Source organism: Brucella sp. NBRC 14130 (assembly GCF_040371715.1).
GTDB classification, from domain to species: Bacteria; Pseudomonadota; Alphaproteobacteria; order Rhizobiales; family Rhizobiaceae; genus Brucella; species Brucella intermedia.
The window spans coordinates 1-57671 of record NZ_BAABTE010000019.1 but is presented as its reverse complement, the minus strand read 5'-3'; the positions used below and the strand labels follow the sequence as shown (position 1 = coordinate 57671).

Here is a 57671-nt window from a genome sequence, read left to right as displayed (position 1 = left end):
ATTGACATCAAGCGTTGCGCCGTTCAGCGAGTCCTGACCATAGCGCAGAACGAAGGCGACAAGATCCGCGATTTCTTTGGGTTCAGCTATGTCGCCGATAGGTATGTCTCCTATCGCTGCTTCCCTGCTTTGCGTGGCTAAGAAATGCTCGGCCATATCGGTCCGGACCAGACCGGGTGCGATGCACACCGCGGATGCGCCGTCCTGGCCGAAACTACGGGCAATTGACTTGGTGAGATTGATCATTGCTGCCTTTGCAGCACTGTAAGGCATCGAATCCGCAGCACCACCGCGCTGGCCAGCACGGCTGGCAATGTTCACGATGCGCCCACCGCCTTCGGTTTTGAAATGAAGGATTGCCTCCCTGCAAAGATCGGCCGCAGCGAAGAGATTGATTTGGAATTCCCTCTGCCACACGGCCCTCCAGTCAGCCGCCGAACTTTCTATGGAAATTTCTGAGCGGATTCCGGCATTGTTGACGAGGCCGTGAACACGACCTGCAAAATCAACCGATTTCCGCCAAAGCGCGAAAGCTCCCTCGGCTTCAGACAGGTCTGCTTGCACGATGAGACCATTGCCTCCAATCCTGGCCAGCAGATTCTGCGCTCTGCCCTCATCCTTTCCGTAGTGAATGATCGGTCTCGCACCTTCCAACGCGAGTCGCTCCACTACCGCTGCTCCGATCCCTCCCGAGGCACCAGTAACCAAGATCGTCTGCCCAAGCAAAGACTGGTCCATGTTCATATCCTTCGTTGATATTCGCCTTCGCAAATTGGTGATCGCACGCAAATCTCCAATGGAGTGAGACGCGACCACCATATTCTTGGTGGGATTCACTTTTTCGGCCAGGGTTTGGCTCACATGTTCGGATAGACCGGCCCCTCGCCGCCCTGCGGCGGCACCCAGTTGATGTTCTGGTTGGGGTCCTTGATGTCGCAGGTCTTGCAGTGCACGCAGTTCTGCGCGTTGATGACGTAGACCTGCTCACCGTCCTTCTCCACCCATTCGTAGACGCCCGCCGGACAGTAGCGGGTGGACGGGCCGGCATAGACGTCGAGCTCGGACGTCTTCTGCAGATCCGGGTTCTTGAGCTGGAGATGGATCGGCTGGTCCTCCTCGTGATTGGTGTTCGACAGGAACACCGACGACAGACGGTCGAAGGTCAGCACGCCATCCGGCTTGGGATAATCGATGCGCTTGTGCTTCGCCGCCGGTTCGAGGCTCTGCGCATCCGTCTTGCCGTGCTTCAGCGTGCCGAAGAAGGAGAAGCCGAGAAGCGTGTTCGTCCACATGTCGAGGCCGCCGAGCGCGACGCCGACGGCCGTGCCGAACTTCGACCAAAGCGGCTTGACGTTGCGCACCTTCCTGAGATCCGAGCCGATGGCGCTGTCGCGCCAGCCCTGCTCGATCTCGATCGGCTCGTCGTTGGCGCGGCCGGCCGCGATGGCATCGGCGAGCTTCTCTGCCGCGAGCATGCCGGACAGCACCGCATTGTGGCTGCCCTTGATGCGCGGCACGTTGACGAAGCCGGCCGAGCAGCCGATCAGCGCGCCGCCGGGGAAGGACAGCTTCGGCACCGACTGGTAGCCGCCCTCGGTGATGGCGCGCGCGCCGTAGGAGAGCCGCTTGCCGCCCTCGAAGGTGCCGCGGATCGCCGGATGCGTCTTGAAGCGCTGGAACTCCTCGAAAGGATAAAGATAGGGGTTCTTGTAATTGAGATGCACCACGAAGCCGACGGCGACCATGTTGTCTTCGAGATGGTAGAGGAAGGAACCGCCGCCGGTCTTCATGCCGAGCGGCCAGCCGAAGGAGTGCTGCACGAGGCCGGGACGGTGGTTCTCCGGCTTCACCTGCCAGAGCTCCTTCAGGCCGATGCCGAACTTTTGAGGCTCGCGGTCCTTCTGGAGATCGAACCTCGCGATGAGCTGCTTGGCGAGCGAGCCGCGCACGCCCTCGGAGATCAGCGTGTATTTTCCCAGCAGCGCCATGCCGCGGGTGTAGTTCGGGCCGGGCTCGCCATTGCGCTCGATGCCCATGTCGCCGGTGGCGACGCCGATCACCGCGCCCTCGTCGTTGTAGAGCACTTCAGTCGCGGCAAAGCCGGGATAGATCTCGACGCCGAGTTCTTCCGCCTTGGTCGCCAGCCACCGACAGACATTGCCGAGCGAGACGATGTAGTTGCCGTGATTGTTCATCAAGGGCGGCATGAAGGCATTCGGCAGGCGGACGGAGCCGGCGGGGCCGAGGAACAGGAAATGGTCGTCCGTCACCTCGGTCTTGAACGGATGGTCGCCATCCTCGCGCCAGTCGGGAAGCAGACGATCGATGCCGATCGGATCGACGACCGCGCCGGAGAGGATATGGGCACCGACTTCCGAGCCCTTTTCCAGCACCACCACCGTCAGGTCAGGATTGACCTGCTTCAGACGGATCGCCGCCGACAGGCCCGCCGGCCCTGCACCGACGATCACCACGTCGAATTCCATACTCTCGCGTTCGGGGAGTTCCGCCGTTTCGGTCATGTGAAAGCCGCCACGAATCCACGATCAAGGTCGTCGATCAGATCGTTCACATCCTCAAGTCCCACCTGGAGGCGGATGATCGACATCTCAAAATCAGGCCGTCGAACAATTCGGTCGGAGAGGCCGACCTGAACCGCAAGGCTCTCATAGCCACCATAGGAATAGCCAAGGCCAAAGATCTCCAATGCATTCAGGAAGCTCTTTGGATTTGCTCCACGCGGCAGGGCGAACGAGAAAAGGCTGGTAGAGCCGGAAAAGTCGCGTCGCCAAATTGCGTGACCAGGATTGCCTCCAAGAGCAGGGTGGTAGACCTGCTCGACTTTGGGGTGGCCTTCGAGCCAATTGGCAATGGCAAGCGTTGACTGCTGGTGCGTGTCGAGCCTTCGGCCCATCCCCCGCAAGCCGCGGAGGATTTGATATGCATCGTCAGACCCTACGCACATGCCGAGAACCATGTGCCCGCGATTGAGTTTCGGCCAGCATGCCTCGTTGGCGGAGACCGTTCCCATCAGAACGTCTGAATGTCCTCCAAAATACTTGGTTGCCGCATGGATTACGATATCCGCGCCGATGCCGATGGGCTTGAAAAAGAGGGGCGTCGCCCAGGTGTTGTCGATCATCGTGACGATAGCGCGTTCTTTGCACACCGCGACGATCGCCGGCACGTCCTGCATCTCAAAGGTGTTCGAGCCGGGCGTCTCCAAGAACACAACCTTCGTTTCCGGGCGAAACAGAGAGACGATATCTCCGGCGATCAACGGGTCGTAGTATTCGACCGCGACCCCCATTCGCGGCAGCACCTCGTTCGCAAACCGACGGGTCGGGCCATAGACGGAATCGGTGATAAGCACATGATCCCCCGCCGAGAGAAAGGTCAGAAGCGGGACAGAGATCGCGGCCAGTCCGGACGGCACCAAAACTGTTCCGGCAGCACCTTCGAGTTCCGTCAGCGCCGCACAAAGAGCATCAGTCGTCGGCGTGCCATGTGTTGCGTAGGTGTATTTCTGGTTCTCGCTTGCAAGCGTCTCGGCATCCGGAAACAGAACGGTGGAGGCGCGCACGATCGGCGGGTTGACGAAGCCATGAAATGACAGCGGATCATAGCCGGCGTGGCCAAGCTGCGTATTGGTTCCGATTTTCTTGCCCGAGTGCGACATTGAAATTCTCTTCCTGGGATATGGGGTTATCAGACGAGTTCGGAGGACATGCGAGCCAAGTCCTGCCAAAGACCCTCTGCAAGGCTGCGCCCGACGATAAGTTCGAATCCGCTGTCCTTCATGCGGGTAAGGTGAACGGAAACATGACCGATCAGCGTCACCGTGGAGTTCCCAATCGGAAATGCGGCGGCGTCGAAGTCGACCGCGCTTCCCTTTGCAAGGACGTCCTCGACGGCCGGTCCGGCAAGCGATAGGCGAACGCGCCCATGACTCTGGTCAACGGCATATCCTACCGCATGAATACTTGCTTCAAGACTGTCCAGTTCCTCCCGCGCCAAAGCAGTATTCCCGACGAGAAGCCACTCGCCCGGCGCGGCCGGTCGAACCTCGTACTCTTTGTCGGCCGTGAGGTCTGCCAGGAGCGGTGCGAGATCACCGGCTCCCTTTCGGGCTAGAATTTGAATGATCGACCCCTCCGGCAAAGCACGAAGATCGACTTGCTTCACGTTGATCGGTCTTAGACCAGCAAGGACGGCCCGATGTTTGATACCAGCCTCAGCCATGGAGTCTTTCACCTTCTGAATCGTAGAAGACCGGGCTGCAAAGCCGGCAGGGAGTGAATTCTTGCTGAAGGCTGTCGTAGGCGATCACCTCTTCCCCATGTCGAGCCGCCCCACGCTTGACCAAGGCCAACCCGATCTTGGAGCCGACATGCGGTGAGAACGCCGTCGAGGTCACATAGCCCTGATCGTTCTCCAGCGTCCACGACGCATTCTTTTCGAGGATGTGCGCGCCACTCCGGATTGTCGCTTGGTGATCAAGGGGAACGATCCCGACAAGTTGCGGCCGCTCCGGGTCACGGAGGCCCTCGCGCGCCAGCATGTGCTTGCCGATGAAATCCGCTTTGGAAGGCGAGACCATCTTGGCAAAGCCGAGATCAGCCGGAACGACTGTACCGTTAATCTCGCTATGGGTTACATGGCCTTTTTCGATCCTGAGCACGCTGAGCGCCTCGACCCCATAGGGTTGAAGGCCGTGGTTCTGGCCGGCGATCATCAGCGCATCGGCGACGCTCTCGCCGTAACCTGCGGGCACCGCAAGTTCATAGGCAAGTTCCCCTGAGAAGGAGATGCGGAACAGCCGCCCATGAAGTTGACCTTGGAAAAGTGATACCTCCCTAGCGCCGAGGAAAGGAAACGCCGCATTCGACAGGTCTTCATCAACGATCTGCTGCAGGATATTTCGTGACTGGGGTCCAGCAACCGCCATTTGCGCCCAATGGTCGGTAGACGACGAAAGATGAACGTCGAGATTCGGCCATAAAACCTGGGCGCAAAATTCGAGATGGTTCAGAACGCCTGCTGCATAGGCTGTCGTGGTGGTGATGAAGAAATGGTCTTCAGAGAACCGGCTGACGGTTCCGTCATCGTAGATCATACCGTCTTCGCGCAGCATGAGGCCGTAGCGCGCTTTCCCGATGGGCAGCTTGCGCATGCCATTCGAGTACACCCTGTCCAGAAACTCCGCCGCATCTGTTCCGAGGACCTCTATTTTGCCAAGCATGGAAACATCGCAAAGGCCGGCATTCGCCCGAACATTGGTTGCCTCTCGATCGACGCTCTCCCGCCAGGTCGTTTCGTAGTCACGCGGGAACCAGGCGGAGCGATACCATAGACCGGATTCTACAAACACGGCGCCGTGCTTTGCCGCCCAATCGTGGAGCGGCGACTTCCGGACCGGCTGGAAATGCTCCCCATGGTAGGAACCCGCTAGCGATCCGAAGGAGACAGGCGTATAGAACGGGCGAAATGTCGTTGTGCCGACCTCTCTAGGGGACACGCCGCGCGCGTCGGCAAGGAGACCGATCGCGTTCACATTCGACAGCTTGCCCTGATCTGTTGCCATCCCATTGGTCGTGTATCGCTTCGCGTGCTCGACATGGCCATAGCCTTCCTGGACCGCAAGACCGAGATCCCTGTGGTGAACGTCATTCTGAAAATCCACGAAGGCTTTACCGCGGATACGTGGAATCGACCACAAGGCGCGCGCCGGCGGGACAACAATATCATCCTCGATGGTGCCAAAATCCTGCTGCCCTACGCGAAAACCAAGATCGCCGACGAGACTCGCTGCCTTTGCAGCACCATCGTCCAGACATGCGGCGATCCCGGAAATAGCATCGCAAGAGCCCGCAACGACGAGCCCGCTCAATTCCGGTGCGAGGAATGCCGCATACTGATCAGACCAATCGGGCTTGCCGCCGCGGTGGCAGGCAAGGTGTATGATTGGGCTAAAACCTCCAGCCATTGCCAAGGCATCGACCTTCAGGTTTTCTCTCCGATTGCCGTTCCAGATATCGACTGAAGATAACCTCTTGCCGCCGTGAGCGTCCGAAACCACCGCACCGCGGATGACCCGGAATTCACCGGAATATGGCGGGTTCGCGTCACTTCGGCTGTCGATAACGGCAACAACCGGTTGCCCCCTCGCTTCGAGATCGCGCGCGAGAGCATAGCCGCTATCATTCGTCGTGAAGATCGCAGTTCGAGTACCCGGTGCAACAGCAAAGCGATTCAAATAGGTTCGCATTGCCGTCGCCATCATGACGCCTGGAATGTCATTCCCGCCGAAGACGAGTGGGCGCTCCTCCGAGCCGCTGGCCAAGAGCGCCTTCTTGGCAACGATGCGCCAGAGCCTTTCCGCGAGCCGGCCGGCATCGGCAACACTATCCCCCCTTTGGACGCGCTCCACCGCGCCGAAAACGTTACCATCATACCAACCGAATACGGTCGTACTGGCCAGCACCCGCGCATTGGGGAAGGAGTTCAGCTCGCCCACGGCTTGCCGCACGAATTCCGGAGCTGACACGCCGCCAATCGTTGCGGTTTCCGAAAGAAACGAGCCGCCAATCATTGCCTGCTCATCGACGAGCACAACGCGCGCACCTGATCGCGCGGCAGTCAAGGCCGCCGCTATTCCGGTGGGACCACCGCCGATCACCAAAAGATCGCAATGCGTCCAGGTCTTTTCAAAGCGATCTGGATCCGCTTTGCCCGACGCTTTTCCGAGACCCGCGGCTGTCCGGATCAGCGGCTCGTAGACCATTTCCCAGAACCACGACGGCCGCATGAAGGTCTTGTAGTAGAAACCGGCCCCCAGGAAGGGAGAGAGCAGGCCGTTCACCGCGCCAAAGTCGAATTCAAGGGAGGGCCACCGGTTCTGGCTGGAGGCTTCCAGACCGGCGTACAGCATCTGCGTCGTGGCCCGCGTATTGGGCTCAGAGCGCCCGCCGCGGCCTACCGTAACCAGCGCGTTCGGCTCGGAGGCACCGGCTGTTAGGATGCCGCGTGGACGATGATATTTGAAGCTGCGACCGACAAGTTGACGACCGTTGGCCAGAAGCGCCGATGCCAACGTGTCACCGGCAAAGCCATGCATCGACTTACCGTCGAAGGTGAATGCTAGTGGTGCGGCACGGTCGATGAGACCGCCGGCCGGTAGACGATGGGTGCTCATCGAGGGTATTCTCCTTCGAGCGTAGCATCCCGGCTCGCCTCAATTTCATGGGTTGCAGTGTCGCGGGTGACGATCAGCCAGCGGCGGCATCCGGCTGTATGGTGCCAAAACTCGTCATGACGGCCGCGGGGATTCGTGCGCAAATAGACATACTCGAACCACGCTTCCGGACCGGCCAGCGTTTCTGGGCGTGGAAGGGCCGCCCCCTTCACCGTGAACTCTTCCTTTGGGCGGCCGCCGCAATGTGGGCAGGGAATAAGACTTGCCATTCGTTCAATCCAGATCGGCAGGGGTTAGTGCAGGTTCGGTTGTGCGCCGCTTCCGGTTTCATCAATCAGATAACCGCGCTCGAAGCGGTCGAGACGAAATGCCGATGCGGTCGCATGCGATGTCCCGCGAGCGAGCAAGTGGGCGAAGCAATAGCCGGATGCCGGCGTCGCCTTGAATCCGCCGTAGCACCAGCCCGCGTTGAGATAGAGATTTTCGATTGGCGCGCGATCGATGATGGGCGAACCGTCCATGGACATATCCATGATACCCCCCCAGGACCGAAGAATACGAACGCGCGAAAGCGAAGGGATCATCGTCTTCGCCGCCTCGGCGACATGCTCGACGGTCGCCAGATTGCCGCGCTGAGCATAGGAATTGTAACCATCAATGTCGCCGCCGAAGACCAGGCCACCCTTATCTGATTGCGATATGTAGAAATGCCCCATTCCAAACGATACGACGCAGTCGATGAAGGGTTTCAGTCCCTCTGACACGAACGCCTGCAACACATGGCTTTCGATCGGAAGCTTGAGGCCGGCCATCTCCGCAAGCCTTGACGAATTGCCGGCCGTGGCCAATGCCAGCTTGCCGCAGCCAATGAAGCCGCGGCTGGTCTCAACGCCAATGACTTTTCCGCCCTGGCGGCGTATTCCGTTGACCTCGCAGTTCTGGATGATATCGACGCCGCGGCTGTCGGCGCCGCGGGCATAGCCCCAGGCGACGGCATCGTGGCGAACCGTGCCGCCACGGCCCTGAAGGAACCCGCCCAGAATAGGAAAACGCGTGTTGTTGAAGCCCAGGTACGGTGCCATTGCCTTCACTGCATCGAGATCGAGCAACATTGCATCGACGCCATGGAGGTGCATGGCGTTTCCCTTCCGAATGAAGGCGTCGCGCTGGCCGTCCGTATGAAAGAGATTGAGCACGCCGCGTTGGGAAACCATGGCGTTGAAATTGAGTTCCCGCTCCAGCCCTTCCCAGAGTTTCAACGAGAATTCGTAGAAAGGATTATTTCCCGGAAGCAGATAGTTCGAGCGGATGATGGTCGTGTTGCGTCCGACATTGCCGGACCCAATGTAGCTCTTTTCCAATACAGCTATGTTCGAGAGCCCGAATTCCTTTGCGAGATAGTAGGCCGTCGCAAGTCCGTGACCACCGCCTCCGACAATGATGACATCATAATGCGGCTTCGGTTCGGGGCTGCGCCAGGCTGGCTTCCACCATCTGTTACCGAAGAGGCCGTTCGCAAAAATGGAGAGGGCGGAGTAGCGCATAGAAGGGTCCCGAATATGCTGCGGGGAAATGCAGCGCATCGCATTATGCTGCGATGCGCTGCTGGACATTCGATCAAGCCGGGTTCGAACCCGCCCAGCCCGAGATCGCCTTGGCTTCGAGGAATTCTTCAATCCCCCAAATGCCGCCTTCGCGAGCCCGGCCGGATGCCTTCACACCGCCGAACGGCGAACCCGCGCCGCGAGGATTGCCATTCATTTCGATCATCCCGGCGCGGAGCTGCGAGGCGACGCGGTTACGCCTTTCGCCGTCGGTGGATTGGACGTAGTTCGACAAGCCATAAGGCGTATCATTAGCGATCCGGACAGCCTCTTCTTCGGTGTCGAAAGGGATGATCGTCAGGACCGGTCCGAAGATTTCTTCCCGTGCGATTGCCATATCATTGTTGGCGTCGGCAAAGATCGTCGGACGGACGAAGTAGCCCTGTTCATGCCCTTCCGGACGACCGAGACCACCAGCGATGAGACGCGCCCCTTCGTCGATTCCCTTCTGGATCATTTCCTGGACCTTCTGGAACTGCGCCTCCGAGGCAAGCGGTCCGATATGGTTGCCGGGCTTGTGGCTGGAATCGACCACGAGGCTTTCCGCAACCGCCTTCGCCTCATCAACGACGCGATCGTAGATGGACCGTTCGACCAGCATACGCGTTGGCGCATTGCAGCTCTGCCCGGTATTGTTGAAGCAATGGAGGACACCGCGCTTCACCGCTTCCGCATCCGCGTCGGCAAACACCAAGTTGGCACCTTTTCCACCAAGCTCGAGGACGACCCGTTTCAGAGTTTCTGCTGCGGTCTTGGAAATCGCGACGCCGGCGCGCGTGGAGCCCGTGAAGCTGATCATTTCCACATCGGGATGCGAGGACAGACGCGTGCCTACGCCAGCACCATCGCCGTTGACGAGATTGAAGACCCCCTTGGGGAAACCAGCCTCGTCGATGTATTCCGCGAACAGCATCGAGGAAAGCGGCGCGATCTCGGAGGGCTTGTGGACCATGGTGCAGCCCGCCAGCAGCGCGGGGATGACCTTGAGGGTCACCTGATTCATCGGCCAGTTCCAAGGAGTGATGAGGCCGACAACGCCGATCGGGTCCATGAGGATGCGGTCGTTGGGAGCATGCGGACCGAGCGGCCGGATGAACTCGAAGTCCTTGAATGCGGTGATGAAGTTCGAGATGTGCCAGGTGCCGGCGCCGACTTGCTTTTCCAGCGCCATGTCGATAGGCGCGCCCATCTCCAGGCTGATTGCCTGGGCCATTTCCGGCGCGCGACGCTTGTAGATTTCGAGCAAGCGCTCGACCAGCTTGAGACGTTCGGCGGGGGCAGTCTTCGACCAGCTCTCGAACGCACGCTTGGCGACCGCGACGGCCCGGTCGGCGTCGGCGGGGCTACCGATGCTGATAACTGCGCAGGCCTCTTCGGTCGACGGATCGATAACGGCGAGTTCGCGGGCTTCCAGCGGTGCCACCCATTCGCCATCGATGTAAAACAATTTCTTTTCCAGCATTGTTGTCTCCAATTTTTCGAAAGGAAGGTTGTTGCCCGCCGCAAAAAGCGGGCATCGATGGCGTTAGATGATGAGGTCGATGAGGAACGGCGCCTTCTGCTTGAAGCTCTGCTGCATCAGGTCGGCGCACTCTTCCATCGTTGTCGCGCGTGCCGCCTCGACACCCATGCCGTTTGCCAGCTTGATCCAGTCGAGGTCGGGGTTCGAGAGGTCAAGCATCCCCATTGCCGTCGGGCCGGGAACGGCGCCGACGTTTTTATACTCACCGATCAGGATGTTGTACTTCCGATTGTTGAGCAGGATCGTCGTGCAGGGCAGCTTTTCGCGGGCCTGGGTCCAGAGCGACTGAAGCGAATACATCGCGGAGCCATCCGCCTGCAGGCTAATGACGCGCCGATCACCACCACCAGCGACCGCGGCGCCGGTGGAAACCGGAAGGCCGTCACCGATCGCGCCGCCGCCAAGATTCAGCCAGTCGTGCGCTGGGGCATTGTGTGTGAGCTTGTAGAAGTCGCGGCCGTACGAGATGCTCTCGTTGGATACGATCGAGTTTTCGGGCATCAGCGCCGCGAGGGTGACGGCCAGGTTCTCCTGTGTCGTAGCCCCGCGCGCAGGCTCTGGACGCGGACCTGCATCCGGGATCGCCACTTCCGGAGCACCAAGCTCGTCGACGAGCGCCTGCAGGGCTGCTACCGAATCCTGGTCGAAACGGGACAGGACATGGATTTGGGCATTCGAAGGATACTGCGTCGATGGCTTGCCCGGATAAGCGAAGAAACCGACCGGCGCTTTCGCGTTGACGAGGACGATATGCTTGTACTGGCTCAGTGCCTGTATCGCGGCGTCCGTCCCGTAGGGCACACGTTCGAGTGCAAGACGGCCACGGCCGCGCTGCATGTGACCATTGGTGTAGGTAGCGAGCAGGTGCGCGCCAGTCGCTTCGGCAACACGCCATGCAAGAAGCTGAGAGGGAGCAAGCGTTGCCTGATCCGCGAGGAGGATCAAGACATTGCGGTTCGAGCGAAGGACTCGTGCCACGTTTTCGACCGCATGAGGGTCAATCGGCGGAGCGGCGGGAACGGGCAGCGGATCAGCGACAAGGCCGCCAGGGTTCCACGACGCGTCGGCGGGCAGAATGAGCGTCGAGATCTGGCCGGAAACAGCACGAGCGTTCTGGACTGCGACAGCCGCATCGCGACCGACCTCGGCAACGTCGGTGCTGGTGCGAACCCAATGCGACACGGTCCGCGCCATCCCTTCTGTATCGGCGGTTAGCGGCGCATCAAAGGGGCGATGATAGGTCGCCTGATCGCCAACGATGTTCACGATGCCGGCGCGAGCACGCCGCGCATTGTGGAGATTGCCCATGCCGTTTGCGAGGCCAGGGCCACAATGGAGCAGTGTGCAAGCTGGCTTGCGCGCAATCCGGTAATAACCGTCAGCCATGCCAGTGACAATGTTCTCCTGAAGGCCGAGAACACAATGCATGCCTGGGATGCGATCGAGCGCTCCGACGAAGTGCATCTCGCTGGTGCCAGGATTGGCGAAGCATGTGTCGACGCCGGAATTCAGGAGGGAATGAACCAGGCTTTCAGCGCCGTTCATCTGATTGGTGGCTGCTTGAGAGGACATATTTCTGCACCTGTTAGTTACGACAAAGGGTTGTAGTGGTAGTAGGGAAATCGTTGCGGGGAGAACGGCGCGATCGGGACGCTCGGCTCTCGGCCGGCGACAAGATCCGCGACGATCTCCGCGGTTCTGGGCGCCGCCGTCATGCCGACATGACCGTGACCAAACGCATGAATCACATGGCGAGAAAAGCGAGAGCGGCCGATCACCGGCAGGCCATCGGCAATCGAAGGCCGATGCCCCATCCATCGATCAACAATCATGTCGTCGCGGTTTCCCAGCCCTGGAAACGCATTTACCGCGTGTTGGACAAGGAGTTCCGCGCGACGCCAATCAGGCGCAGCCTTGACACCCGCGATCTCCACCTGCCCGGCTATCCTGACACCTGCGGGTGTCATGTTGATTGCCATTTTACCGTCGGCGGGCATTACCGCCTGACAAGGCTGGATCTTCGGATTCTTGATAACAGCGTGGTAGCCGCGCTCGCTCTTTAATGGAATCTGGTCACCAACTTCCAACGCAAAAGTCTTCGAATGGACACCCGCTGCGACGACAGCGTAATCGCAGGGAATTGATCCTTCAGGCGTGCGAACAGCGGCAAGACCAGCCGGCGTGAAATCGAAACCGAGGGCGCGTGCCCTCAGTTGTTCTGCACCTGACCGCTTCGCCGTCGCCACTATCTGAGCAACAAACGCGCCGGGATCGACACACTGCGCCCCATCTTCCACGAGCACCCCGAAGCGATATCGCTCGGAGAGCTGGGGTTCGCAAGCGCGTAACGCGTCATCGTCCAAAGCGATCCAGCGAATCCCATGCTCGCGCCGAAGCCGCCAGAAACTCGCCTCCGCTTCAAAGGCGGCGCGATCGGAAAAGGTATGGAGAAGGCCGTTTCTTTTGATTAAGTCAACTCGCCCAACCTTCACTGCAAGCATCTCGTATTGCGCGGGCGCGCCAGCAAGTAGCCCAGCAAGAGCTTCTGCGATCATCGCCATACGCTTTCTGGTCGATCCGGCGGCAAGGAAACCAGCCAGGAAGAACAAATGGCTCGGCAGCGCCTTCCAGCGCACGACCAACGGACCGGAAGGATCGGCAAGAAGGGCCGGAAGCTTTCTCCAAAGTCCCGGAGTCGCGACGGGAATGATCGAGCCCGGACTGATCCAGGTACCGTTCCCATAACTCGCCGCCTGCGGGCCGCCAGGCTCCTCGGGTTCGACGAGCGTCACCTTGCATCCGTCTTCCGCCAAGGCGAGTGCAGTGCATGCGCCAATGATGCCGGCGCCGATCACCACGACCTGATGAGCCATAGCCTACGCTCCTCTCCGCACGGCACTGACACCATATAGTGCTAACGCATTTATTTACCGTCCCGAAGGTAAATAACAGGAAGTATGTTGTCAATTGGTATTGATCGATAATTCAGTGCCTTGACCGGCAAATACCAAGACGAGGAGAAGCAGCAAGAGGACAATAGCTGCCTCCGGGGAAACCCGACTTTCGAGGGTTGTCAACGCAAATCGCCGAGCTTGCCTCGCGGCGAGCCCGGCAAATCAGCCAGCCTGAGGGGGAGAGTTATCCCAGACGACGCAGGAAGTGACGGGTCGCCTCTTCCCTTGGCTGGGCAAAGAGTTCCTTGGACGGAGCCTGCTCGACAACGACACCCTGATCCATGAAGATCGTGCGGTCGGCGACGTCCCGCGCGAAGTTCATTTCATGGGTGACGATGACCATCGTCCGATGCTCTTGGGCCAGCGAGCGGATGACATCAAGCACTTCACCGACAAGCTCTGGATCGAGCGCGGAGGTGGGCTCATCGAATAAGATGACTTCCGGCTCCATCGCAAGCGCACGCGCGATGGCCGCACGCTGCTGTTGTCCGCCCGACATCTGGGAAGGATACGCCGCTGCTCTCGCGGCAAGCCCTACCCTCTCCAGAAGAGCCATCCCTCGCGCTTCAGCTTCTTTTTTCGCCATGCCTTTGACGATGACCAGCCCCTCGATCACATTCTCAAGAGCGGTTCGGTGTGGGAAGAGGTTGAAGTTCTGGAATACGAAGCCGGCACGAAGGCGAAGGGCGCGAAGCTCGCCCTGTTGCCGGCTTAGCGGCACAGTGCAGTTGATCGTATGCTCACCGAGGCGGATGGTGCCGACCTGTGCTTCTTCCAGTCCATTCAGACACCGCAGCATGGTGGTTTTGCCTGAACCGGACCGCCCGATTACCGCGACGACCTCGCCGCGAGCGATCTCCAGGTCGATCCCCTTCAGAACTTGCAACGTGCCATAAGACTTATGAAGGCCGCGAACTTCGATCATGGATTTGTTGGTCATCGCGTTACGCCTTTCGTTGAATGTGGCGCGTCGCGCGGCGTTCGAGATCCCACTGCAACGACGAAAGTACCGTGGAGATCACCCAATAGATGCCGGCAGCCGCGAGATACATTGCGAAAATCTGGAAGGTTCGCGCCGTGATGAGCTGGGCCTCGCGGAAAAGATCGGGAACCTGGATCGTCGCGGCAAGCGAGGTGTCCTTCACCAAAGCGATGAAGCTATTGGAAAGGGGCGGAATGGCTATACGGCTCGCTTGGGGAAGGATCACGCGACGCATCGTCTGCGTCCACGTCATCCCGATGGTCGAAGCTGCCTCCCACTGGCCGCGGTCCACGGCGGAGATTGCCGAACGGAGGATTTCCGCATTGTAGCCCGCCACGCTAAGTGTAAAGCCGATCAATGCGGACGGCACGGGACCGAGCGTAATCCCGAATTCCGGTAGGCCGTAGTAGATGATGAACAGCTGCACCAGCAACGGAGTGCCGCGGATGAACGACACGTAGATGCGCGCCGGTATACTGAGAATCCGCTTTGGCGACAAACGCGCCAAAGCGATCAGAAAACCCAAAACGAGGCCGAATGCCATCGAGGCAACGCTCAGGCCGATGGTGTAGACCACACCCCGCAGAAGATACGGGGCGGACTGTACGATGAGATCGATACTAGATTGCATTCGTAGACATCCTCGAAGATTGGAGAGCCCGCAGGGCGTGCTGGGTTACTTCGTGATGTCGATGCCGAACCACTTTTCAGAGATTGACTTCATGGTGCCGTCGGCCTGCATGTCGGCGATTGCCTTGTCGATAGCTGCCTTGAACTCAGGATCCTTGCGAAGCGCTACGCCCTGTTCCTGCTTGGCGAACGACTCGCCGCCCGGAACGAAGATACCGCCGGTCTTCTTCATATAGTCGGCAGCGACCACACGGTCGTTGAGCACGGCATCGACACGGCCCGACTTCAGGTCGTTGTACTTCGTCGGCTCGTCGTCATAGGTGCGGATATCGGCGCCGGGGACATTTTCCTTGAGATACTGTTCGAAGTTGGTGCCGAGACCGACGCCGACAGCATGACCAGCGAGCTTGTCGGGCGAAGTCAGGGTGTCCTTGAGTTCCGGACGGGTGATGATCTGGATACCGGAGATCGTGTAGGGCGTCGAGAAATCATAGGACTTCTGGCGCTCCTCGGTGATCGTCACCTGATTGATGACCACGTCGATACGACCGGAACCGAGTGCGGCGAGGATACCGTCCCACTTCGTCGGCGAGAAGTTCGCCTTCAGGCCGAGGCGTTCGCAAAGCGCGTTGGCGAAATCGACGTCGAAGCCGACGAGTTTGCCGGACTCGTCCTGATAGTTAAAGGGGGGATAGGTCCCCTCGAGGCCGACGACCAGCTCACCTTTTTTCGCGATTGCTTCCGGCACACCCTTGGCCGGCTCCGCGAATGCAGTGCCCGCACCTGCGATCGCGGCCATGCCGAGCATGACGACAACCCCGAATTGACGCCGATTGAAAAGATTCATTGCCTACTCTCCCATATTGCGGCCGTGATTGGCCAATTCGACTTAGTTCCCGACTGGTGCGGGTTTCACAAAGTCCGGGACACGGATTTCAGTAAGTCGCGGACAGCGATTTCAGTAAGTGCGGGACAGTGATTTCGCAAAGTCGCGGACAGTTTCGCGACTGATTTAGATTGAATTTCGTGAGCGCCGATCTGGCATTTTTTCACCTCGTGATTTGAGCGAGGACAAGATGCCTAGACGGAAGCAAGCGAGACATACCGACGTGAAGGATATCCGATCCATCCTGCGGCTTACGTTCGAACAGGGATTGTCGATACGCGCCGTTTCCCAGCGATTGAAGATAAGCAAGACGTCGATTTCGACGTATCTTCTGCGGGCGCGCGAAGCCGGGCTTGCGATCTGGCCCCTGCCAGCAGATCTGGACGAAGACGCCGTTCTCGAGCAGCGCCTGTTTCGGCGCATGGGCCGACCACCTCGTGACACTGATGAGCCGGATTGGTCCAAGGTCGCCACCGAGCTGAAGCGCAAGGGCGTGACGCTCAATCTTTTATGGCAGGAATACCGGGAAGCTCATCCCGACGGCTATGGCTACACTTGGTTCTGCTGCCGGTATGCCGATTATGAGAGCCGTGCCAAACCTACCTATCGCAGTCGTCATGTCGGCGGGGTGGCGATGGAATGCGATTATGCTGGCCACACGGTCCCGATTATTGACCCTTCCAGTGGCGAGATACGAGCAGCACAAATCTATGTGGCAGTGCTGAGCGCATCGCAGTTGACCTTTGCTTATGCCAGTTTCAGTCAGAAGCTGCCGGACTGGATCGAAGCCAACCAGCGGGCCTTCAGCTTCTTCGGTGGCGTAACCAAGACCACGGTTTGCGATAACCTCAAGGCGGCCGTCGCCAAAGCGTTATGGTTCGAGCCCACCTTGAATGCGACCTTTGCCGCTTTCGCCGAACATTACGATACGACGGTGGTTCCAGCACGCCCGCGCAAGCCTCGCGACAAAGCATCTGCGGAAGGAACGGTTCTCATTGTTGAGAGGTGGGTCTTGGCCAGGCTCCGGAACGAAAGATTCTTCAGCCTTGCCGACCTGAACGTCCGCATCAGCGCTTTGATCGAAGACCTCAACAATCGGACGATGCGGCGCTATGGCAAATCTCGGCGCGCCTTGTTCGATGAGGTAGAGCGCGCGCAGTTGAAGCCGCTGCCTGCAACGCCCTTCGAATATGCAGAATGGAAGACCGCTAAAGTCCACCCCGATTACCATGTCGAGGTCGACAGAACGTTCTATTCTGTGCCGCATGGGCTGATCGGGAAGCGGGTCGACATCCGATTAACCTACCGGGCCGTCGAAATCTTTTGCGATCACAAGCGTATAGCAAGTCACATCCGGAGCTCGCAACGCTCTGGCCACGTCACGGTCAACCAACACATGCCAAAGGCCCACCAGCGCTACGCAAACACGACGCCTCAGGCATTGCGCTGGGAGGCAGCCAAGGTCGGGGTCAATACGGCGACTTTTATTGAACGCCTGCTCAGTGATCGCCCCCACCCCGAACAGGGCTATCGATCGGCCCAAGGCATTCTTTCCTTGGCACGCCGTTACCAACCTGGTCGGCTGGAACTGGCTTGTGAACGGGCGCTGGTGATCAACGCGCTGAGTTATTCGTCTGTCGCCAACATTCTCAGATCGGGTCTCGATCAAGCTCCGGCCATGAGCGAGACCGTGAAGCCGGCTCCGCCGCACGGCAATATCCGCGGCAAAACCTACTATCAATAAAAGGACATCAGATGCTGACACATCCGACACTCGAACAAATGAATGCGCTTGGTCTGGCCGGTATGGCAACGGCCTATCGCGAGCTCCTCGAGCAGGCTCACGGAAATGATTTGAGCTTCGACGAGCGACTGGGGTTGATGCTTGATCGCGAGATCGCTCTCAGAACGGACCGAAGACTGACAAACCGGCTCGCCACCGCCAAACTCCGCTTTGCCAACGCCTCAATCGAAGACATCGACTTCGGATCGCATCGGGGCCTGGATCGTCGAAACATTCTGTCTTTGGCACAGGGTGGATGGCTCAAGGCGAACGAGAACCTGATCCTGACAGGCCAGACGGGAACAGGAAAGACATGGATCGCATGTGCCTTTGCACGCCAGGCGGCCCGCCTCGACCACTCGGTGCTCTATATGCGAATGCCACGCTTGTTCGAAGACCTCGCACTTGCCAGGCTGGACGGGCGCTTTCCGCGCCTCATCGACAAGCTAGCGCGTGTCCACCTGCTCGTGTTGGATGACTGGGGAACCCATACCCTGAACGACCGGCAGCGCCTCGATCTCCTGGAAATCTTCGAGGAAAGATACCGCCGAAAATCAACCCTCATCACCGCCCAGCTCCCAGTGGCCGCCTGGCATGAGATGATAGGCGAAGCCACCTTAGCCGACGCAATCCTGGACCGAATTGTTCACAACGCCCATCGCATAACGCTTGAAGGTGACAGCATGCGCAAACGAAAAAATACATCACTATTGACCGGCGCCGAAATAAACGAGATCAATCACCCGTAACAGCAATCAGGCTGGCGGAGTTCAATCGATCCCGCTGTCCGCGACTTAGCGAAACGCTTGTCCGTGACTTGCCGAAATGACCGTCCCGTTTAACCGAAATCCGCAACTGGACGGTATATAAATAACGTGTGATCGTCAAGCAGGGTTGATTCGATTCTCAAGGATGCTCGTGGAATTACGCATCCCCTGCGCTGCCGGCGCTAGCGCAAGAACACATGGATCACGACTCGCCGGCGAGCGCGACCAACCTTTCCTTCAGGTTGACTTCAATCTCAAAAAACTCCTGTGAGGTGATGCCTCCATGCGGATCCCGCTTGCCGGGGATTGTCACACCTTTCGCGCGAAGGCGCTCAAGTTGGTCAGCGACGCGCTCTCCAAACCCACTAGTCGCTGCTTCAGGTTCCAGCGCGATGATTGAAAGTCCGGTGTCGAGCGGACGGTCGCCGTCATAAAGATCGCCAGCGTCAAGCGACCACGCAGCTCCAGACAGACCCGCCGACATTATCTCGACGAGGAGCGCAAGATTTGCGCCTTTGTAACCGCCAAACGGTAGGAGTGCTCCTAATATCGCCTGTGCGGGATCCGTCGTTGGAACGCCTGCGGCATCGATAGCCCACCCGCCAGGGATAGCTTCTCCAGCCAATGCTGCCTTCTTGATGTTCACAAACGCTGTCGCGCTCGACGCCTGGTCGATAACCATGGGGCTCATTGGCGCCGGTAGGGGCACCCCGAACGCGAGTGGATTCGTGCAAAACACCCGCTCGCCACCAATGCGCGCTGCCATTAAAGCCGGCCCGTTTGTGAATGCCAATGCGACTAAATCCACCTCGGCGAGCCTTCGCACATAATATCCGAGTTCTCCAGTAGTGTAGCTGTTTCGTTGGGCCAATGCGGCGATTCCGCAAGTTCGGGCGCTTCGAACGAGGGTATTGAACACCAGGTCGAAGCAGTGTTGCGCTACACCGCCGTCCGCATCAGCGTGGAGAAATGCTGGAAACGACCCGTCAAACCGAGGCGTTGCTTTTCCGTTAATGCGGCCCACCTTCAAGCTGTCCAGATAGGTGGGCAGGTGGGCAATTCCCATTTGATGGCGTCCGGCCCGATCGGCTGAGATGAGCGCGCAAATAATCGACCGCGCCATCTCCTCCGTTGCCCCCGCCGCAACACAAGCCGCCATGGCGAGGTCCGTGATTTCGTGGACCGGCACTCTCGTAGTTGACATCGCTTGCCCCTCCCCAAAGGCCAGCGCAAATAGAAGAGACCTGCGTTAACGTCGGCAAATCCGCAGAATGCAATCCGGCCGCCGCGATCTGGAGGCGACCGGAGGATTATCGTGCATTAAGCGAGCGAGAGCGCAGCGCAGCCATTGCGAATGCGGGCCATGCCCTCACGCAAGGCAGACTCCGCACTGGCAAACGAAATCCGGAAGAAACCGGAGCTGCCAAACGCCGAGCCGGGTACGACAGCCACGCCCCAGTCATTGAGAAGGTAGTTGCATAGCGCTTCGTCATCGCCAATCACCTGACCCGACGAAGTCTTGCCGCCCACAAGCTGACGCCAGTCGACGAAAGCGTAGAACGTACCGGCCGGTGCCTCGCATGCAAGATTCGGAATGGTGGCGAGTTCCGCCATCACGAGATCACGGCGTTTGCGGTATTCGCTGAGATACTGCTTGACGCTTTCCTGTGGCCCGGTCAGCGCTTCAGCCGCTGCGGCCTGCGCAATCGAGCAGGTGCAAGAGGTGGATTGGCTGAGAACCGCACGAATCGCCTTCATCAGCGGCGCCGGACCGCCGCCGTAACCGATACGCCAGCCCGTCATCGCATAGGCTTTGGACACACCGTTCACGGTCAAAATCCGGTCTCGCAGGTTGGGCCGCAGTTGAGCTGGTGTGACGAAGGCCTCATCCTGATAGATGAGGTGTTCATACATATCATCGACCATGAACCATACCTGCGGATGGCGTGCGAGCACATCGAGGATCGGTTCGTAGTCTTCCTTGCGATAGATGGAGCCGGTCGGGTTGGACGGCGAGTTGATTAGGAGCCAGCGCGTACGCGGCGTGATGGCCCGTTCCAGATCTTCTGCCCGAAGGCGGAACCCATCTTCGGAACGCGTCTGGAGAATGATGGGCGTCGCGCCCATCATCTCGACGATGTCGCTATAGCTGACCCAATACGGAGCCGGAAGGATGACCTCGTCACCAGCCTGGATCGTGGCAAAGAATGCACTGAAAAGGAGCATTTTTGCGCCTGTCGTCACCACGATCTCATCTGCGGTGAAGTCGAGTCCATTCTCGCGTTTGAATTTCTCGCGCACGGCAGCCTTGATCGCCGGCGAGCCATCGAGAGCGGTATAGTGGGTATCCCCAGCACGCATCGCTTTGATCGCCGCTTCCTGAATGTTCTCAGGTGTATCGAAATCCGGCTCACCGACGTGAAGACCGACAATATCGCGGCCTTGGCGGCTAAGCTCTGCCGTCGCGGCCATCATGCGGGAGATTGCCGAAGGTCCGACCTTCGACAGGGCGTTCGACGGCTTGAAGACCGCAGCGGCCGAAGTGTGGATGTCTGCCATGTCTAATTCCTCTTCCAATTCACGGGGTGTTGCTGCGAAACCGAGTCGCCAACAGGGTCGGCGGCTCGCTTGATTATCGATGCGTTTTCGTAACCTCGGCGCCTGTCCGAAGGCTCCTGACGCTTGTCGTGATCCATGGCCTGACCGTTCGTGCCGAGGCCGTTGAGAATGATCTCGCAGTATTCCATCGCGAAAGAGGAAGCGGGGCGCCCGTGTCCGGGCTTGAACCAACGAACCATCCAATTAAGCATCGAAAGGATCGCTCGGCTGATCGCACGGGAATCCGTGTTTCGATAGCGGCCGTTGGCGATGCCGGCGAGCACGATACTCCGAAGAAGCTCCTCATAGGCATCGCGTAGGTCCTGGGCTTCCTCAAGAAGTCCGTTGTTCTCCATCCCGCCATAACCCACCAGCATCGTAACAAACCCATGGTAGTGGGTCTCGAAGTAGTCGGCGTGTGCCGTCATGAAGCGGCAAAGCGCTTCGGGCGCGTCGTGCTGGCCGTCGACGGCCATCGTCACTGCGTCAAGAAGGCCTTGCAGTGTCCTGACGATAATTGCCTCGTAGATTTCTTTCTTGTTCGGGAAGTAGTGATAAATAGCAGCTTTGGTGACACCGACAGCTTCCGCGACACTGCCCAGCGAGGCTCCATCGAAACCTTCGTGCGCAAACAACTCGGCCGCTTCATCGAGAATTTTGCCGCGCGCATTCTCCATCGTCGGTGGACGACCTTGGCGGCGGACGCGCTCCTTCTGCATTGGAGCTACTTTCCGCCCGTCGCCGGGATACCGGCAACTACGCCCATCTCCAAAAGCTGATCGACCCGATCTGCGCTCAGATCCAGCTCGGCCTGAAGGACTTGGCGGGTATGCTCGCCGACCTCGGGTGGAACTGTCGGCGGAGCAAACGGACTTTCCGACATGCGCAACGGGCTGCGCACGGAGCGGAAGGTGCCGATCCTTTCGGAAGGAACCGAAACGACAGTGTCCCGAAGGATTGCAACATCGCTAGCGAACGCCTGGCCGACAGTGCGAAGCTCGCCAGCCGGGACTCCGACGGCGCGAAGTTCGGCGAGAAGCTCATGCAGTTTACGATCGCGCAACTTGTCCTCGATGATCGGCAGTAACTCATCACGCGCCTCGGTTCGTCCTTTATTGGTGACGAACCGCTCATCCATCGCGAGATCCGGCAGACCGATGATCTTGCAGAACCGCCGGAACTGTTCGTCGTTTCCGACTGCGAGTGCAATTCGGCCATCGACGCAATCGAACAGTTGATATGGTACGATGCTCGGATGAGCGTTGCCATAGCGCAACGCTTCTCTTCCGGTATTGAGATGACCCGACGCGACGTTGGCCAACATGAACATCGCGCTGTCGGTCAGGCTGATGTCGAGCCACTGGCCCTTTCCGGTTCGTTCGCGCATAAACAGGGCAGCGAGAATTGCTTGCACGGCATTCATGCCCGATATGAGATCGATGAAGGCGACACCGAGCCGCATCGGCTCGCCATCCTTTTCGCCCGTAATCGACATGAATCCAGATTCAGCCTGGATAATGAAGTCGTAACCCGGACGCTCCTCCAGCTCGTGACCGCGGCCATAACCCGATATGGAACAATAGATGAGCCGAGGGTTGATGTCCTTCAGATCGTCATAGGTGAGCTTGAATTTCTTGAGCGAGGCCGGGCGGAAGTTCTCGATCAGGACATCGCTCTTTTTTGCGAGTTCAATGATCAGATCTCTTCCTTCCGGCTTGCCGATGTCGATCGCAACGCTCTTCTTGTTGCGATTTGCGCCCAGATAGTAGGTTGAAACACCCTCCACAGCCGGCGGCATCCACGTCCGGGTGTCGTCCCCGGTTCCAGGCTGCTCAATCTTCAGCACGTCAGCACCGAGATCACCCAACGTCATTGTTGCCCAGGGGCCGGCCAAAACGCGAGACAGGTCGAGAACCTTGATTCCGTTCAGTGCGACGCTCATCGGAAACGCGATCCTTCCTCTATCCGTTTCAACAAAATATCGGAGAAAGGCCTACGCGGATGAGGCGGGGCAGCTCTTCTCCTCACGGTGAATCGAGCCGCTTAATGCACCAGACTACTCGGGCGGAAGCGACCTAATTACTTACCGTCCGAACAGTATATAACTGATAGCGGCATGTCAATCGCCACGCCGCTCAGAATTTAGTGTCTTGGAGGCTACACGATAGCGTTGTGGCGCACCGCACAACCGGAGCCGCGGACGGCCTAGGAGGAAGTGTGTAAGGTTTTGGAGATAAACTTTTTGAAGCGGTCCGGTGCATCTTCAGAGAAGAGTTTTGCGGGCGGCGCGTCCGCGATGAGCGTACCCTTTTCCAGAAAAATGATGCGGTTCGAAACCTCCCGTGCGAAATTGATCTCGTGGGTGACAATGAGCATTGTTCGTCCCTCTTTAGCCAGATCTCGAATGACCTTCAGGACCTCCCCGACAAGCTCCGGGTCTAGCGCCGATGTCGGCTCATCGAACAGGATGGCTGCTGGCCGCTGAGCAAGCGCCCTTGCAATCGCTGCGCGTTGCTGCTGCCCGCCCGATAGGTGTCTGGGGTAACTGTTGGCTTTGTCGGAAAGCCCCACCTTCGCCAACAGTGACATTGCTTCGTCCACACATTCCGTTTTTGAACGCTTCTGAACATGGACCGGCGCTTCAATGACGTTTTCGAGGATCGACATGTGTGGCCATAGATTGAAGCCTTGGAACACCATCGCGACGTCTGACCGAATCCGGTCGAGCTGTTTTCGATCCGCGGGACGGGTTCCATTCTTGGTCGTTCGCATGGCGATTTCCTCGCCCCGGATGGCGATTGTTCCCGCGCTCGGGGTTTCGAGCATGTTGATGCACCGGAGCATTGTGGACTTGCCAGAGCCCGACGATCCAAGGATCGAGACCACCTCTCCTTCATGTGCTTCGAACGTGATGCCCTTTAGCACCTCAAGATCGCCAAAGTTTTTATGGAGGTCGCGAATGGAAATTACGGGAACGTTATTCGTCTCGATTGACGTCATGGCCGCGCCTCAATGTTTGTTTTGACGGGGAGATCGCGCTGATGCGGTGACAGACGGTATTCAAGTAGAGCGATCAGGCGGGTTATTATGAAGTTGAGCGTCAGATAAATTGCACCAGCGACGATAAACACTTCGAAAGCGCGAAATGTCTGGGAGATTAGCTCCGCAGCTATACCAGTTACTTCCATGATGGTGATGGTGGAAGCGAGGGAAGTTGCTTTTACCGCGAGAATGACTTCATTGCCGTAGGCTGGCAAAGCCTGCCGGAATGCGATCGGAAGGATGATGCGCCTGTACAGTAGAAAACCGGACATGCCGCAAGCCCTTGCCGCCTCAATCAATCCGGCCGAAACGGACTTTAGCCCTCCGCGGATGATCTCACTTCCATAGGCGCCGACGCTAAGCACTAGAGCAGTGATGGCGCACCAGTAAGGTTCACGGAAAAACGGCCAGACACCCCAACTCTGGAGTTCGTGACGGAACTGTCCGAGGCCGTAGTAGATGATGAACATCTGCAGGAGGAGCGGCGAGCCGCGTATGCAAAAGACGAAAAAGGCAACGCATTGGGAAGCGACGGGGACCCGCAGGTGCGCAACAATCGCCAGGGCTGTTGCCAGGACTGTCCCGACAAGTATCGCCGTTGCAGCCAATTCGAGCGTAATAGGCAAACCGGCAATGAGCCTGACGAAAGCCTGCCAGAGAAAACCGAAATCGATCACTGTTTAGCCCCCCATCCTGCACGCAGAGCGATACTCGGCGAAGCGGAAGAGAAGCGACGAGACCACGGTGATTGTCAGATAGAGCAGTCCAGCCGTGATAAAGAACTCAAACGGTCGGCGCGTTGAACCCGAAGCCATTTGAGCTTGCCGAAGCAGTTCCACAAGCCCGACGACCGAGATGAGGGCCGTCTCTTTCAGGGCCAATTGCCATGTGTTGCCGAGGCCCGGCAATGCGTAGTGCAGTACCTGTGGTGCAACGACGCGCCTGAACAGTAGCCAACGGCCCATGCCAACCGCATGAGCCGCCTCGATACTGCCCTTGGCAACAGTGTTGAAAGCGCCTCTAAGCACTTCAGCTTGATAAGCGGCAGAAATGATCCCGATCGCGAGAACCCCAGTAGCGAACGTAGGCATTCCAACAAAACCGTTCGCCCCGAAGAAGCCGGCGAAGGTCGACAAAAGTGAGTTTCCGCCGAAGTAGAGTAGATAGATGACCAGAAGATCAGGCACGCCTCGCAGTGTGGTCGTGTAAGCGTCGGCGACGCCACGAGCCAAACGGATTGGTGACATTTTTGCCCAGGCAACGAGGCTGCCAAGAATAGACCCGATGAGGAACCCCAAAACGGCGACAGCGGACGTGACGCCCGCGCCAGCGATGAGGACACGACCCCATCCTCCTTCACCAAAACCAACAAGATCAATGTAATTCATGCAGCCAACCCACAGCTTGTCCAATACACTGCGCATTTTCAGAAATTACTGATGTGAAGGGCACAGTGGCGGCCTGATCGAATTGGGGATAGCCCAATTGTCGAACTACGAGACACCTGCACGGCCGCGCTCCCTCAGCCACGCTCCTCCAGCGGCATCACAGTTCGCACAAAATATTTTTATTGCAAGGAATATTTTTATTAGATACAAAGTTTTTGTTCGATTGAAGTTTGGACGCGTCGAGAAAGTGTGCCAGGTCAATCAGACAGTCCGTCGGACGACCGTATGTCGGCGTCGCCAGCCGCCGGCGGTCATCACGGAATTGCATAAATATTTACATCCGTTAAAAGTTTTCAGCGCGTTGAAACTCAAAACGGTGTGAGGCCATGATCAATCAAAAGTCTGGGGGGAGGCATGCAGGAATGGGCTTGCGGGAGCGCCAACGCCTAATAAGGCGGGAGAACATTCTCGCTGCGGCGAGTGATTTGTTCGCGGCACACAGCTTCAATGAGGTTAGTCTCGAAGCCGTCGCCGCGCGCGCTACCGTCTCCGTCCCCACCATCTACTCCTTTTTCAAATCGAAGCACGATCTGCTGCTAGGCTTGCTTGAGGAGGACAGGCATATCCTTGAGCCGAATTTGGCGCGCGTTGTGGAGCGGCTGCCAAACGATCCTGTCCAGGCGATGGTGCTGATCGCCAAATCGGTCCTTTTGGATGGATATGATATTTCAAGAAAAGGCGTGTGGAGGGAGATCCTGGGGGCATCGATACACATGGGCCCTGAGCAGCGCAGCCAGTTCCGTGAGCTCCTCTCGATTACTGCAAAGCATGTGCGTGTCGCTTTGAACAAGCTTCGTGGGACAGGCTCGATCCATGATGATGTTGATCTGGATAGCGCAGCCCGCATTATCCATAGCGTCATACGGCACGTATTTGTCCTTTACATAACCAGTGAGGAAGCAACGGTCGATGATCTCACCGCCATGCTTGAAGAAGACCTGAAGACTGTCCTGCTTGGCATTGCGATAAGAGCTTAGCCCCTACGCATCCGCAAATCATGGATATCAAGACCTTGGATGGGGTCCGTAAAGGTCTCACCAGGAGCGGTGCATCTGTGCGTTTTTTCTGACGCCCTGCATGGATGTACGTGAAGGCAACGCAACAACATTCACACTGAGGAGGACTATCGATGAAAAAATTCTTGTCCAATCTACTTATCGTAGGGGCCTTTGTACTCCCCACGATGCCGGCGCATGCCGGGGAGTGGAAGAAGATCGTGATCGGCATGGACGTTAGTTATGCTCCCTGGGCATATACCGATGCCAACGGCAAATTCCTGGGATACGAAGTCGACCTCGCGAATGACCTCTGCAAACGCATGGAGGTCGAATGCGAACTCACATCGCAGCCTTGGGATACGATCATTCCCAGCCTGCAGGCCGGGAAGTTCGACGCCATCATCGCGGGAATGAACATCACGGAGGAGCGGCTGAAGGAGATCGATTTCTCTGTCTCTTATGCGGCGAGCCCGCGCGCTTTCCTGACGACGAAGTCGAGCAAATTCGCAAATCTTCCGCTTGGCGAATCCATCCTTGATCTGGAAAAGGACGCCGATTCCGCGACCAAGCAGATCGACGCGGTCCGCTCCGAACTCCCTGGCTCGACGCTCGGCGTGCTGACCGCTTCCGCCAACACCCTCTTCGTCGAGAAGAACTTCGCCGACGTCGCGGAGATTCGGCAATACAAGACCGCCGAACAATACGTACTCGACCTCCAAGCCGGCCGCATTGATATCGCTTTCGATACACTGCCCTACCTGATGGGTGTTCTCAAGGGCGCGGATGGCGGCGATATGGTTGTCGTCGGGCCGAAGCTTGCGGGCGGCCTGCTAGGTGCTGGCGCCGGCGTTGGCCTTCGCAAGAGCGATGCGGATCTCAAAGCAATGTTCAACAAGGCTATTGAGGACGCGAAGAAGGACGGAACGATCAAGGCGCTCACCATCAAATGGTTCGGCGCGGATCTTTCGCCGACGTAAACTTGCAGAATATTCCTTCAGACCGCATGTTGGCTTTACATACCGACTAGTCGCTTAATAATTCAAACTCAATGGAGATGATTCTTCATGTATTTCAACTTAAACCGACGGGCATTTTTCGCAGTAACTGCGCTTTGCCTGACATCCCTGACCGCTCTGGAAGCCACGGCCGCAGCCGACGTCTTGCCGTCGACAATCGCCGGAAAGGGTGAACTTGCGATTGGTCTCGAGTCGACCTATCCCCCCTTTAATTTTCAGGATGAATCCGGCAATCTCGTCGGGTTCGAGGTCGATTTTGCTAACGATCTCTGCAAGAGGCTCGGACTGACGCCTAGATATGTGCCGACACAGTTTGACGGCATTCTCGCGGCTCTCGCGTCTGGTAGGCTCGACGTCGTGATCAACCAGATCACCATCACTCCGGAACGTCAGAAGAACTACGATTTCTCGGTTCCATACACGATCACCAAGATCCAGATGGTCACTCGGAAAGAACTCGCAGCCGAGCTGACGGCACCTGAAAAGCTTTCAGGGCGCGCCGTTGGCGCGGTGCTCGGCACGAACTTCGAGCAATGGGCTCGTGCCAACGTCCCTGACGCGGACGTCAAGACCTACGACCTCGACGCCACCATGTATCGCGATTTGAAGGCGGGCCGGATCGACGTGGCCCTCAACGACACGATGGTCGCGGCGAGTCTGATCAAAAAAGCCGATTCGGGCTTCGTCACGGCGGGCGAACCGTTCGCCCCCCAAGAGCAGGCGGTCGCAATGCGAAAAGACCCGGCACTGAAAGCTGCCATCGACAAAGCCATCGAAGAAATGAAAGCCGACGGCACTTTGACGGCCATGTCGATCAAATGGCTCGGTGTCGATGTCTCGAAGTGAGACCGTGCGTTCCTACCATCAAGCAGGAGAGCTGCGAATGCAGCTCTCCACAAAGAAAGTGAATGAAGATGACGATGATACCCAACTCCAATGAAGCGCGGGATATTGCGTACCACTTCCACGCCTATACTGATGCCCGGAAGCATGAAGCGACGACGCCGCTTATCATTGACCGGGCTGAGGGGGCTTACGTCTACGACAGCAACGGGAAGCGCTACCTTGAAGGCATGGCCGGCCTTTGGAGCGTCGCCGTCGGCTTCGGCGAGCGGCGTCTCGTGCAAGCCGCTGCACGGCAGATGGAACGCCTGAGCTTTGGCCACAATTTTACTAGCCGGACGCATATGCCGGCGATCGATCTTGCGGAAAAGCTAGTAGAGATCGCCCCGGTCCCGATGAGCAAGGTGTTCTTCACGAATTCCGGTTCCGAAGCCAATGATACCGCAATCAAGATGATCTGGTACAGGTCGAATGCGCTCGGCCAGTCCCAGCGGAAAAAGCTTATTGCCCGAGAACGCGCCTATCATGGTGTCACGCTGGCCTCGGGCAGCCTGACCGCTTTCTCCTACAATCACGAATCCTTCGACATGCCCATTGCCAACGTCCTACGTACGGGCAGCCCCCATTTCTGGCGCGATGCGGAACCTAGTGAAAGCGAAGAGGATTTTGCATCCAGAAGGGCGAACGAACTGGAGAAGCTGATCCTCGATGAAGGTCCGGAGACAATCGCTGCCTTCTTCGGCGAGCCGGTCCTCGGCGCCGGAGGTGTTGTCGTTCCTCCGCGGACCTACTGGGAGAAGATTCAGGCCGTTCTGCGGAAATACGATATACTGTTGGTCGCTGACGAGGTCGTGTGCGGCTTCGGCCGAACCGGTAACATGTTCGGTTCCCAGACGTACGATATCAAACCGGACATTATGGTTCTCTCGAAGGCGCTCTCCTCGTCATACCTTCCGATTTCCGCTCTGCTCGTGAATGACAAGGTGTACCAACCGATTGCTGACGAGAGCCATCGCATAGGCACCTTCGGCCACGGCTTTACCGGCGGTGCGCATCCGGTTGCGGCGGCCGTGGCACTCGAAAACATCGCCGTCATCGAAGATCGCGACCTCGTCGGCAACGCATCACGCGTCGGTCAATACCTGCGTGACGGCCTGCAACGTTTCTCGGATCATCCGTTGGTGGGAGAGGTTCGTGGCGTTGGATTGGTCGCCGCCGTGGAACTGTTCAAGCAGAATTTCCCAAATGCAGCCGGCCTCAAGAACGGAGAACTGGGCGCCAAGGCAAATGCGTATCTCGCCGAGGAGGGCGTGCTTTTGCGCGCAGCCGTCGACGCGCTCACGATTTGCCCGCCTCTCACGATCACCGTGGGGGACGCAGACTTCTTAATCGAGAAGATCGGCAAGGTTCTCAATCGAGTTACAGCGGAACTCGCCGCATAGCGTACGCGAAATACGGATGGCAGACCACGATAGCGTAGCGGACCGGAGTTTCATGCCCCGGTCCGCATTCGCAGCGATGCTGACGGGACTGATGATCCAACGGCTCGAATTCATTCGGTATTTTTCGAATCGGGTCTCCCGGCTTATTTACTTACCGTCCAAACAGTATATAAATGCTTTAAATGCCATTGGTGGCGCAAGCGAACAGGTGAGACTACATGGCTCTCGATTCAGACACGATGAATGAACTGGTGAATACGGTCGGGCGTTTCGTTAGAGAGCGTCTTCGTCCTCTCGAGGAACAGGTCGCCGATAACGATGCTATCCCGGTCGAAATCCGCCAGGAGATCGCGAATTTAGGTCTATTCGGCCTGACGATTCCCGAAGAGTACGGCGGCCTTGGTCTCAATATGGAGGAAGAAGTCCGGATCGCACTGGAGCTGGGCAAGACCTCTCCCGCCTTCCGCTCGCTTATCGGGACCAATAACGGTATCGGCTCGCTCGGCCTCATTCTCGACGGCACGGAAGAGCAGAAGCAGCGGTATTTGCCTCGCCTTGCCACCGGCGAACTCATCAGCTCATTCGCGCTGACCGAGCCGGAAGCTGGCTCGGATGCTGCGTCGGTACGAACCACTGCAAAGCGCACTGAGAACGGCTATGTGATAAATGGCACGAAACGCTTCATCACAAACGCCCCTCACGCCGGTCTTTTCACCGTTTTCGCACGCACTGACGCCTCGAAGCCCGGCGCCCAAGGTGTCTCGGCGTTTCTGGTCGAAGCAGGAACGCCCGGCCTTTCGCTCGGCCCCATCGACCGCAAGATGGGTCAGAAGGGCTCTCATACGTCGGATGTGATTTTGGAGGATTGCCTGGTCCCGTTCGACGCGCTTCTCGGCGGCGTTGAGAACCAGGGCTTCCGTACAGCCATGAAGACGTTGGATCGCGGTCGCCTGCACATCTCGTCGATCTGTGTTGCAATGGCCGAACGCTTGATCGAGGACAGTTTGCGCTATGCAATGGACCGCAAGCAGTTCGGACAACCGATCGCCGAATTCCAGCTCATCCAGGCGATGCTCGCCGATAGTCGCACGGAAGCCTACGCCGCACGTTGCATGGTGCTGGAAACTGCACGGCGCCGTGATGCAGGCCAGGACGTGACGACCGATGCCGCGTGCTGCAAGATGTTCGCAAGCGAGATGGTCGGTCGAGTCGCCGACCGCGCCGTGCAGATTCATGGCGGAGCCGGCTATATGGCCGAATACGGCATCGAACGGTTCTATCGCGATGCTCGGCTGTTCCGCATCTACGAGGGCACCACGCAGATCCAGCAGATTGTGATCGCCAAGAACATGATCAAGGCCGCCTCGTAAGCGTCCCCTCACTCAGCCTTCGTTCTTCGGCGGGCTTGCAAGCACGGCGTCGGAGGGAGGCTGGACCGACGGCTCGAACAATCCTTACGGAGCCCGCTATGACTACAGAGACCCCCTCGCCCCTCGTTCAGAAATTTGGCTCAGGTCTTACCACCACCGAAATCGTTGATGGTGTCGGCCTGGTTTCGATCGACAATCCGCCTGTCAATGCGCTCTCGCGCGATCTTCGCGAAGCTATGATCGACGCCATCAACCATCTCGCTGCGAAACACGACGTTCAGTCGATCGTCCTTCTTGGAAAAAACGGTACGTTCATCGCCGGAGCCGACCTAAAGGAGTTCGGCAAACCCCTGACCGATCCCACATTGCCGGATGTCATTGAAACCATCGAGCAGTGCTCGAAGCCAGTCATCGCGGCAATCGAAGGGGCGGCACTCGGCGGTGGCTACGAAATCGCCCTCGGTTGCGACGCGCGGATCGCGACGGAAAAGGCTGCCGTCGGACTGCCGGAAGGAACCTTCGGAATAATTCCAGGTGCCGGGGGCACCGTCCGACTGCCTCGGGTGACTGATGCCGTCACCGCACTCGACATGATCGCGTCTTGCCGTCAAGTCAAAGCTCCAGAAGCCAAGAACCTCGGCCTCATCGACGCTATTGTTGGGAAAATTCCAGACGATGCGATAGCCTATGCTCGTGCCTTCGGGACCACGAAGATCAGATTAAGGGACAGAGAACCAAAGCCCTTCGATCACAAGGCGTTTGACCTTGCCGTCCAGCAGGTCTTGAAACGCGGTCGCGGGCGACCCTTCGTCTTCGACCAGACCGAAGCAATCTGGCAGGCAGTCACGGTTCCCTTCGATGACGCGCTCGCGTCAGCCCGCACCGCATTTCGGCGCCTTCGCGATTCCGATGAGTCGGCGGCCCTGCGGCATCTTTTCTTTGCGGAAAGACAGGCCGCGCGTATTGAGGGCCTTGCGGACGCTTCTCCCTTATCGGTCAAGACGGTCGGTGTCGTCGGAGCCGGAACGATGGGCGCGGGGATCGCCGCCGCTTTTCTCGCAGCAGGCTATCCGGTGAAGCTTACGGACCTCAAAAAAGAGGCTCTGGCAAGCGCTCGGACCCGCATTGAAGGTTTTCTCGCGAAAGCCTCGAATCCCGCCGAGCTTACATTGGTCGATAATTTCGAGGAACTTTCAGATTGTGATCTGCTCCTCGAAGCTGCCTTCGAGGATCTGGCGGTGAAGACCGACCTCATGGCTCGTTTCGACAGTTTCGCTAAGGCTAACGCGATCCTCGCGACCAACACTTCCTATCTGGATGTCAATGTCATAGCAGCCGCGACGGCGCGCCCTCAATCCGTTGTTGGACTGCATTTCTTCGCGCCGGCACACATCATGAAGCTTCTGGAAATTGTTCGGGGCGATGAAACATCGCCGGAAGTCCTGCAGGCTGCTTTTGCGATCGCAAAACGGCTTCGGAAGGTCGCCGTTGTTTCCGGAGTCGGAGAAGGCTTCATCGGCAACCGCATATACAACGCTTACCGCGCGCAGAGCGAAGCGATGCTCATCGATGGCGCTAGCCCGGATGAAATTGATACCGCCCTTGAAGCGCTCGGTTTTGCCATGGGGCCGTTCAGCGTATCGGACCTGTCAGGGCTCGATATTGCTTGGGCTAACCGGAAGCGAAAGCAGGAGGCACGCGGGGAAAAGAGCGGTGACGTTCCGGTTCTCGAATGGCTCGTTGAAGCTGGGCGGCTCGGGCGAAAGACTGGTGCCGGCTGGTATCGGTATGACGATGGTCAGCGTGCGTCAGACCCAGACGTGAGAAATCTCATCGCGAAGGCGCGGGCGCAATATGGCGCTGCGCCGCGGTCGCTTGATCGGGACGAGATCCAGGAGCGCGCGCTTTGCGCGATCGTCAACGAAGCGCTGCTCGTTCTGGAGGACGGCATTGCTGCGCGATCGTCCGATATCGATCTCGTCCTGATCAACGGATACGGCTTTCCGAAATATCTTGGCGGGCCGCTCTTCTGGGCGAAACGTCAGCCGCGCGAACGGCTGGAACGCATTCTCGCAACCGTGGCTGGCGACGGCCGCGTCGGGAATCTCGCGTTGCTCGACTGAATCAACCCATACTCTATGGAGGAATCCGATGTCCGCAGCTTACATCTGCGCCTATATCCGCACGCCAATCGGCCGCTTCGGTGGCTCGCTCTCTTCCGTGCGGGCAGACGATCTCGGCGCCATCCCCTTGAAGGCGATCATGGCGCAAAATCCCAACCTCGACTTCGAAGCCATTGATGAAGTGGTGTTCGGATGCGCCAACCAGGCGGGCGAGGACAATCGGAATGTCGCGCGTATGTCGTCGTTGCTCGCAGGCCTGCCTGTCAGCGTTCCCGGCACGACCATCAACCGGCTGTGCGGCTCCGGCATGGATGCCACAATCACCGGTGCGCGCGCCATTGTTTCGGGTGAGGCTGATCTGGTAATTAGCGGCGGCGTCGAAAGCATGAGCCGTGCGCCGTTCATCGTGCCGAAAGCCGAGACGGCCTTCTCTCGCTCGATGGAGATCCACGACACAACGATAGGCTGGCGCTTCATCAATCCTCTCATGAAGAAGCAGTACGGGGTCGACTCGATGCCGGAGACCGCTGAAAACGTGGCGGATGAATTCAAGATCAGCCGCGATGACCAGGATGCTTTTGCTGTACGTTCTCAAGCGAAAGCCGCCCAGGCCCAGGCAAATGGCCGCTTCGCTAAAGAGATCACCCCGGTCACGATCCCGCAAAAGAAGGGCGACGCACTGATCGTCGACACGGACGAACATCCCCGCGCGACAACCATCGATGCTCTCGGCAAGCTCCGACCGATTGTCCGCGCCGACGGCACTGTTACGGCCGGCAATGCTTCAGGCGTTAATGACGGTGCAGCGGCGATCCTTCTAGCATCCGAAGCGGCCGTCAAGAAATACGGCCTGACTCCGATCGCACGCGTTCTTGGTGGCGCGACCGCAGGTGTAGCACCGAGGATCATGGGATTTGGCCCTGCGCCGGCGACCAAAAAGCTGATGTCCCGCCTTGGAATGCGCCAGGAGCAGTTCGATGTCATTGAGCTCAACGAAGCGTTCGCATCTCAAGGGCTTGCGACGTTGCGTGACCTTGGCATCGTCGACGACGATCCTCGCGTGAATCCAAATGGGGGTGCCATCGCCCTAGGACATCCATTGGGTATGTCGGGCGCTCGGATCACGGGCACGGCGGCGCTGGAGCTGGCGAACACCGGCGGCAAATTCGCCCTCGCGACCATGTGCATCGGCGTTGGTCAGGGCATCGCGATCGCCCTCGCGTCAGTATAAGCATTGAAGGCTGGGCGGCGTCTCGTCGCCCATTTCCGAATTCCAGCTTGTTGTTCGTCACCTGAATGAACGTTGGCGTGCAGAACAGAAAAGCCGCAACCTGGTCGGGCTGCGGCTTTTTCCTTAACCATCACTTTCAGATTGCTTTACGCCATGGCCCGCAGGTCAGGCTTACGCTTTCGACGCGAGGCAAAAGGCCCAAAGGGGATCTCCGGCGGCGCGAAGGTCTCCGCGCTCGCCCGGTCCCAGCGATCGTACCAATCCGCCAACTCCGGAATTTCCTCCTCCGACAGCAGAAACCCTTCGGGCAAATATGGATACGCCTCATTGCCATCAAGGAATTCGTTGTCCGACTGGCGGAACATGAAGTGGTACGGCATGAAGTCGCGAGGATCGGTCAGGCCTGCGGCGCCGGCAATCTCGCTCAAGGCGCGCATCGTATTGCGATGGAAACGCGCGACACGGTCGCTCTTATCACCTACATCAATAGCACGCTGACGGGCCTGATCTTGCGTGGCGATCCCAACCGGGCACTTGTTCGTATGGCATGCCTGAGCCTGGATACAGCCTACGGCAAACATAAAGCCCCGGCCGGAATTACACCAGTCTGCACCAAGAGCAAGTGCGCGGGCGATATCGAACGCGGAAATGATCTTCCCCGCTGCGCCGAGCCTGATATCGTTGCGAATGCCCGCGCCACGAAGCGCGTTATGAACGAAGGTCAGGCCCTCAAGCATCGGCATGCCGACCCGATTGGCGAATTCCACCGGAGCGGCTCCTGTTCCTCCTTCCGCACCGTCAATCACGATGAAATCCGGTTTGATTCCGGTTTTCACCATAGCCTTCACCATGCCGAGAAACTCACGGCGATGACCGATACAGAGCTTGAAGCCTACCGGCTTACCGCCAGATAGTTCGCGCAATCTGGCGACAAATTCCATCAGACCGACAGGCGTGGAGAACGTGCTGTGTGCTGGCGGTGAGATGCAGTCTACACCCATGGGAATGCCCCGCGCCTCGGCAATTTCAGGCGAGATTTTCGACGCCGGAAGCATACCGCCGTGACCAGGCTTCGCGCCTTGGCTTAGCTTGACCTCGATCATCTTTATCTGAGGGTCGGCAGTGATTGCAGCAAACTTCTCCTCTGAGAAGCTTCCATCGTCTTCCCGACACCCGAAATAGCCGGAGGCGACCTGATAAATTAGGTCGCCACCACCTTCGCGGTGGTAGCGGCTGATCCCCCCTTCCCCGGTGTCATGGGCGAAGCCGCCCTTCTTGGCTCCCCGGTTCAGAGCTGAAATCGCGTTGCCGGAAAGGGCACCGAAGCTCATTGCGGAAATATTATAGAGGCTGGCATCATAGGGCTGGCGACAACTGCTCCCACCGATACTCACCCGGAAATCGAAGTCGGTGATATGTGTTGGCGTGGCAGAGTGGGTGAGCCACGAATAGCCGGCGCCATAAACATTTTCGATCGTCCCAAACGGTCTTTTGTCCTCGACACCTTTTGCGCGTTGATAGACCAGCCCTCGCGCCTGCCGGCTGAACGGAACCTCCTCGTGATCAGCCTCGATCATATACTGTCGGATTTCCGGACGGATGCTTTCCATGAGAAAGCGGATATGGCCGATCACCGGATAGTTCCGAAGAATAGCATGCCTTCTTTGCTTGATGTCGTAAACGCCAATCAGCGCGAGCGGAACAAGAACCACGGCAGGGACTGCCCACCAAGGGCTCGAAAGCGCGAGGCCCATGACCGAGAGGAGTGAACCCAAGAGAATTACGAGGAAGATGGCGTACCGCTGGTACAGGATCATAATTCCATTCCCTATTCTTCGTCGACGAGCGGGGCACGCGGTCGGAAGATTGCGATGAAGTACAGGTCGGTGAAAAATGAGGAGCGGCTATGCCGCTCTTTCCGCGATGTTTATGCCGGTGGCGAGGCGATCTTCGATGTAGAGCTTGCGTAGCTTTGCAGTCGCCGGACCGGGTTTGCCAAGTCCAACCGGATGACCATCGATCGAAACAACAGGCATAACGAAGCTGATGGAGTCGGTGATGAACGCTTCTTCCGCATTCTTGGCTTCTTCGAGCGTGACCGCAGCCTGACGTGTTTCAAGCCCCGCTCGTGCCCCGAGATCCAGAACCGACGCGCGAGTGATGCCATGCAGTAGGGCGTTTGAGAGGTCCCGCGTAATCAGAATGCCATCCTTGGTGATGATGTGGAAATTCGCTGAACCTGACTCCGTTATGAGGCCATCCTCCACGAAAAGCACATCATCATAGCCTTCGCGCAACGCCTCCGTCTTGGCCATTGACGAGTAGAGAAGCTGTACCGTTTTGATCTGCCGGTGAGCCCATCGCCCATCAGGTGCTGTCTTCATTGTGATGCCACGTTCCCAGCCAGGGTTAGCCAGGATGGTGCGCGGCTGCGTGAACATCACGATCGTCGGACGGAGGCCATCGGTGTAGATAAAATTGCGGTCTTCCGCGCCACGGGAAATCTGCAAATAGACTAAGCCATGCGTAATGCCATTCCGGCGCGCGATCTCCTGGTGCAAAGCCAAGAGTTCACCTTCCGCGACCGGCATCGGAATTCCGAGCGTTTCGAGCGAGCGTTTCAGTCGATCGGTGTGGCCCTTGAAATCGATCAACTTGCCGTCAGCAACGGCAGTTACCTCATATATCGCATCCGCAAAAAGAAATCCGCGATCGAAGATCGAGATCGTTGCTGCCGTCTCGTCCAGCCATTGGCCGTTGACGAACACTGTCCTGCCCATTGTGCGCGTTCCTGTCATTTCGTTGGAAAAAATTGTGGGGCAGTCGCGGTTAGCCAATTGCCTTTTGCAGCTCCGGTAGGACCTCAAAGAGATCCCCGACAAGGCCGTAGTCCGCTACTTGGAAGATCGGCGCCTCCTCGTCCTTGTTGATCGCCACGATCACCTTCGAGTCCTTCATGCCCGCCAGATGCTGGATCGCGCCCGAGATGCCGCAGGCGATGTAGAGCTGCGGTGCAACCACCTTGCCGGTTTGGCCGACCTGCCAGTCGTTCGGCGCATAGCCGGCATCGACGGCGGCGCGCGATGCGCCGACGGCCGCACCGAGCTTGTCGGCGACCGGAAGGATCACTTCCTGGAATTTTTCAGACGAGCCGAGCGCGCGGCCGCCCGAGATGATGATCTTGGCAGACGTCAGCTCCGGGCGGTCCGACGAGGACAGCGCATCCTTGACGTGGCTCGAAAGGCCCGGATCGGCGGCGGCGGAGATCGTCTCGACCGAGGCGCTACCGCCCTCGTCGGCGGCGGCGAAAGAGGCCGTGCGCACGGTGATCACCTTCTTGGCGTCGGTGGACTGCACCGTCTGGATGGCATTGCCGGCATAGATCGGACGCTTGAACGTATCGGCCGAGACGACCTCGACGATTTCCGAGATCTGCGCCACGTCGAGCAGGGCGGCAACGCGCGGCAGCACGTTCTTGCCGACCGAGGTCGCGGCCGAGACGATGGCGTCGTAGTTGCCGGCAAGCGACACGATGAGCGCCGCCAGCGGTTCGGCGAGGTTGTTGCCGAGGCTCGCATCGTCGGCGACGAGCACCTTCGTCACGCCCGAGAGCTTTGCAGCGGCTTCGGCGGCCGCCTTGGCGCCCGAGCCGGCGACGAGCACATGCACGTCCGAGCCGATCTTGGAAGCGGCCGTCAGCGCCTTGGCGGTCTGGTCGGAAAGGGTTGCGTTGTCGTGGTCTGCCAGAAGAAGAATGGCCATGGTTGTGTTCTCCCTTTCCTGCTTAGAGCACGCCGGCTTCGGTCTTGAGCTTTTCGACCAGCTCGGCGACGCTCTTGACCTTGACGCCCGCCTTGCGGCCCGACGGCTCCTCGGTCTTCAGCACCTTCAGGCGCGGGCTCGTGTCGACGCCGAAGTCGGCAGGCGTCTTCTTGTCGAGCGGCTTCTTCTTCGCCTTCATGATGTTCGGCAGCGAGGCATAGCGCGGCTCGTTCAGGCGAAGGTCGGTGGTGACCACGGCCGGAAGCTTCACGTCGATGGTCTGGAGACCGCCGTCGACTTCGCGCGTCACGGTCGCCTTGCCGTCGCCGATCTCGACCTTGGAGGCGAAGGTGGCCTGCGCCCAGCCGAGAAGAGCGGACAGCATCTGGCCGGTCTGGTTCGAATCGTCGTCGATGGCCTGCTTGCCGACGATGACGAGGCCGGGCTGCTCGGCCTCGGCGACGCCCTTGAGGATCTTGGCGACGGCGAGCGGCTCGACGGCGTCTTCCGTCTCGACCAGCACGGCGCGGTCGGCGCCCATGGCGAGAGCGGTGCGCAGCGTTTCCTCGGCCTTGGCCGGGCCGATGGAGACGACCACGACTTCCTCGGCCTTGCCGGCTTCCTTCAGCCGAAGCGCCTCTTCCACGGAGATTTCGTCGAACGGATTCATCGACATCTTCACATTGGCAAGCTCGACGCCCGAGCCGTCCGCCTTGACGCGAATCTTAACGTTGTAATCAACGACCCGCTTGACTGGGACCAAGATTTTCATAGCAGCCTTGCCTTCCATTTAAGGACGCAGCACCGCACCCAACGCGGGCGTGATAACGGCCTACGCTCTACTCCGTAACAGATGCAAATACTTATATTCCGTTCCGTCGGTAAGTAAATAGAAATCTTGGGGCGCGCTTGCTCTCGTCGAGAGCTGTTATCAGAGCAAGTTAGGTCACCGAACTCCTGGAGGGACTCTTTTTTCCCTTCCGACCCGTCGTTAAGTTGGCAACAAGAAGTTTGATCGGCGTATTGGTGTTTGTTGCGCATTGGTAATGTGGTAGCAAAAGAGAAATCCCACTCTGCGCGAGCAAACACCTACATCAGAGGCCCAATGAAGCAGACCAAGACAAAGCCCCGCATGGGACGACCGCCCGTTCTCGAAAATGCTCGCGATCGCATTCTTGACGAGGCCGCAGTCTTGTTTGGAGAGGGCGGCTTCGACAATGGCTCCATGAATGTCGTTGCCGAGCGGCTTGGCGTCTCAAAGGCCGCCGTCTACCATTATTTCGACACCAAGCAATCTGTCTATGACGCCATTATCGTACGCACGTTGGGCGGACTGCTCGAACACGTCAGTCGAGCTGTTGCAGCGTCCACCACCGCAGAAGACAAACTAAAATCATTCATGGTTTCGCACGCTGCATACTTTGAAAAAAACTATTGGGGTTTTGTCTGCATGCTGATCGGATACGGCGGCATGGCAAATCCGGGGCTGAAAACCGAGGCCAATCAGCTTCGTATCGAGTATGAGAGTATACTTCGCGGAATTCTTCGCGAAGGAATGGCAACCGGCGCCTTCCGTGAGGCGGATGTGACAACATCATCTCACTCGGTCTTATCTATGCTCAACTGGATGGTCCGCTGGTTCAAGCCAGGCGGTCAAAAACGCGCAGAAACTGTTGCAGCGGAATATTTTGATCTCCTTACCAATGGCCTCTACAAAAGATAAGAGAAAGAGCCGCGGGGGTATGCCGCATTGTTAAAGAAGTCACGGTACAAACATTAGTGCGCGCCGACATCAGGTGTCGGAAACGTCTTCTCGCCGGAATGCATCTGCTAAGGCCGTGACAAGGCCGACGACCTTTCGGCGCATCCTATGTGAACTGATCCGTGAGAATGCAAGGTTGAGATCACGCCCTTCGTTCGTCTCGAGAAAGCTGGCAAGCTCGGGCGCCGCAGCCACCATACCTTGCCCCGTATCGTCCGCACCGGGAAAGAAATACGAGGGCGGCACGCCGAACGTCTTCGCAATCACAGCGAGGCGGCTGGAACTCACCCGGTTCGTCCCCTTCTCGTATTTCTGGATCTGCTGGAAAGTGACGCCGAGGGCGGCAGCCAGGGTATCCTGGCTCATACCCCTCAAGCGCCGCTGCGCTTTGATCTTGCTTCCGACTTCCACGTCGATCGGGTCAGGCGTCTTCGCCATTCAATTTTCCCCGATCGTTTCGATAATATCGTACTTTTTGACGATCGCGCCGACGCCACTATTGAGCAGCGCGACCATTACCTCTTTGGTCACTGGGACGGTCACGACCCGCTCTAGATGCATTGGCGGTAAATCGTGGTCCGGTTCATTTGAAACCGCTTCGCGTAAATCAACGAGCGCCTGGCGGGCACTCTCCGCACTACCGAAAAACGGATTTCGGACCACATCGTCACGCCAACGCGACCCGGCCGACTGGAAGGTGGGCGAATAGGTGTAGCATGTGAAGGAAGGTGCTGCTGACACTCGGTTTCCTCCCAGAGCAACGCGGTACGCCCCCGCTTCTGCTCTTTGACCCCTGGTGATCGGGGAGTTGGAAACCGCATAGCACGGCCCTACGGCCTTTAGCTCCGAGGAACCTGTTGCATACGCCGCAGGATCCCCGACCGCAAAGGTCGAAGAGTGGTGCCATGTCGCGGCACCTGCCTAGCTATGAGGGGTTTCCACGCCCCAAAGCAGCGCGTGACTGCTTCAGCCGTGAGTCTAGGCGATCACGCGGCGCGGTGCAAACACTCAGAGTAGAAATTCCGAATGAATTCAGTCGATAGATGCTGAAGATGGTTCCCCCGATATGCGCCCAGCGATATGGCTGCGTTTCAGTATCAGCGAAACAGACGGCCAGTTGTGCAGCCAGACGGAAGGTGAACGCCATGGACGAGCAGAGCGAGACGATAACGATTTCCAGCCGCAGCGATTTCGCCCTTTGGGCAATTGAACGGGCTAAGGCGATTGTTGCTGACGAAGGCGGCAATCTCGCCATCGCCACGCGTGACCACGGCGAAGACGAAGTTGCCGCAACGGCCAACGCCCTTGGCCAGGCCATCGTCGATGCCCTGCTTGAAGTCTTCGATGGCCTGATGCAGGAATAGCGGCGGATTAACGCTCCGCGCCGTCGCGACCATTGTCTCGCTGGCGGTCCTGTTCCGCTTGGTGGAGAACCTGCTGGCGATGTTCATCCTGTGCATTTTTCGCCGCGCCTGCCTGCTCGCGGGCGGCCCGAGAGGCGCGGCCAGTGGCAATAGCCTGCTGCTGTGCCGCGATGGCGGGATCGACGGTAGAAGGGGCCGGTCGGCCCTGCGCCTGACCGTCATCTGAACGTGCCGCCGCCGATGTACCCCCTCCCCCATTAGTTTCCGTAGCCGACCTTACCTGCTGCATCTCGATATCGCGACGCTGCTCCGCGAACAGTGCAGAGATCTCGCGCCGCATTTCCTCGACCGCCTGGCGCTCGGCGCTGCTATCAACCATCCCTTCAAGGCGATCCATCGATTTGGTGGCACGCGAAACGCGCTCGTCGAACTGTTTCAGCGATAGGGGCATAGCGTTTTCCTTCTGCTGTTGAATGGTTGTGATCAGGGCCTTGAATTCCGCTAGTGGCTCGTCCGGCGGCGCAGCGGACCGCTCGGTCAAAGTATCGAATTTCTTCTGCAGCCAAGGCGACGGCGCACTATGCTTCGCGGAGCCGGCCGCCTCGACGACGACGGAGGCACGCAATCCATGCGACAGCAACCGCGTCTGAAAACCTCTGGCAACGGACCGTGTCTCGGAACCGGGACCAAACTCTTCGCCCTGCTTGGCCAACTCGCGCTCAATCTTGCTGACGCTCGCGGTCGTTGGCGCCAGGACCTGGACGGACTTCCCCGCGACGGAAATCAATTTGGCCTCGACGCCGATAGCGCCTTCGAGAATAACAGCCACCGTCTCGCGTTCCATGGCCTGTTCGACTTCCAACCGGAGAAGAACGAAGCCGCTGGCACGCAAAGCAGCATGCGGTGCATGAGTGGTCGCCGCGGCTGCGAACCTGTCGGCTGCTGCGATGACCGAGTGCTTCGCCCCTGCCCCCTTCAGCGCGATGGCCGTCGCCTGCCATTTCGGGGCGAGCGCGAGGTTGCCATTGGAGAGTGTCGCTCGATCGACAACGCCCACCCACTTGCGCTCGACACGCTGATTGACCGCAGCAGACTTCAGATAACGTGGATCGGATCGGCCGCGCTCATAGGCGCCGGCCTGTGCTTGGCTATAGGGTCGGGTCGCCGCAACATCCGCGCGACGTGTAGCGACCATGGCGATGCCGTGCTCGCGCGCCTTCGCTGCGAACCGCTCCCGCCATGCATAAAGCTCCGGCTTCGTTAGCCGCAATGCTTTGCCGATATCGTCGCGTGCCGAGATCATCGTGTGGACATGCACATGACCGGTATCGGGGTGATGAGCCGTGATCCAGCGATGGCCGGCCACCTGCTCGCTAAGGAAGTCACGAACGGCACGATTCATCGCTTCCGCATCCGTCCCGGCTCGGGCGGAGAAAATCACATGGAAGGCATTGCGCGGCTCGACGGTCCGGATGTCGCTCGACCAATTCCGCCAGATGCTGTCTACCATGCTCTTGATCGCCGGGCCACGCTGCACCTGCTCGCCGGCGCTAGTGATGGCATGCTTTTCCGTGCGGAGGAACTTCTCGAGGAAATAGCGGCCCGACTTTTCAGAGACCGCGGCGCCGAGAATGCGGACCTCGGCCGAGACACCGGCGTTCGACAAACGGCGCGCAATATCGGTCTCGGCGTTCTCAACCGCCCGCCCCGGCCCTTCTCCCTTTTCGCGCATCCTGAGCGCACCGACAATCTTCCTTGCCGGAAGATCAGTAACAGCAAAGACGGAAACCTGACCGTCCGGATTGCGAGCATAGAGAAAGGGCTTGGAGCCGAACGCCGAGTTCAGCGCATCGTGAAGATCCTCATCGTTCACCGCCTCCGGCAAATTGATCGACAAGGTGGCAACTGCGTTCACCGCATAGGCTTCGCGAAACTCTGACAGCCATTCCTGCAGAACGGCCGCCCGTTCTTCGCGGCTCGCAATCGTCACACCCTCCTGGTCGATAATCGGGATGTCGACCTTTCCCTTCTCTCCGTTTTCCTTTTCGACCTCCCGCGTACCGAGATAGGTCATCAGACCCACGGCCGACGCCCTGCTCGAAACAGTCGATGTGACCTTGATGACGACTGCCTGCGCACCGGCCGCGATCGCCGCCCGGCTCGCCGTCTCCATCGATGACCGCTTGCGGGAAGAAGATCGCATAACCGGCGGCCGGTCGACGCGCGGCGTCCCGCCAGCCCCTCCTCCGCCGCCGCCCGATCTCCGCAGCTCGTCATCCTCTACGGATTTCGAACCAGCACCAAGAGCGCCAAAAAGGGTGATCACGTCCCGCTCGGAGGCACTTGCAGGCTGGAGGATGGAGGCGATAGTCGGTTCTGGTGAGAGGACAGCAGCTGGCCGGGCTTTGCTGGCGATGCCCGTTGGCACGTATCGTTGCTGGGGCGCCTCGGCGGTCATGGCCATCCGCACCATTCCTGCGCGCCTGTGGCGCTCGTCTTCCTCTTCGAGGAGCGACTTTGTCCGACGCACCTGGAAGCCCTCGATATCACTGAGCAGGCTCGTCCAGTCATACGCCATGACCATCTCTCCTCCGCCCCCGTCGGCTGATCCGCAGCATCAGGTCGACGTCGGCCCGCAGCCGGAAGACACCTTCGAGAAGGCTGCGAAGTGCTGCGTCAAGATGGGGTTCATAGCCGACGCGGCCTTCATTAATACCCCGAACTGCCTGGTTGAGATTGATACCGATGCGGCGAAGCTCCTCGTTCGTAGCGCGTAAAGCGTCGGCTTCGACGGGTCCAACGGGAAGCGGAAGCCCAGCCCGGTCGCGAAACAGCAGCCGGATCACATCGCTGGCGGTGCGGTCTTCACCGCAAAGGTCCGCAAGAGCTTGCCGCTCCTCCGGCCTTAGACGGACCCTGACCACTTCGCTGCGCATCGCTTTCCTTCCTCGCCAGGTTGCCGGAGGCGACCCCAGAGCGCCACCGGCGCGAACCTGAGCCCTGCCGGAGGCGGGGCGACGTCGAGTTTGTACCACAAACTTGACTATCCTGCCACCAAAAACAAACTATATTTTATTCACGATTCATCATCACCACACAAACTCCCTCGCCCAAGCTCCCACTCCAACAACTCAGCTCCAACGTCATCCGGTCCCGTTAACAGTTGCCCGTTGTTCGTGCGATCATTGTCAGCGGTATCACTGGCAATTGCCAATTACCCATTAGCCACTAGCAGTTAACCGTGTTGTGGTTGCTCATTAACAACAGGCAAGTGACAATTGCCCGTTGGTCATTACACGTTGTCGGCGGTCAATCATCAATCGACAATCATCAATGGTGAACGAACAATGGGCAACGACCGCATTGCGGAAAGAGAGACGAGGAACTAACTATAATTTATGCGCAGAATGAAGGAGCCATCATGATCGTCACCATAGCCAACCCGAAGGGCGGAACCGGCAAGACCACCCTCGTCCGTGCTCTCTCCGGCACGGCCGCCCATGCCGGTAACGACGTCTTCCTGATCGACGCCGACAGCCGCGCCAATACGATGCGCTGGGTCACGATGTCGAAACAAATGGACGTCTGGCCCGACCGGCTGGAAGCCGAAAGCTGCCTCGATCCCAACCAGATCTACAAGCTCGCTCTCCATCAGCAGCAGGAGGGCAAGATCGTCTTCGTCGATGTCGAGGGCACGACCAACGAAAACCTGTTCGCCGGCCTCTACTGCGCCGACGTCGTCCTGATCCCGCTGCAGACGACCCAGGACGATGTCGTTGCCGGCATGCAACTCGCGCTGAACCATGTGCCGGTGGTTGAGGAGGATCAGAAGCGCAAGCTCCCGACGATGATCGTCATCAACCAGCACGATCTGGTGACCGGCCGCGCCAAGGCGCATGAACCGCTCCGGGAGATTTTACGCGAGAGCGGTGTCGCACTCGCCTCCCAACCGATCGCGCGGCGGGCGTCCTATCAATCGATTGGCGCCGCCGGCACGCTCCAGACATCAGCGAAGCCGGATCCGAAGGCGATCGCCGAAATGGAAACGCTGCTTGGCGAGCTGCTTGCCCTCTACCGGTCGAAGACCAGCGAGGCGAAGCAATGAGCGACGGCGCAGACAGCAAGAACCTCGTCCTCGGATTGATCTCGACAGGCCGCGACCGCCCTTCGGTTCGCGAGAAGGCAGGGCCTGTTTCAAAACCTGCTGACGAAGACCAGGCGCCGGCGCCATCAGCGAAGCCGCCACTGGCGCGTGGCCAGCTCCGCGACATGGTGGCCAGGGGCGAAAGCCGCGACCCGGTCGCCGGCAAACGCTTCCGTGACACCGAGAAAGTCACCACCGGCATCCATATCCGCGCCGAGGTCCACAAGAAGCTGAAGATCCTCGCCGCGATCGAGCGGCGGAAGTTCAACTCCTACATCGAGGAGGCGATCGACGACTATCTCGAAAAAATCGCCGACCGGATCCCAGATATTTCCTGAGCGGGAAAAGGGAGAGATCATCACGCGCTTCGCTTCGCGGCCTCCCCATTCGCCCGCAGGGCGGCCATCAGCATCGGCCCAAGGCCAAATTCACCACGCGCCGCCTTGCGACTGAGGTCGCGCAAATAGCCACCAGGCGTCTTGATGTGCTCCGCCCGCTCCAAGATGCAGGCCATCGCAATCGCGGCATTTTCTGGCCCCATCACCTCGCAAGCCTCCTGATAGGCCGACGGGCTGACCGCCAACATCGAGCGGACCGTCACCGCGGCCGTCATCAGCTCCCGCCAACTCTCGATCCGGCCGCTTGGCCCATAGTCGGCGATCTGCGGGCAGGCTCTCAGCACTAGTGGTAACGGATAAGCCTTCAGCGGCTCTGCAATCCGGTTCGGTTTTTGGCTCGACATCTCGCCCTGCTCTTTTTCAGAGCGAGGTTCAAGTTCATGGAAGGATTCGGGTTTTGAATTCTGTATGTGACGACCGTCATGGCTATCATTGACGTCCGTTTTTTCTGCTTTTACCTGAATTTCCAGACGGTTGATGATCTCCTCGCGCAGAAGCTCCATTTCTTCGAGCACCACGTCGACATCCTCGCGGCGAGGGGAGCGCGGCAGACGGGCCAGGAGCGCGATGAACATGCCCTCGATCGTCGCCCAATCGCCCTCCGCGCCCTCTTCCATGGCAGCCGATATCAGCTTGCGAACGTCGCGGCGGCAGAGCGACAACGCCTCTTTCGCGCGCTTGAATTGAAGACGCTCGGCAGCGACCTGCTGCGCCAGGTTCGCCAACTCGCTCGCACGGGCGAGCAGAGGCGCGAGACTGAAGCCGAAAGCGGCTTCGATGTCCCCTCCCCTGCCCCGATGTGCATAGCGCTTGCCATTCGGGCTATCGCGGCGCTCGATCAATCCGGCATCGACCAATGCGGCAAGATGCCGGCGCAAGGTCGTCCCGGCGATGCCGTGCGCGCGCAGCGACAGCTGCTTGTTCGACGGGAAAACAACCAGACCGCCGCTCTCGTCCGAGAGTTCATCATTCGGATAGAAGCTCAGCAGGGCTTGCAGCACCGTTATCGAACGATCCTGGAGGCCGAACACATCCTTCACCTCGCCGACGTCGTTGAAGACTTTCCACTTATTGACCGCGTTGCCCGCATCGCGGTCGGCGGTTTCGAGCTGGCCTCTCACCAAGGCAAGCGTCATCGGCCGCCCATGGGGCGTTGTCACACGTCCAATCTGCATTTCTTTCACCTATCAATGGGCAAAAGAAATCCGCTCACCAAAACGGTGCCAAAGACTCTTGACTGTGATTCGTGGAAATGCGATTCTCGATCTTGCTAGAGAATACGAGAGAGGCTTCCACGGTTTACCGATTGGGGGCCTTTTTCTTTTGCTGGGCTGCTCCTACTCGTTGTCACTCGTCGTATTTGCCGCTGACGCGGCAAATTCTTCGTAGATATCCGGCAATTTACGCAGCAGAAATTGCGCAAAATCCCCAGTGTGTTTCGTCGGGATCGTCAGCTTCACGGCACGTTTGCTGCTTTGCGCGGTCGCAATTTTGCGCCCTTCCCCCGTCTTGATGATCTGTTCGCCGGACACCCTTTCCTTGCGCACGGCGACGGATTTCAGCGTGCTTTCGAAGCGAGCATCGCTGGAAAGAGCGTGGAACTGTTCCTGGCGAATGAGTTCGCGCCATGTGGACTCGTGACCAGGATCGGCCAGCAGCTGCGCCAACGTCTCCCAGCGCGGCCGGCCAATCGACGGTGCAGAACCGATGGCTTCGATCAATTGTGTCGGAAGGGAGCTGGCAAGTGAGATCATGCCGGACAGGACACCTTTGGACGTAATGGTCAGAGCATCCATTATGACTTGCCGACGTACCCCTTGCTGATCGAGGCGCAATGCGAACAATGCCTTTTCGATAAAGGAAAGGTCCGCTCTGTCGCTGTTCTCTTTACCCTGTGCGCGGATCAAGTCCTCGTCGGAAAGACTGCGAACGATCGCTTTGACTTTGCGGCCGAGCTGGCGCAGCGCTTCAACGCGCCGATGCCCGAAGGCGAGCTGGTACTCCCCCTTCATTTCGGGATGGGGGCGGACAAGAACCGGAATGATCTGTTCGGAGGTTTTAAGCCCTTCGCGCAGCTCAATGAACTTCGGATCGGTAAAGCCATCCAGCCGGTCTTGCACGAAGGAGCTATGAATGATCTTCGGGTCAAGTTCGACAATCGTCTCTCCGGCTTCAAGCTGCAACCGCAAGGACTCCGCCTGATCCGCCTCGGTCGCAAGATTGGCGATAGCCTGATTCATTGAATTGAGGGCACCGGACTGAACGACCGGCTTAACGCGCGGAGATGGCTCAGCTGAAGGTTGAATCGGAGAAAGAAAGTCTTTGAGAGCGTCGCGCCTTTTGCTCATGTCGTGCGTCCCCACGCCTGCTTCACCAGCTTTTCAATTTCCCCATTGACGCTGTCGAGAGATTCCATGGCGCGATCATAGGTCACGCGGTGGAAGTTCTCCCGGCCGACTTCGTAAAGCGTCTGCTTGGTGATCCCGGCATCTGAGATCGCGGCAGACTTCAGCACGGCATTCGTCAGAACACGGTCGCCGAAGAGGCTCTTGAGCAACCCAACGATCTGCCCTTGTGGGCCGTCGGCCGGCTCGTAGCGTGTTACGACATAGCGAAAGAAGTCGTATTCGGCATTGCCACCTGCCTTCTCCACGACACCGAAGAGGCCGGCGGTCATATGGAGAAACTGCGACATGGAGGCGACGTCAAGCATCTGCGGATGGATGGTGACGACGACACTTCGCGCAGCGCATAGTGCCGATAGCGTCAGATATCCGAGTGACGGCGGGCAATCGAGGATAACGACATCATAATTCTGCTCTACGGATGCCAGCGCTGTCGCGATCCTGGTAAAGAACATCTGCTCGCGATTACGGTTACGCTCACTCAGGACGCGGGGAGTGTCGTGCTCGAACTCTTGAAGTTCGAGGTTCCCAGGAATGATGTCGAGCCCGGAAAAATAGGTTTTTTGAATGATATCGCTGAGCGGGCGCTGCTGCGCATCGTAGCGGATCGCCCCATAAATCGTTTCGTTCGGGCCGAGGTCGAATTCAGGTTGAATGCCGAAGAGCGCCGACAATGAGGCTTGTGGATCGAGATCGACGGCGAGCGTCCGGTATCCTCGCAGCGCGAAATACTGCGCAAGATGGGCGGCGGTTGTCGTCTTTCCTGAGCCGCCCTTGAAGTTCGTGACGGCGATAACCTGAAGAGCTTCGTTCGCGGCCCGGTTTGGCGAGTAGCCCTTTTTATTCGAACTCAGATAGCGCCGGATTTCATGGATCTGGTCAAGTGAGTAGAGACGGCGCCCTGCCCCGTTCTTCTCCGCCTCCGGAATGTTGCCCTCGGAATTCAAATGGCGAAGATAAGCATCGCTGATGCCGATGAGCTTCGCAGCCTCGCCGGCCATAAATTTGCGAAGCTCCTTTTGCGCCGTAGGAGGGAATGCGCGAGCGCGCAACTGCTGAAGCTGTGCGCTAAGTAGATCGGCGTCAGCTTCGATAAGGCTCGTTAGCGATGGGATCGCTGATGCGCGCGCCTGAAGTTGAGTAGCGACTGAATTCATTATAAACGCTCAATCCGGTGAAATCGACAATTGAGCGTAAAAATGATCCGAGTCGGAGGCTCGGTCAAGGAAAATTGAGTTAACAAAAGGTTAACGGATTTTTCTCTGACGAAAAGTTCTCAGCTGAGAACTTTTTCTTGAATCGCGGCGACGCTAAATCACCGGCCGCTGTGAGTGAAGATATCATATCAACCTCCATGAGGCAGGCTAATCCTGGCATCCCGTCTCCTCCTGACTGCTGCGGTCAAAAGTTCTCAGCTGAGAACTTTTCGAATTTTAGGCGCATGATGACGGATGTTTAGCGCGACGTTGCCGATCGCAGCATCCCTGAAAATCGGCGGCGCAGCCGCTTCAGGGAGAGGAGGAAGGGGGCTTTGGGGGAAGGAGGAGGAGGGACACCGTCCCTCCTTCCCCCAAGGGAGGGTTCAAAGGGAGGGGTGTCCCCTCCCTTTGGGGTGGGGGTGTTTGAGGGGGCGGGGCTTTGCCCTGCCCCATCATGGGGTGAGTGTTGAGAGGGGGGCTTGCCCCTCTTTCATCAGACGAGACGGCCGGTCGCACCGGCCGTCTCGTCTCACCCACCCGTGCAAGGAGGAGAGACGGCAGATGCCGCCTCCCCTCCAATTCATGCGCCTCAGTCTTCAAAGAGGCGAAACAGATCCCCGGAGCATTCCGTGTCGATATCCGCCGGGTCGACATCGTGCAAAGACACCTCATCCGGCAGGACCAGACCCCATGCGGGGAGCTGGATACGCAAGCACCGATATATCGTGCCGAGGAGGGCGCGAAACTCAACCATTTCCAGAGGCACATAGTCCAAGAGGTCGTAACCGTCTTCCTCGCACCAGAAATCCCGGTAGATGGCTTGATAATTGTAGAGTTCTTCGCCGAGGTCCGCATCCTGGTGCGGGTCGTTATTCAAGAGAACACGCCGCTCTGCTGCCAACGCCTTCCGCGTGAAGCGCATGAAGCGGGCAAGATGCTGCTCCACCCAGTCATGAAGCAGGCGCTCCGTTTCGGTGGTGCTTGCAAGGCGGTTGGCCAGCACCATGATCCGCAAACCCGTCGCATCGGCATACAACGTGAGAAAATTGATGTTACGCATAAAAGTCTCCTTTCGCTCTTTGGCGGAAGGTGTCCGCATGAGCGTCGAGTGGGGTCAAGGACCGCTTTAGCGGCCGCCTGCGGCGGCGAGTGGGGGAGCCGAATTTCTGGCTCGGCCCAAGGGGACGAGACTGAAATTTGGGGGAACCGCTCGTCCTTGAGGCCAGGAGACGCGGTGCGACACTTGGACGACAAAGAGAGAGAAGCCCGCGGCCCCGACCAGGGGCCGCGTCCGTATGGGCCGGGGTGGTTTGGAGGGGGTGTCACACCCCCTTCATGGGAGGGTTCAAGGGAGGGGCGCGCCCCTCCCTCGGGAGGATGTTTGAAGGAGGGGGCCTTGCCCCTTCCTTCATGGGGGCGAGCATGAGAGGGGGGCGGCTCTGCCCCCCTCTTGTAGAGCTTCCGGCCGGTCGAACCGGCTGGAAGCTCTCCCCTTGTGGCTTTCAGAATAGGCGAAGCTGCCCATTCTTCTCGCTTGCAGGTTCTAGTGCTGTCGGTTTGACGGGTGACGTTGCCACTGCTGCCTTTGCCGCTGATGCCATCATGGCCGGGGCAAGAGGGACCGCATGCGCGTGTGCAGCATCCCCTGCCCTTCTGAGCTTCGCGGACCATCCCCCCATGATATGCGCCATGGTGTGCCATTGGTCGCTGAACCGCATCGCCAGACTGTCCCCGATGAGGACGGTCGCCGGGATATGGAGAAGCGAGAACTGAATATAGGCCATGTGGACGGCACGCGGGTCGATGTCCACGGCGGTCACATGCAAAAGCTGCTGGTAGTTGAAACCCGCCTCCATAATGGCCTCTGTCAGTGCGATGATCATCGCCCCGCTACCCACGGCCGGTTCCTGCGCCAGCATGAAGCCACGCTTTTCAATCACCTTGCGCATTTCTTCCGGACTTCCGGCGACCATACGGGCCATCAACTGGCAGATCGGATAGGGCGTGAAGAACTGGCCGCGTGCCTTGCTGTGCAACTCAAGCGCATGGAAGGTGGCGCCGAGAACATCGTGGGGGCGTTCTTCCAACGCCATGACGACTTCGCCCATAATCTTCGAGAACGTGTCCATGGTCTCACGGCCATATTTGCTGCCAATCTCCTGAAAGCGGGCTTCGCGCTTTTCGGCGTGGACGAGGTCAACCGCGTTGCTGAGGGCGATTGCTGACGTTTCGCACCAATCGCTGAACACCGTGTAGATGTCATGCTTGTAGCGGCAGGTTTCAAATAGCTTTACGATGGCTTTGAGGCGCGGGGAGTTCATGGGATCACCTGCGAGGGAGTGGAACCGCATGGGCGCGTTTCGCCATTCGCCGGGGCCAAGCCCGGCGTCGTCATGCGGATCGTTCAAGGGAAAGGGTCGGGGAGAGTGCAGGCCGCGCCGGAGACTGCGCGGCCTGCGGCAGCCGACTATTCGGCTGCTTCGGGGAAGGTTTCACCGTTCGTTACCGGCTCTTCATCGATGTCGAACGGGCATACGCCGTCATCATCGGCATCGCCGCTGGCTTCCACCATCCGCTCGCGCTCCTGCTCGGCAGTGAGAGCGATCCGTACCGGCGCGGGAAGCCATCCGGTGCCAGTGATCTTCCGTTCGGCATACTCCACGCCTTTCGCCTTCTCCATGCCGGGAACGCCAAGTGCCAAGTCCTCGCCAACGGCTTCGGTGACCGCCTGCTTGATCCCGGCCTTGCTGATGCGGGCGAAGTAGTTTTCACCGGTGGGCGCATACCACTGCGTCATGTCGATCTTGAGGGCCTGTGCCAGCCGCTCGGCGTGGCCGCGCTGCGACTTGCGCTCATAGTGGGGGTGTTGCACGGCGTTGACCGACTTTGCCGCCGCATAGGCCAACAAGTCGAGAAGCGTTGACGTAGGCTGTTCAAGGCACCATTCCAGAAGTTCGCTCGGGTTGCCGGGAATGGTGTGACCGTAGTTCTCCTTGAGTTCGTCCATGGCCACGATGCCCGCGCACGCCGCCGGATCGGCAATGCTGCTTTCGAGCCGTTCGCTCTTCACCGTCACTTCAAGGGACGTATAGTCGCTGCCGCCATAGCTGCCGAAAATGTTCACCAGCATGGCATGGACCACGGCGGCGAGGGCGACGTCCGGGTTATGGGCAAGCTCGGCCCGGATGGCGGCGGTCTTCTGCGCCGTAAGCTCCTGCACCAGCAGGGCAGGCATCTTGAATGGCGGCTCCGTGCGCTGTTCGGGTTGCGGCGGAACGGTCGCCCCACCCTCATCCGTCTCGTACGTATCGCCTTCGACGCTTTCGTCGCCTTCGTCGCTGTTTTCCGCCTCCTCCTGGGCTTCATCTTCGGGGCGGACAAAGCCATGCTCGATTTCGACATTGCCGTAATAGTCCATCGTCACATAGCAACCGGCCTTAGCGATATCTTCCGGGGAATAGGCTTCCTGTGCCATCGACAGGGCCGCCAGCCTCGCCTGAATGGCTTCGGTGCGCGGTTCGGCCTCGTCGTCGCCCTCGCCCGCCTCGATCTTCGCCACCAGCTCGTCATATTCGGCTTCCAGCCGTTCCTCCTCGGCCTGTTCTTCCTCCGTCAACGGAATGTCGGACGGATAGACCCTGTGCATGCGGACGGCTTCGCTCGGAATGTCCGGCACCACCTCCACCCATTTCCAGCCTTCGGCGCGAACGGCTTCTGCTTCGGCTTGCAGCTTCTCCGCCACCAGCTTTTCGACAAGGGCGACATCAAGGGCATAGCCGCTGTTCCTCGTGTCGAAAAGATCGCGTTTGACGTGACCGCCTGCGGCCTCGTAAAGCTCGATCCCGCCGATGAACTTGATGCGCTTGTCGTTGAACTTGACCGCTTTCCCCTTCAACACATCGCGAATGGTATCGCTGGTCCGGTTATGCGATGGCAGGCTATTCCACACCTCCACCTGCCGGTCGTGGTCGTCGGACACGGTGAAAGCGGTAAGCTGCTGGAAGGTCATTTCCTCGCTGCGATAGAGTTCAAGCAGTTTCGGCGAAACTCGCCCGAGCGCCTGACGCTTGCGTACCATGGTTTCGGTGGTGCCGAAGCGGGCCGCGATGTCCTCGACGGATTTCCCGTCCTCGGCCATGACGCGGTAGGCTTCGTATTCATCGACCGGGTGCATTGCCTCGCGGCTCATGTTCTCGATGATGCTGATTTCGGTCGCCTCGGCCTCGCTGCGCTCCTTGCATTCCACGGGGAAGTCCTTGGCGATTTCGCCCGCGTCAGCCAGAAAGAGGAGGGCGGCACGACGACGCTCACCTGCGGTTACGAAAAACCGGCCGCGCTTGTCGCCCTTGCGGACGATGATGTTCTGCAACAGCCGGTAGCCATCGGCGCGGATGGTCGCGGCCATCTCCACGATGCCTTCCTTGCTGTAGGTCTTGCGCACATTCTTGGGGTCGCGGTCCAGCTTGTTCAGCGGCACGAAAAAGCTTTCAGTGGAAATCTGGGTCTCGGTCATGGCTCTGTCTCCTTGGTTTCCCGTTTCCCGAAGGGGAAGCCCCCCTTGGGCGAAGCCTCCCCGGTCTTTCCGGGGGAATGGCCTCTGACATTCCCCCGGACAGAGGGGGGAGGGCGTAGCCCGCCCCACGGCGGCAGTCGTTCGGGTCAAGGGGTCGTGGCGGGAAAAAACGGAAGGTTCGGCCGCAGGCTGAAAGCCGTTTTTTTCCGACGCGACAAGCGGCTCTGCCGCGCCTGCCCCTTGATCCCGAGCGGCTGGCGATGTCAGGGGCGGTAAGGAAAAGCGGCCCGGAACGGGCCTCGATACCGGGTGCGTAGCACCCGCTGGACAAGCGATCGTCACCGTCATCGGCGGAGACGGCCCAGGCCGGCTTCGTGCTTCGCATAGAGCGCGGCCGCCCGAGGGCGGTGGCCCATCCTTCTGGGGGCAACGGAGTCAAGACGGATTGACTTCAAAACCGAAGCGGAACAAACTAGGAACATAAACCCATCAAGAGCAAATATTCCTATGCGCCATTGCGCATGGGCGATCCTGCTCGCCTACATTTTTGTGGAGCCGGCCCATGCGCAAACCCAACGAAATCGAACGGCTCTACCTTGATTTTGATGGGTTTTTCGCCTCGGTCGAACAACAGGCCGATCGGCGGCTGCGCGGTCGGCCGGTGGGCGTCGTTCCATTCAGCGGGACCGACCGAACCGCCGTCATCGCCTGTTCGAAGGAGGCGAAGGCGCAAGGCGTCAAGAACGTGATGCCAATTGCCGAGGCCCGGCGCGTCTGTCCGGACCTGATCCTTGTGCCGCAGAATCCCGACCTGTACCGCCGGGCGCACAATGCGCTGCTATGCGAAATCGAAACCGTCATCGCCATCGACACGGCCAAGAGCATCGACGAGCTGACCTGCGTGCTCGATGACAGCGGCCGACGCGATCCAGAGCTATTGGCCGCCCGCATCAAAGCAGCGATCGCGGACAATATCGGCCGGTGCATCACGAGCTCGATCGGCTTCGCAGCGAACCGGCAGTTGGCGAAGATCGCCTGCAAGGCCGGGAAAGAAGAGAGCAAGCGGCTCGGCAGCTATGGCGATGCGCTGGCGATATGGCGACCGGCCGATATGCCGGAACCCCTGCTGCGCGTTGAACTGGAGGAGATCCCCGGCATCGGGTCGAGCATGGCGAAGCGACTCTATCGGAACGGGGTCTTCTCCACCCGCCAGCTCTACGCGCTTCAGCCGAAGCACATGCGCAGGATCTGGAACAATGTGAATGGTGAGCGCCTGTGGTATGCCCTGCATGGCTACGACATTCAGGCCCCGGAACAGAAGCGCGGTATGTTCGGCCACGGCCGGGTATTGCCGCCTGAAAGCCGGACGATCGCCGGCGCATACGAGATTTCGCGGCTGCTGCTGACCAAGGCGGCGCGACGCCTGCGCCGCGAAAGCTACTACGCCGGCGGCTTATGGCTGTGGCTCTCGATCCGGGATGGAACGTGGTTCGGCAAGCACCGCCTGGCCGTCGTCCATGACGATCAGGCCATTCTCGCGGGGCTGCACGCGCTCTGGCAGCGCGTGCGCAAGGACTATCCGCGCGGCGTGACCATCTTCCGGATCGGCGTCACGCTCTACGATCTTTCGCCTTCCAACGAGCGGCAAATCGACCTGCTCGACAATGACGACACGCTGCGGCGGAAATGGGAGAAGGCTAACAGCGCGATCGACGCGCTGAACGCGCGCTATTCCGCGACCATCGTCAGCATGGGCGAGTGGAAGCCGCCTGCAGGCGGTCATGCCGGCGGCAAGATTTCCTACACGCGCATTCCCTCGGCCGAGGACTTCTGGTGATGGGCTGGAAGGCGACGATCCAGGTGCGTGATCTGGCCGATGACCAGAAGCTTGAGCTGGTCTGCCGGAAATGCGGCCGGCTTGCCTATACGAACCGGGCGCAGCTTTGCGAGGAGATCGACCGTTCGCAGCTCTATCTCGATGAGATCGAGGCGAAGGCGAGCTGCAAGCGCCGCGGCTGCAATGGCCGCATGCGGCTTTCTATGGTGCGGTTGCAGGAGATGAGCGGTTTTGTCGGCGGTCTCGCGTAGCGGCCGCGCCGTGATCGCGCCGGGGCGCAGCGTAGCGAACGCGGCCCGATCCTGTGAAGAAGGCGAATATCGGAGAAATCAGCATAGCGCCGGCCTATGGCCGGGATTTCGGGAATTCTCGCTGCGTTGTGTGGGGAAGAAGCGCAGCCGCAGGAGCCTCAGCATAGCGACCCGCAGGGGAGGCGGGATCGACTGCGCCCGCACGCGGCGCACCGTTTTGGCGGGCGGGCAGGGGAGTTCGAGGGGCGGGGCTTCGGGGCGCCCCTCGTCCTGGTCCGATCCGCTCGATGCGGGGAGGACCAGGCACTTCCGCTGAGGCCGCCGGAGAGGGAGACACCACCCCCTCAATCCCCGTCCTCTATCGGCTCAACATCGCGCAGCTCGACAAAGACGACTTTCTCGGTTCGCTCCTGCCCGATCAGGTCGAGATTGATATGGACGTAATCGGCAAACGGCTCCCGGCACAAGCGCCAGACGACGCCAACGCGGCCGACGCGGCGCTCGTTGGTGCCATCAATGGATGGCGATGTGCCGATGATGCGAACGCGCTGGCCGAGGCGAAGCCAGTTCGCCGCGCTGGCGATCATGTCGGTCCGTTCCTCCGCCGTCAGCTTCTTGCGCGTCGAGCGCGCCCACGGCGTATGCGGATCGGCGACAAGCTGGCTCGCCTGTTCATCCGGGGACAGGTCCTGAAACCGCGTGATCTCGTAATCCAGCGGCCAATCCTCGGGGTCCGGTGGTTTCGGATTCCGGTGGAAGTGCTCCACGGTCGGGCCGCCGAAAAGATCAGGTTGCGCACCGGCCTGCCGTCGCTGACGCTGCGCCTTGCGATAGTCCGCCCGCCATTGCCCTTCGGGGCTGAGGGGCGGGCGCTCGGTTTCGCCCAACAGGCGGTCCAGTTCTTCCCGGTCATCCATGGCCGTCTCCTGTCGGCGCGACGTTCTCAATCTGAGGGGAGGGGAGGCGCGACACGGGGCGGCATCGGCCGCCCCGTTCCGAACCCTTCACGCTTCGACCGTTTCCACGATTTTCGGCACGCTGCGGTCGAGGAATATCTCGACATGGACGATCTGGGCCGCGATCACACCGGGCCGCTCGGTCACGACGATGACGGGCCGCAGGAGCGGGCGCACGATGACGAAAAGCGAAGCCAGCGCCTCGATGCTCTCCGTCACGTCGGCAAGCTCGCCCAGCCTGTCGGATTTCGTCACCAAGAGATTTCCGGCCAGCGGCGTGGGCGCACCCGCGACTTCCGTCAGGCACGGCACGGTGTCGTCCAGCCCGTTGTCGTCCACAATGATATCGAGGCCGTTCACTCGAACGATATCGATCAGATCGCACTTCACGAATGCCTTGATTTGGGCATAGCTGCCTTCGAGGTTGATCGTGACCGGGCGAATGGTGCCTGCCATCGGCTCGATCAGGAAGGCTTTGACTGCGCTCATTTTCTGTCTCCTTTTTCCCGAAGTCCCGCAGGGAAGCCCCCTTGGGCGAAGCCTCCCCGGTCTTTCCGGGGGAATGGCCTCTGACATTCCCCCGGACAGAGGGGGGAGGGCGCAGCCCGCCCCACGGCGGCGCGCGGGCGGATCAAGGGGTCGTGGC

At 59.1% G+C, this 57671-nt stretch carries 51 protein-coding genes (1 of these 51 running past the window's edge); 15 read left to right on the top strand and 36 right to left on the bottom strand.

The window, feature by feature from the left end; translation table 11 throughout:
• From ABWW28_RS24595 to tcyJ (ABWW28_RS24535), 13 genes are all read right to left on the bottom strand, one after another.
• A protein-coding gene (locus tag ABWW28_RS24595; protein ID WP_234189858.1) for an SDR family NAD(P)-dependent oxidoreductase crosses the window boundary here: on the bottom strand, window positions 1-744 show its 5' portion. It extends 21 nt beyond the left edge of the window; the window shows 744 of its 765 coding nt (coding positions 1-744); its start codon is at window positions 742-744; its stop codon lies off the left edge, out of view.
• Window positions 745-857: 113 nt separating this feature from the next.
• Window positions 858-2522 (bottom strand): electron transfer flavoprotein-ubiquinone oxidoreductase, encoded by a 1665-nt coding sequence (locus ABWW28_RS24590; protein ID WP_234189828.1) that lies wholly within the window; start codon window positions 2520-2522, stop codon window positions 858-860.
• On the bottom strand, window positions 2519-3679 hold the full coding sequence (metC, locus tag ABWW28_RS24585; protein ID WP_234189827.1) for a cystathionine beta-lyase: 1161 nt from the start codon (window positions 3677-3679) through the stop codon (window positions 2519-2521). The genes ABWW28_RS24590 and metC overlap by 4 nt, the downstream gene beginning before the upstream one ends.
• 29 nt (window positions 3680-3708) lie before the next feature.
• Window positions 3709-4242, bottom strand: coding sequence for a sarcosine oxidase subunit gamma family protein (locus tag ABWW28_RS24580; protein ID WP_234189826.1), 534 nt, complete (start codon window positions 4240-4242; stop codon window positions 3709-3711).
• A complete protein-coding gene (locus ABWW28_RS24575; protein ID WP_234189825.1) occupies window positions 4235-7195 on the bottom strand; it encodes a sarcosine oxidase subunit alpha family protein in 2961 nt (986 codons plus the stop codon). Before ABWW28_RS24575 ends, ABWW28_RS24580 begins: the two co-directional genes overlap by 8 nt.
• Window positions 7192-7464, bottom strand: coding sequence for a sarcosine oxidase subunit delta (locus ABWW28_RS24570; RefSeq protein WP_234189824.1), 273 nt, complete (start codon window positions 7462-7464; stop codon window positions 7192-7194). The genes ABWW28_RS24575 and ABWW28_RS24570 overlap by 4 nt, the downstream gene beginning before the upstream one ends.
• 24 nt (window positions 7465-7488) lie before the next feature.
• Window positions 7489-8739, bottom strand: coding sequence for a sarcosine oxidase subunit beta family protein (locus ABWW28_RS24565; RefSeq protein ID WP_234189823.1), 1251 nt, complete (start codon window positions 8737-8739; stop codon window positions 7489-7491).
• Window positions 8740-8812: 73 nt separating this feature from the next.
• Entirely contained in the window at window positions 8813-10261 is a 1449-nt protein-coding gene (locus ABWW28_RS24560; RefSeq protein WP_234189822.1) for an aldehyde dehydrogenase family protein, read from the bottom strand.
• A gap of 63 nt (window positions 10262-10324) precedes the next feature.
• Entirely contained in the window at window positions 10325-11893 is a 1569-nt protein-coding gene (locus tag ABWW28_RS24555) for an acetolactate synthase large subunit (RefSeq protein WP_234189821.1), read from the bottom strand.
• A gap of 17 nt (window positions 11894-11910) precedes the next feature.
• Window positions 11911-13194, bottom strand: coding sequence for an NAD(P)/FAD-dependent oxidoreductase (locus tag ABWW28_RS24550; protein WP_234189820.1), 1284 nt, complete (start codon window positions 13192-13194; stop codon window positions 11911-11913).
• Between the two features lie 265 nt (window positions 13195-13459).
• On the bottom strand, window positions 13460-14200 hold the full coding sequence (locus ABWW28_RS24545) for an amino acid ABC transporter ATP-binding protein (RefSeq protein ID WP_234189857.1): 741 nt from the start codon (window positions 14198-14200) through the stop codon (window positions 13460-13462).
• A 19-nt stretch (window positions 14201-14219) separates the two neighbouring features.
• Window positions 14220-14888, bottom strand: coding sequence for a cystine ABC transporter permease (gene tcyL / locus ABWW28_RS24540; protein WP_234189819.1), 669 nt, complete (start codon window positions 14886-14888; stop codon window positions 14220-14222).
• A gap of 45 nt (window positions 14889-14933) precedes the next feature.
• Window positions 14934-15734, bottom strand: coding sequence for a cystine ABC transporter substrate-binding protein (tcyJ, locus tag ABWW28_RS24535; RefSeq protein WP_353392608.1), 801 nt, complete (start codon window positions 15732-15734; stop codon window positions 14934-14936).
• A gap of 229 nt (window positions 15735-15963) precedes the next feature.
• Here tcyJ (ABWW28_RS24535) and istA point away from each other — a divergent pair, with 229 nt between their 5' ends.
• The gene (gene istA, locus ABWW28_RS24530) at window positions 15964-17517 is read left to right on the top strand and encodes an IS21 family transposase (protein WP_052820766.1); all 1554 of its coding nucleotides are present in this window, start codon (window positions 15964-15966) and stop codon (window positions 17515-17517) included.
• A gap of 11 nt (window positions 17518-17528) precedes the next feature.
• Window positions 17529-18305, top strand: a complete 777-nt coding sequence (gene istB / locus ABWW28_RS24525; RefSeq protein WP_052820767.1) for an IS21-like element helper ATPase IstB — start codon at window positions 17529-17531, stop codon at window positions 18303-18305.
• A 220-nt stretch (window positions 18306-18525) separates the two neighbouring features.
• On the opposite strand, the gene ABWW28_RS24520 is transcribed toward istB, so the two are convergent.
• From ABWW28_RS24520 to ABWW28_RS24490, 7 genes are all read right to left on the bottom strand, one after another.
• Window positions 18526-19527: an Ldh family oxidoreductase gene (locus tag ABWW28_RS24520; RefSeq protein WP_255696216.1), complete on the bottom strand. Its 1002-nt coding sequence runs from the start codon at window positions 19525-19527 to the stop codon at window positions 18526-18528.
• A gap of 116 nt (window positions 19528-19643) precedes the next feature.
• Window positions 19644-20882 carry a pyridoxal phosphate-dependent aminotransferase gene (locus tag ABWW28_RS24515; protein WP_234189817.1) on the bottom strand — a complete coding sequence of 413 codons (1239 nt, stop codon included), beginning with the start codon at window positions 20880-20882 and terminating at the stop codon, window positions 19644-19646.
• Between the two features lie 2 nt (window positions 20883-20884).
• Window positions 20885-21640 (bottom strand): TetR/AcrR family transcriptional regulator, encoded by a 756-nt coding sequence (locus ABWW28_RS24510; protein ID WP_234189816.1) that lies wholly within the window; start codon window positions 21638-21640, stop codon window positions 20885-20887.
• Between the two features lie 5 nt (window positions 21641-21645).
• A complete protein-coding gene (locus ABWW28_RS24505; protein ID WP_234189815.1) occupies window positions 21646-22863 on the bottom strand; it encodes a CaiB/BaiF CoA transferase family protein in 1218 nt (405 codons plus the stop codon).
• A 263-nt stretch (window positions 22864-23126) separates the two neighbouring features.
• Window positions 23127-23921: an ABC transporter ATP-binding protein gene (locus ABWW28_RS24500; protein ID WP_234189814.1), complete on the bottom strand. Its 795-nt coding sequence runs from the start codon at window positions 23919-23921 to the stop codon at window positions 23127-23129.
• A complete protein-coding gene (locus ABWW28_RS24495; protein ID WP_093744157.1) occupies window positions 23918-24637 on the bottom strand; it encodes an ABC transporter permease in 720 nt (239 codons plus the stop codon). Before ABWW28_RS24495 ends, ABWW28_RS24500 begins: the two co-directional genes overlap by 4 nt.
• 6 nt (window positions 24638-24643) lie before the next feature.
• Window positions 24644-25351, bottom strand: a complete 708-nt coding sequence (locus tag ABWW28_RS24490; protein WP_234189813.1) for an ABC transporter permease — start codon at window positions 25349-25351, stop codon at window positions 24644-24646.
• Window positions 25352-25737: 386 nt separating this feature from the next.
• On the opposite strand from ABWW28_RS24490, the gene ABWW28_RS24485 reads away from it, so the two are divergent.
• From ABWW28_RS24485 to pcaF, 7 genes are all read left to right on the top strand, one after another.
• Window positions 25738-26388: a TetR/AcrR family transcriptional regulator gene (locus ABWW28_RS24485; protein WP_353392603.1), complete on the top strand. Its 651-nt coding sequence runs from the start codon at window positions 25738-25740 to the stop codon at window positions 26386-26388.
• Between the two features lie 152 nt (window positions 26389-26540).
• Window positions 26541-27386, top strand: coding sequence for a transporter substrate-binding domain-containing protein (locus tag ABWW28_RS24480; protein WP_137935352.1), 846 nt, complete (start codon window positions 26541-26543; stop codon window positions 27384-27386).
• Window positions 27387-27473: 87 nt separating this feature from the next.
• Window positions 27474-28271 (top strand): cystine ABC transporter substrate-binding protein, encoded by a 798-nt coding sequence (tcyJ, locus tag ABWW28_RS24475; RefSeq protein WP_234189812.1) that lies wholly within the window; start codon window positions 27474-27476, stop codon window positions 28269-28271.
• Between the two features lie 68 nt (window positions 28272-28339).
• Complete coding sequence (locus ABWW28_RS24470; protein WP_234189855.1) at window positions 28340-29710, top strand: aspartate aminotransferase family protein; 1371 nt, start codon at window positions 28340-28342, stop codon at window positions 29708-29710.
• 218 nt (window positions 29711-29928) lie between these two features.
• Window positions 29929-31080: an acyl-CoA dehydrogenase family protein gene (locus tag ABWW28_RS24465; protein ID WP_234189811.1), complete on the top strand. Its 1152-nt coding sequence runs from the start codon at window positions 29929-29931 to the stop codon at window positions 31078-31080.
• A gap of 98 nt (window positions 31081-31178) precedes the next feature.
• On the top strand, window positions 31179-33203 hold the full coding sequence (locus ABWW28_RS24460; RefSeq protein WP_234189810.1) for a 3-hydroxyacyl-CoA dehydrogenase NAD-binding domain-containing protein: 2025 nt from the start codon (window positions 31179-31181) through the stop codon (window positions 33201-33203).
• A gap of 28 nt (window positions 33204-33231) precedes the next feature.
• Window positions 33232-34434: a 3-oxoadipyl-CoA thiolase gene (gene pcaF, locus ABWW28_RS24455; RefSeq protein WP_234189809.1), complete on the top strand. Its 1203-nt coding sequence runs from the start codon at window positions 33232-33234 to the stop codon at window positions 34432-34434.
• 146 nt (window positions 34435-34580) lie between these two features.
• On the opposite strand, the gene ABWW28_RS24450 is transcribed toward pcaF, so the two are convergent.
• From ABWW28_RS24450 to ABWW28_RS24435, 4 genes are all read right to left on the bottom strand, one after another.
• Entirely contained in the window at window positions 34581-36251 is a 1671-nt protein-coding gene (locus ABWW28_RS24450; protein WP_234189808.1) for an FMN-binding glutamate synthase family protein, read from the bottom strand.
• An 87-nt stretch (window positions 36252-36338) separates the two neighbouring features.
• Window positions 36339-37214, bottom strand: a complete 876-nt coding sequence (locus tag ABWW28_RS24445; RefSeq protein WP_234189807.1) for an aminotransferase class IV — start codon at window positions 37212-37214, stop codon at window positions 36339-36341.
• A 49-nt stretch (window positions 37215-37263) separates the two neighbouring features.
• Window positions 37264-38196 (bottom strand): electron transfer flavoprotein subunit alpha/FixB family protein, encoded by a 933-nt coding sequence (locus ABWW28_RS24440; protein WP_234189806.1) that lies wholly within the window; start codon window positions 38194-38196, stop codon window positions 37264-37266.
• 22 nt (window positions 38197-38218) lie between these two features.
• Complete coding sequence (locus ABWW28_RS24435; protein ID WP_234189805.1) at window positions 38219-38968, bottom strand: electron transfer flavoprotein subunit beta/FixA family protein; 750 nt, start codon at window positions 38966-38968, stop codon at window positions 38219-38221.
• Between the two features lie 333 nt (window positions 38969-39301).
• Here ABWW28_RS24435 and ABWW28_RS24430 point away from each other — a divergent pair, with 333 nt between their 5' ends.
• On the top strand, window positions 39302-39919 hold the full coding sequence (locus ABWW28_RS24430; RefSeq protein ID WP_234189804.1) for a TetR/AcrR family transcriptional regulator: 618 nt from the start codon (window positions 39302-39304) through the stop codon (window positions 39917-39919).
• Window positions 39920-39988: 69 nt separating this feature from the next.
• Here ABWW28_RS24430 and ABWW28_RS24425 read toward each other — a convergent pair whose 3' ends face one another.
• Both ABWW28_RS24425 and ABWW28_RS24420 read right to left on the bottom strand, forming a co-directional pair.
• Window positions 39989-40396: a helix-turn-helix domain-containing protein gene (locus tag ABWW28_RS24425; protein ID WP_234189803.1), complete on the bottom strand. Its 408-nt coding sequence runs from the start codon at window positions 40394-40396 to the stop codon at window positions 39989-39991.
• Window positions 40397-40699, bottom strand: a complete 303-nt coding sequence (locus ABWW28_RS24420) for a hypothetical protein (RefSeq protein WP_234189802.1) — start codon at window positions 40697-40699, stop codon at window positions 40397-40399. It abuts the gene before it with no gap.
• Between the two features lie 404 nt (window positions 40700-41103).
• Between ABWW28_RS24420 and ABWW28_RS24415 the strand changes: the two genes are divergently transcribed.
• On the top strand, window positions 41104-41322 hold the full coding sequence (locus ABWW28_RS24415; protein ID WP_137935218.1) for a hypothetical protein: 219 nt from the start codon (window positions 41104-41106) through the stop codon (window positions 41320-41322).
• 7 nt (window positions 41323-41329) lie between these two features.
• Here ABWW28_RS24415 and ABWW28_RS24410 read toward each other — a convergent pair whose 3' ends face one another.
• Window positions 41330-43900: a relaxase/mobilization nuclease domain-containing protein gene (locus ABWW28_RS24410; protein WP_234189801.1), complete on the bottom strand. Its 2571-nt coding sequence runs from the start codon at window positions 43898-43900 to the stop codon at window positions 41330-41332.
• On the bottom strand, window positions 43890-44258 hold the full coding sequence (locus ABWW28_RS24405) for a MobC family plasmid mobilization relaxosome protein (RefSeq protein ID WP_137935216.1): 369 nt from the start codon (window positions 44256-44258) through the stop codon (window positions 43890-43892). The genes ABWW28_RS24410 and ABWW28_RS24405 overlap by 11 nt, the downstream gene beginning before the upstream one ends.
• 485 nt (window positions 44259-44743) lie before the next feature.
• Here ABWW28_RS24405 and ABWW28_RS24400 point away from each other — a divergent pair, with 485 nt between their 5' ends.
• Both ABWW28_RS24400 and ABWW28_RS24395 read left to right on the top strand, forming a co-directional pair.
• Window positions 44744-45427, top strand: a complete 684-nt coding sequence (locus ABWW28_RS24400) for a ParA family protein (protein ID WP_234189800.1) — start codon at window positions 44744-44746, stop codon at window positions 45425-45427.
• Window positions 45424-45804 (top strand): hypothetical protein, encoded by a 381-nt coding sequence (locus ABWW28_RS24395; protein ID WP_234189799.1) that lies wholly within the window; start codon window positions 45424-45426, stop codon window positions 45802-45804. The genes ABWW28_RS24400 and ABWW28_RS24395 overlap by 4 nt, the downstream gene beginning before the upstream one ends.
• 20 nt (window positions 45805-45824) lie before the next feature.
• On the opposite strand, the gene repC is transcribed toward ABWW28_RS24395, so the two are convergent.
• From repC to ABWW28_RS24365, 6 genes are all read right to left on the bottom strand, one after another.
• Window positions 45825-47039 (bottom strand): plasmid replication protein RepC, encoded by a 1215-nt coding sequence (gene repC, locus ABWW28_RS24390; RefSeq protein WP_353392597.1) that lies wholly within the window; start codon window positions 47037-47039, stop codon window positions 45825-45827.
• 162 nt (window positions 47040-47201) lie between these two features.
• Window positions 47202-48212, bottom strand: coding sequence for a plasmid partitioning protein RepB (gene repB / locus ABWW28_RS24385; RefSeq protein ID WP_234190629.1), 1011 nt, complete (start codon window positions 48210-48212; stop codon window positions 47202-47204).
• Window positions 48209-49426 carry a plasmid partitioning protein RepA gene (gene repA / locus ABWW28_RS24380; protein WP_234190632.1) on the bottom strand — a complete coding sequence of 406 codons (1218 nt, stop codon included), beginning with the start codon at window positions 49424-49426 and terminating at the stop codon, window positions 48209-48211. Before repA ends, repB begins: the two co-directional genes overlap by 4 nt.
• A 631-nt stretch (window positions 49427-50057) precedes the next feature.
• On the bottom strand, window positions 50058-50528 hold the full coding sequence (locus ABWW28_RS24375; RefSeq protein ID WP_234190634.1) for a hypothetical protein: 471 nt from the start codon (window positions 50526-50528) through the stop codon (window positions 50058-50060).
• 442 nt (window positions 50529-50970) lie between these two features.
• Window positions 50971-51789, bottom strand: a complete 819-nt coding sequence (locus tag ABWW28_RS24370) for an N-6 DNA methylase (protein WP_234190644.1) — start codon at window positions 51787-51789, stop codon at window positions 50971-50973.
• A gap of 146 nt (window positions 51790-51935) precedes the next feature.
• Complete coding sequence (locus tag ABWW28_RS24365) at window positions 51936-53981, bottom strand: ParB/RepB/Spo0J family partition protein (protein ID WP_234190646.1); 2046 nt, start codon at window positions 53979-53981, stop codon at window positions 51936-51938.
• Between the two features lie 562 nt (window positions 53982-54543).
• Here ABWW28_RS24365 and ABWW28_RS24360 point away from each other — a divergent pair.
• Window positions 54544-55818, top strand: a complete 1275-nt coding sequence (locus ABWW28_RS24360) for a Y-family DNA polymerase (protein ID WP_234190648.1) — start codon at window positions 54544-54546, stop codon at window positions 55816-55818.
• Entirely contained in the window at window positions 55818-56069 is a 252-nt protein-coding gene (locus ABWW28_RS24355) for a hypothetical protein (RefSeq protein ID WP_234190654.1), read from the top strand. The genes ABWW28_RS24360 and ABWW28_RS24355 overlap by 1 nt, the downstream gene beginning before the upstream one ends.
• Before the next feature lie 344 nt (window positions 56070-56413).
• On the opposite strand, the gene ABWW28_RS24350 is transcribed toward ABWW28_RS24355, so the two are convergent.
• Window positions 56414-56986, bottom strand: coding sequence for a hypothetical protein (locus ABWW28_RS24350; RefSeq protein ID WP_234190650.1), 573 nt, complete (start codon window positions 56984-56986; stop codon window positions 56414-56416).
• Window positions 56987-57073: 87 nt separating this feature from the next.
• Window positions 57074-57514, bottom strand: coding sequence for a DUF3846 domain-containing protein (locus tag ABWW28_RS24345; protein ID WP_234190652.1), 441 nt, complete (start codon window positions 57512-57514; stop codon window positions 57074-57076).
• Window positions 57515-57671 lie beyond the last annotated feature (157 nt).

Coding starts and splice junctions, on each gene's coding strand:
- ABWW28_RS24370 (WP_234190644.1), bottom strand. CDS start 51,789: ATGAACTCCCCGCGCCTCAAAGCCATCGTAAAGCTATTTGAAACCTGC.
- ABWW28_RS24355 (WP_234190654.1), top strand. CDS start 55,818: ATGGGCTGGAAGGCGACGATCCAGGTGCGTGATCTGGCCGATGACCAG.
- ABWW28_RS24435 (WP_234189805.1), bottom strand. CDS start 38,968: ATGAAAATCTTGGTCCCAGTCAAGCGGGTCGTTGATTACAACGTTAAG.
- ABWW28_RS24450 (WP_234189808.1), bottom strand. CDS start 36,251: ATGATCCTGTACCAGCGGTACGCCATCTTCCTCGTAATTCTCTTGGGT.
- ABWW28_RS24550 (WP_234189820.1), bottom strand. CDS start 13,194: ATGGCTCATCAGGTCGTGGTGATCGGCGCCGGCATCATTGGCGCATGC.
- ABWW28_RS24375 (WP_234190634.1), bottom strand. CDS start 50,528: ATGCGTAACATCAATTTTCTCACGTTGTATGCCGATGCGACGGGTTTG.
- ABWW28_RS24510 (WP_234189816.1), bottom strand. CDS start 21,640: ATGCAGAAGGAGCGCGTCCGCCGCCAAGGTCGTCCACCGACGATGGAG.
- tcyJ (WP_234189812.1), top strand. CDS start 27,474: ATGTATTTCAACTTAAACCGACGGGCATTTTTCGCAGTAACTGCGCTT.
- metC (WP_234189827.1), bottom strand. CDS start 3,679: ATGTCGCACTCGGGCAAGAAAATCGGAACCAATACGCAGCTTGGCCAC.
- ABWW28_RS24465 (WP_234189811.1), top strand. CDS start 29,929: ATGGCTCTCGATTCAGACACGATGAATGAACTGGTGAATACGGTCGGG.
- ABWW28_RS24360 (WP_234190648.1), top strand. CDS start 54,544: ATGCGCAAACCCAACGAAATCGAACGGCTCTACCTTGATTTTGATGGG.
- repB (WP_234190629.1), bottom strand. CDS start 48,212: ATGAGCAAAAGGCGCGACGCTCTCAAAGACTTTCTTTCTCCGATTCAA.
- ABWW28_RS24545 (WP_234189857.1), bottom strand. CDS start 14,200: ATGATCGAAGTTCGCGGCCTTCATAAGTCTTATGGCACGTTGCAAGTT.
- tcyJ (WP_353392608.1), bottom strand. CDS start 15,734: ATGAATCTTTTCAATCGGCGTCAATTCGGGGTTGTCGTCATGCTCGGC.
- repC (WP_353392597.1), bottom strand. CDS start 47,039: ATGCAGATTGGACGTGTGACAACGCCCCATGGGCGGCCGATGACGCTT.
- ABWW28_RS24410 (WP_234189801.1), bottom strand. CDS start 43,900: ATGGCGTATGACTGGACGAGCCTGCTCAGTGATATCGAGGGCTTCCAG.
- ABWW28_RS24350 (WP_234190650.1), bottom strand. CDS start 56,986: ATGGATGACCGGGAAGAACTGGACCGCCTGTTGGGCGAAACCGAGCGC.
- ABWW28_RS24345 (WP_234190652.1), bottom strand. CDS start 57,514: ATGAGCGCAGTCAAAGCCTTCCTGATCGAGCCGATGGCAGGCACCATT.
- repA (WP_234190632.1), bottom strand. CDS start 49,426: ATGAATTCAGTCGCTACTCAACTTCAGGCGCGCGCATCAGCGATCCCA.
- ABWW28_RS24515 (WP_234189817.1), bottom strand. CDS start 20,882: ATGGCAGACATCCACACTTCGGCCGCTGCGGTCTTCAAGCCGTCGAAC.
- istA (WP_052820766.1), top strand. CDS start 15,964: ATGCCTAGACGGAAGCAAGCGAGACATACCGACGTGAAGGATATCCGA.
- ABWW28_RS24470 (WP_234189855.1), top strand. CDS start 28,340: ATGACGATGATACCCAACTCCAATGAAGCGCGGGATATTGCGTACCAC.
- ABWW28_RS24565 (WP_234189823.1), bottom strand. CDS start 8,739: ATGCGCTACTCCGCCCTCTCCATTTTTGCGAACGGCCTCTTCGGTAAC.
- pcaF (WP_234189809.1), top strand. CDS start 33,232: ATGTCCGCAGCTTACATCTGCGCCTATATCCGCACGCCAATCGGCCGC.
- ABWW28_RS24485 (WP_353392603.1), top strand. CDS start 25,738: ATGATCAATCAAAAGTCTGGGGGGAGGCATGCAGGAATGGGCTTGCGG.
- ABWW28_RS24440 (WP_234189806.1), bottom strand. CDS start 38,196: ATGGCCATTCTTCTTCTGGCAGACCACGACAACGCAACCCTTTCCGAC.
- ABWW28_RS24500 (WP_234189814.1), bottom strand. CDS start 23,921: ATGACGTCAATCGAGACGAATAACGTTCCCGTAATTTCCATTCGCGAC.
- ABWW28_RS24520 (WP_255696216.1), bottom strand. CDS start 19,527: ATGTCAACTACGAGAGTGCCGGTCCACGAAATCACGGACCTCGCCATG.
- ABWW28_RS24570 (WP_234189824.1), bottom strand. CDS start 7,464: ATGGCAAGTCTTATTCCCTGCCCACATTGCGGCGGCCGCCCAAAGGAA.
- istB (WP_052820767.1), top strand. CDS start 17,529: ATGCTGACACATCCGACACTCGAACAAATGAATGCGCTTGGTCTGGCC.
- ABWW28_RS24445 (WP_234189807.1), bottom strand. CDS start 37,214: ATGGGCAGGACAGTGTTCGTCAACGGCCAATGGCTGGACGAGACGGCA.
- ABWW28_RS24425 (WP_234189803.1), bottom strand. CDS start 40,396: ATGGCGAAGACGCCTGACCCGATCGACGTGGAAGTCGGAAGCAAGATC.
- ABWW28_RS24505 (WP_234189815.1), bottom strand. CDS start 22,863: ATGAGCGTCGCACTGAACGGAATCAAGGTTCTCGACCTGTCTCGCGTT.
- ABWW28_RS24400 (WP_234189800.1), top strand. CDS start 44,744: ATGATCGTCACCATAGCCAACCCGAAGGGCGGAACCGGCAAGACCACC.
- ABWW28_RS24580 (WP_234189826.1), bottom strand. CDS start 4,242: ATGGCTGAGGCTGGTATCAAACATCGGGCCGTCCTTGCTGGTCTAAGA.
- ABWW28_RS24405 (WP_137935216.1), bottom strand. CDS start 44,258: ATGCGCAGCGAAGTGGTCAGGGTCCGTCTAAGGCCGGAGGAGCGGCAA.
- tcyL (WP_234189819.1), bottom strand. CDS start 14,888: ATGCAATCTAGTATCGATCTCATCGTACAGTCCGCCCCGTATCTTCTG.
- ABWW28_RS24365 (WP_234190646.1), bottom strand. CDS start 53,981: ATGACCGAGACCCAGATTTCCACTGAAAGCTTTTTCGTGCCGCTGAAC.
- ABWW28_RS24575 (WP_234189825.1), bottom strand. CDS start 7,195: ATGAGCACCCATCGTCTACCGGCCGGCGGTCTCATCGACCGTGCCGCA.
- ABWW28_RS24430 (WP_234189804.1), top strand. CDS start 39,302: ATGAAGCAGACCAAGACAAAGCCCCGCATGGGACGACCGCCCGTTCTC.
- ABWW28_RS24590 (WP_234189828.1), bottom strand. CDS start 2,522: ATGACCGAAACGGCGGAACTCCCCGAACGCGAGAGTATGGAATTCGAC.
- ABWW28_RS24395 (WP_234189799.1), top strand. CDS start 45,424: ATGAGCGACGGCGCAGACAGCAAGAACCTCGTCCTCGGATTGATCTCG.
- ABWW28_RS24560 (WP_234189822.1), bottom strand. CDS start 10,261: ATGCTGGAAAAGAAATTGTTTTACATCGATGGCGAATGGGTGGCACCG.
- ABWW28_RS24460 (WP_234189810.1), top strand. CDS start 31,179: ATGACTACAGAGACCCCCTCGCCCCTCGTTCAGAAATTTGGCTCAGGT.
- ABWW28_RS24415 (WP_137935218.1), top strand. CDS start 41,104: ATGGACGAGCAGAGCGAGACGATAACGATTTCCAGCCGCAGCGATTTC.
- ABWW28_RS24480 (WP_137935352.1), top strand. CDS start 26,541: ATGAAAAAATTCTTGTCCAATCTACTTATCGTAGGGGCCTTTGTACTC.
- ABWW28_RS24555 (WP_234189821.1), bottom strand. CDS start 11,893: ATGTCCTCTCAAGCAGCCACCAATCAGATGAACGGCGCTGAAAGCCTG.
- ABWW28_RS24490 (WP_234189813.1), bottom strand. CDS start 25,351: ATGAATTACATTGATCTTGTTGGTTTTGGTGAAGGAGGATGGGGTCGT.